This window comes from Rhodococcus sp. NPDC003322 (assembly GCF_053589555.1).
The window spans coordinates 745,572-801,491 of record NZ_JBSFSC010000003.1; the positions used below are offsets into that span (position 1 = coordinate 745,572).

Below are 55,920 nucleotides of genomic sequence, written 5' to 3' on the forward strand. Positions count from 1 at the left end.
TACGACCCGCTGGACCCGGCCGATCCGAATTCGCTGTGCGTGCACGGCAATCCGAACGTGCTCACCCCCGACATCGGGACATCGAGATTGGCGCGTGGCAGCACCGGCCAGCACGTGCTGGTGGAGATCGAGAAGTTCGAGGGGGAGCTGCCGCCGATCCGGGCCTACGACCCGCCGGTGGTCCGGTCGCGCTGATGCGGCGAATGTGACCGCTCTACGGGATTCTCCGCCCGAATCGTGGTCACGCGAACGGCCCACCCCGCAGGATGGACATGCCGGACGACCTGTCCGCGACGACATCACGGGAGAGGGCACACACGCCAATGGGGGTTTACGCGGTCACCGGATCCGCATCGGGAATGGGCAACGCGGTCGTCGAGAGGCTGACCGCGGCCGGGCACACGGTTGTCGGCGTCGACATCGCCGGTGCGGACGTCGTCGCCGACCTGTCCACTCCGGAGGGTCGTCGCGCGGCGGCAGAGAAGGTGCTCGCGGCCGCCGGCGGGCGGCTGGACGGGGCGGTGCTGGCGGCAGGGTTGGGACCCACGCCCGACCCGGACCGGCCCCGAATGATCGCGCAGGTCAACTACCTCGGAGTGGTGGAGCTGCTGCAGGCGTGGCGTCCCGCCCTCGCCGCGGCCGGGAACGCCAAGGTCGTGGTCTTCTCCAGCAACTCGACGACCACCACGCCCGCGGTTCCGCGCCGGACCGTGCGCGCGCTGCTGGACGGCGACGCGGACCGGGCAGTCCGTTCGCTGCGGTTCCTCGGCAAGGCGGCCCCGCCGCTCGCGTACGCCGCCTCGAAGATCGCGGTCAGCCAGTGGGTGCGGCGCGCCGCGGTCACCCCCGAGTGGGCCGGCGCGGGAATCCGTCTGAACGCGCTGGCTCCCGGCGCGATCCTCACGCCGCTGCTGGAACGTCAGCTGGCCACCCCGGCCGAGGCGAAGCTGATCAACCGGTTCCCGGTGCCCGTAGGCGGCTTCGGTGATCCCGGCCATCTCGCCGACTGGGCGGTGTTCATGCTGTCGGAGGCGGCCGAGTTCCTCTGCGGCAGCGTGGTGTTCGTCGACGGCGGATCCGACGCCTACTTCCGCCCGACGGACTGGCCGCGGTCGGTGCCGATCCGCCGGATCGGCGGCTACCTGTGGCGGATGTGGGCGTTCTCCCGCCGGTAGCAGCGGCGACCGGCCGCCACCGCGATCCGGTCGCGGCCGCCCGAGAACCCGGCGCCCTGCCGCTGTACGGCGTACGGTGAACGTTCATGAGCCGAAACGGTGCATTTCGGGGACGACGAGACCGAGCACTTCGCGGGCGGCCCGCCCGGCTGCTTCGGGGGCGACCCGCCCGTGCGGCCTGCGCCGCGTTCGCTGTGACACTTCTCCTGGGCGCCTGCTCCGACGACTCGGGTGGCTCGGAGTCGGCGTCCGCATCGGGGACGACGCCCTCCGGTACCGGGGCGGCGACTCATACGATCGACCAGGCGACGCTGCAGGCGGCGCTCGAGACGGGCGCGACGGAGTTCCTGTTCCCGGGCGCGGTCGCGTTGCTGCGCACCCCGACCGGCACCGTCACCGCGACCTACGGGACCACCGAACGCGGTGGCGGCGCACCGGCGAGCCTCGACGACCACATCCGGGTCGGCTCCAACACCAAGACGTGGACAGCCACCGTGATCCTGCAGATGGTGCAGGAAGGAAAGATCGCCGTGTCCGATCCGGTGTCGAAGTACCGGCCGGACGTTCCCGGCGGCGACGGCATCACCATCGAGCAGCTCCTGGACATGCGGTCCGGCCTGTACAACTACAGCGAGACCCCGGAACTCAACGAGGCGCTCGACAACGACCCGCAGCGGGTGTGGACGCCCGATCAGCTGCTTGCGCTCGCCTTCGCGCACCCGCCGTACTTCCCGCCCGGCCAGGGCTACCACTACTCGAACACCAACTACGTGCTGCTCGGCCTGATCGCCGAGCAGCTCGACGGCAAGCCGCTGCCGCAGATCTACCGGGACCGGATCTTCGGTCCCGCGGAGCTGGCGAGCAGCTCGTTCCCCGACGCGGCCGACACGGCGATCCCCAACCCGTACTCGCACGGGTACTTCTTCGGCTCGAACATGCTGACCCTCACCGACCCGGCCCTGCCCGCCGACATGCAGGCCGCGGCGAAGGACGGCACCCTCGCGCCCAAGGACGTCACCAACGCGAACCCGTCGTGGACGTGGGCGGCCGGACAGGGCATCTCCACCGCGAACGACCTCGCGACCTGGGTGGAGGCGCTGGCGGGCGGCAAGGTGCTCGACGCGGACATGCAGGCGAAGCGGATCGCCAGCGTGAAGCCGACCGACCCGAGCAATCCCGAGGCCGCCGGCTACGGCTGGGGGATCGCGAAGATGGGGCCGATGTACGGGCACACCGGTGAGCTGCCCGGGTACAACTCGTTCATGGGATCCGACCCGGAAACGGGTGTCACCCTGGTCGTGTGGGCGAACCTGGCGCCAGGCGCCAACGGCCAGGATCCCGCCTCGACGATCGCGAAGGGCCTGATCGAGAAGATCTACGCGGGCTGAGTTCACAGACCCAGGGCGGCCTGGACCTCGCGCAGCGCGCGGGCGGAGGCCAGCAGACCGTCGGCCTCATCGGAGGACAGCGGGACCTCGAGCGCCCTGGTCGCGCAGCACCACCGCATCCGGTGACAGGTCGAGCAGGGCGGGGGTGAGTGCCTGCGCGAGTTCGACATTCGCGGCCGACCGTGGACTTGCGGGTGGTTTCCGTCATGGTCCGATCGTCCCCGCCGTCGGGGCTCCGCGCAGTCCCAGTGGCGGCCTACTCGGCGGGAACCAGGCGCAGCGAGATCGAGTTGATGCAGTACCGCTGGTCGGTGGGGGTCGGGTAGCCCTCGCCCTCGAAGACGTGGCCGAGGTGGCTGTGGCAGTTCGCGCACAGCACCTCCACCCGGCGCATGCCGAGCGAGTCGTCCGCGCGCAGGACCACCGCGTCGGTGTCGGCGGGGTCGAAGAAGGACGGCCAGCCGCAATGGGACTCGAACTTCTCCCCGGACGTGAACAGCAACGCATCGCACGCCCGGCAGTGGTACTCGCCGACGGTCTTCGTGTCCGTGTACTCACCGACGAAGGGACGCTCGGTGCCCGCCTGCCGGAGCACCACGTATTCCTCGGGAGTGAGCTTCTCGCGCCACTGCGCGTCGGTGAGCTCGAAGCCGGGTCCGCGGCCGGTGTCGTCGGAGGCCGCGCCGCGGCCGGTGTCGGAAGTCATGGCACCACGCTACTCACGGTGCGCCGGTTCAGCCGACCGGAACCTTCTCCGGTTCGGGTTCGTCGAACACCGGGTCGATGCCGCGGTCGAGTCGGCCCTCTCGCTTCGCGGTGAGGTAACGGGCCACGAGGACACCGCAGATCACCAGAAGCAGCAGGCTCCAGCCGAGGGTGGTCTTCATGTACTCCGCCGCCCGCCCGGTCGCCGGGAAGCGGCCGGACAGCCAACTGTCGAACGTCATGAACCCGTACACCGCCAGCCAGGCCGGCCAGTTCCGCATCACCGAGTTGCGCAGCACCACGCTCATCAGCAGCGGCAGGAGCATCATCGAGTAGTACATCTGGCCGAGCGAGCCGATCAGGAAGTACGCCGTCATCAGCACGCCGGTCGCGGTGGTGAGGAAGAACAGCCGGTCCTCCCGGTAGTAGCGGTAGAGCAGCCACAGCGACACCAGTACCACCACTGCGAAGATCGCCCGCAGCGCCAGGATCATCCAGGTCGGCAGGTCGTAGTAGGCGCCGTTGCCGACGATCGCCGAATTGAAGTAGTCCCGCGACTCCATCAGGTACGGCAGCGTGTGGTGCACGAACTCCATCGGGTCCGCGGACAGCGGCCACGCAATCGCCGTCAGCACGAGAGGGACGCCGACCGCCGTGACGAGGGCACGCCACTGCTTCGTCACCAGTGGCAGCAACAGCAGCGGTGCGAGAACGGGTTTGATCGCGAGTGTCAGCCCGATCGAGACACCGGCCCAGGCGTCCCGGCGACGCAGCAGCAACAGTAGGAACGCCACCTCGCCGAGGAGGATCAGCCCGTTGATGTTGGTGAAGACGAGCGTGTTGGTGACGGTCTCGCTGGCGAACATGCCGAGCAGCAGGATCGGCGCGGCGACGGAGTCGAGGGCGAGCCCGAACATCTTCAGCAGCAGGTAGCCGGCGATGATCACCGCGACCGCGTTGCCGAGGATGAACAGCCAACGCGACCGTTCCGGGTCGATGATCGCGATCGGCGAGAGCAGCAGGGTGCCGCTCGGCGCGTACAGGTAGTGCGGGTCGACCCAGTTGAAGTTCGCGGTGTACACCGGCTGCCGGTTCAGGAACGCCAGCGCCGCCTTGTACACCGGCGTGAAGTCATCCGTGCGGGCTCCGTTGACGGCCTTGACCAGCACTCGATGCAGCACGGTCATGATCGCCAGCGGCCACAGCGCGAACTTCACCACCTCGGCTGTCGTCCGGGCGGTGCGTGGTTCGAGCTGTCGAAGGAACACCGGTGGCACGGTACCCGACCGGAGGGGGTGAACCACCCAAGACACCCACCTCGAACTCAGCCCGGGCAGGCTCCGCCGTCGGGCGGCAGGATCCCGGCCTGCGCGTACCCGGCGACCGCGAGTTGCGCACACTCCGAGTGCGGCAGCGCCGGATGCCCGGATCCGAGCCACGCGACGGTCGCAGTGGGTGTGCCGACCGCCGCGAGCACGCCCGTCGCGGACGAGGAACCGTCACCGGCCACCGGGTCGGCGGCGCCGGCGACGGTGAGGGTGGCTGCCGTCGCGGCATTCGGGGCCGGCGCAGGCGGGGTCGTCGGCCACGATGCGCACAGCAGCAGGTCCAGCGCGCCCTCGGGACCGAACACCGGATACCGCTGACCCCAGTCGGTCATCAGCTCCCGCACCCGACCCGGCGTCGGCCACTGGCGGCCGTCCGAACACCGGGCGACGAACTGTCCGTCGGTGCGCGTCGCGGCGGCGGCCGCGTCGATCCGCCGCTGCAGGGCGCTCGTGTCGCCACGGCCGGCGGCGGCGAGCGTGTCCGCGAACTCGCGGACCTGGGTGCCGACGTCGCCGCGCGGGGAACCGAACCGGTCGGTGAGCGCCGTGAGCAGCGCGTTCGCCGAGACCTGCCCGAGATCGCCGCGTCGGGCCCGGTTCGCCAGATCGGTGACCGCGCCGACCGGATCCGGACCGAGCGCACATTCGAGTGCCACGCACTGCCGGGCGAAGCCTGTCAGGGCCGCCTCGCGGCCCCGCACCACGGACTCCGCGCCCGTCGCCGCGTCCGCGCCGACGACGGAGGGGGAGTCGAGGACCAGCCTGCCCACCGCGTCCGGGTACTCGGACGCGTACGCCAGCGCGACGTCCACCCCGCTGCCCGTCGCGAGCACGCCGATCCGGTCCACACCCCATGCGCGGCGCAGCTGGTCGAGATCATCGGCGGCGTGCGGGGAGTCGAAGGACAGCTCGTGGGGTTGCAGGAAGTCGGTGCACGCGGTGGTGGCGTCCCGGCCGAGCGCAAGGACGGTGTCCACGGCATCGCCGCCGGCGACGGGCGGCGGAGTGAACTGGCCGAGGTCGAGCATCGCGCGGCGTAGCTCCGCGGTCATCGGATCGGTGCACTCGATCGGCGTCGAGGTGCCGATGCCTCGCCGGTCCAGCGCGACCAGTGGTCGGGTCGAGAGCAGCGATCCGATCGGAGCCGCGGCCAGCGCGGCGAGGGTGCCGGTCGATGAGCGGTCGGCGCCGGACGTCAGGACGAGGGGAGCGGCGTCGGTCGGGGTCTGCGGCAGGCGGGCCCGCAGTGCGCCGAGGGAGAACGCGCCGTGCATCGCACTGTCGGCGTCGATGGGCGCGGCCAGTTCGGCGCACTCGAGAACCAGCCCGGCCGGTCCGGGGCCCAACCCGAGCACGTCGAGTGTCGACTGCGTGCAGTCCCGCCAGTCCAGGTCGTGGACCGGGACCGGCAGGTCCGGCACCGATCCGGGCAGGTCGCCGCTCGGCTCGGTGGTCGCGCGGTCGCGGTGTTCGACGACCGCGACGTCGGGCCGCACGCTGGGCCCCGCGCCGCACGCCGTGCACAGCGCGATGACCAGTGCCGCCAACCCCAGTGTGCGCATGCGTCACAGCCTGCCAGGTCGCTCGCGCACCCAGCGGGTCAGCATCGTGCCGTCGTCGTCGGCGAGCACGTGCGCACGGCGCATCGGGCGCGGCGTCGCCGCCGCGGACGCCGTGATCCGGCCCGCGGGGCCCGCAACCAGAACCGGTGACGTGGTCAGGCACAGTTCGTCGACGGCGTCGTCCGCGAGCAACTGCCCGAACAGTGTCGGACCGCCCTCGCACAGCACCCGGTGCAGCCCCCGTTCGGCGAGCGCGGCAAGGATTCCTGCGGTCGGGACGCTGCGCTCGCCGACTTCGAGCACGGTGGCCCCGGCCCGGGTGAGGGCGCCGGTGCGCTCGGCGGGTGCCTCGGTGCCGGTCAGGATCAGCGGCGCGACCTCCGTGTCCGTCAGCAGTCGTGAGCTCGGATCGAGGTGCGCACTCGCGGTGACCACCGCGATCGGCGGGACCGGTGCCTGCCCCCGCTCGACGCGCCTGCGGCGGGCGTCGGTGTCAGGGGCCGCGCCGCCGTAGTTCTCGGTCCGCACCGTGGACGCGCCCACGAGAATCACGTCCGCGAGTTCGCGGAGGATCGTGAACAATCGGCGATCTGCGGGCGTGCCGAGCCCACCCGAGGTACCGTCGGTGGCCACGGCGCCGTCGATGCTGGACACGAAGTTCACCCTGATCGACGGCGCGCCACGGTCCGCGGGGTAGGGGTACAGCCCGCGGATCTCTTCGTCGCGGAGTGGTGTGAGGTATCCCTCATTATCGATACGGCGCATACTGTCGATAACAGCACGTAGATACGCTGTTTACATGCAACAGCGCCTTGTCGATCGTAATCCGGTGGTCCTTGCCGACCAATTGATCGCGCAGATGGTCCCGCCGGCGATGTTCGACGAGGTGAGTTTCGGCTCGTACATCCCCGATCCGAACGAGCCGAGCCAGGCCGCCGCAGTCCGCAAGGCGGAGGAGTTCGCAGGCAAGGTCGCGAAGATTCGCTCCGGCGGCCGCCGCGGTCTCTTCGGCAAGAAGGCGCCGTCGACCGGCGCCGGCCTCTACCTCGACGGCGGGTTCGGTGTCGGCAAGACCCACCTGCTGGCGTCGATCTTCCACAGCTCGCCCAGCCCGAAGGCGTTCGGCACGTTCGTCGAGCTCACCCACGTCGTCGGTGCGCTCGGCTTCAACAACGCCGTCGAGCAGCTGTCGAGCCACAGTGTGCTGTGCATCGACGAGTTCGAGCTCGACGATCCGGGCGACACGATGCTCGTGTCCCGGCTGCTGACCGAGCTCTCCGCCCGCGGTGTGTCGATCGTCGCGACGTCGAACACCCTGCCCGGCCAGCTCGGTGAGGGCCGGTTCGCGGCCCAGGACTTCCTGCGCGAGATCAAGAAGCTCGGCTCGATCTTCGAGACCATCCGCGTCGACGGCCCCGACTACCGGCACCGCGACCTGCCGCCGGCTCCGGAGCCGATCTCGTCGGAGGAGCTGCGCGAGCGCGCCGAGTCCACCCCGGGGGCGACCCTCGACAACTTCGACGAGCTGTGCACGCACCTGAGCACCCTGCACCCGTCGCGGTACAACAAGCTGATCCAGGACGTCACCGCGGTGTTCCTCGACGGCGTGCACCCCGCACAGGACCAGTCGGTGGCACTGCGCCTGGTGGTCCTTGCCGACCGTCTCTACGACGCCAGCATCCCGGTGACCGTCTCCGGTGCGAAGCTCGACGAGATCTTCACCCCGGAGATGCTGGCCGGTGGCTACAAGAAGAAGTACCTGCGCGCCACCTCGCGTCTGCTCGCGTTGTCGCGTTTCGAGGTCCCGGCCTAGCCTTCGCACCTACCATCTGCGCCATGACGTTTCGCGTGGTGCAGTGGGCGACGGGTGGGGTCGGGAAAGCGGCGATCGAGGCGGTGCTTCGGCATCCGGAACTCGAACTGGTTGGCTGCTGGGTGCATTCGTCCGACAAGTCCGGGCGGGACGTCGGCGAGCTGATCGGCGGCGACCCCGTCGGTGTCCTGGCGACCGACGACGCCGACACGTTGCACGCGCTCGACGCCGACTGCGTGATCTACAGCCCGCTCGTCGCGGACAAGAAGGTCGTCGCGTCCCTGCTGGCGTCGGGCAAGAACGTCGTCACCCCACTCGGCTGGTTCCGTCCCGCCGAGCGCGACGCCGCACTCGAGCGGACCGCCCGCGACGCGGGGGTCACATTGCACGGCACCGGCATCGACCCCGGTGGCATCACCGACCTGTTCCCGCTCGCGCTGTCCGCGATGACGTCCGCCGTCACCTTCGTCCGCGCCGAGGAGTTCTCCGATCTGCGCGGGTACGCGGCACCGGATGTGCTGCGGTGGGTCATGCGATTCGGCGGCACGCCCGAGGAAGCCGCGGACGGTCCGATGCTCGGGTTGCTGACCGGTGGGTTCACCCAGTCGCTGCGGCTGATCCTCGACGGCATGGGATTCGACCCGGGCGCCGAGATCCGTACCGGCCACGAGATCGCGGTGGCGACGGCGCCCATCGACAGCCCGCTCGGGGTGATCGAACCGGGAGCCGTTGCCGGGCAACGCTTCCGGTGGGACGCCCTGATCGACGGCGAGCCGGTCGCGCGGGTCGCGGTGAACTGGCTGATGGGAGAGGAATACCTCGATCCGCCGTGGACGCTCGGCCCGGCCGGGGAACGCTACGAGGTGGCGATCGAGGGCACCCCGAGTTCGCTGATGACGTTCACCGGGTTCAACTCCGACGCGATCGCCCGAGCGGAACACCCCGGTCGCTCCGCTCCTGCCGACCCCAACCCCGGCATCGTCGCCACCGCCAATCACCTGGTGAACTCGGTGCCGTACGTGTGCCGCGCGGAACCGGGCATCAAGACCTACCTGGACCTGCCGCTGATGACCGGCCGTGCCCACCCGAAGCTGGGGCCGCGCTAGAAACCTCGCTGCAGGACGAAATCGTGGTGCAGTTGGTCACCGACCTTGAAGCGTTTGGTCCCCGCCCGGCCGAAGCCCTGCTTCGCGTAGAAGCGTTGGGCCCGAAGGTTCTCCTGGTTGACGCCCAACCAGACACCGGCGACCCCGGCGCTGCGGGCGTGCTCGAGGGCCGCGTCCATGAGGTGGTGCGACACCCCTTCGCCGTGGTGATCGGGGAGTACGTACAGCTTGCTGATCTCGACGGTGGGCAGCACCGTCACCGCGGCCCGGACGTCCGCATCGTCCGGGAGGCCGTCGACGAGCATCGCGTACCCGACGATGCTGCCGTCGATGACGGCCTTGAGCACCGTCCGGTCGGGCGCGGCGAGGTACTCGGTGAACCGCTGCTCGGACAGCACCGTCGCGAGGAAGTCGTCGACGTCGTCGGCGGTGACCGACGGCGGGCAGGCGAGCGGGAAGGTGACCGCGGCGACGGCGGCGAGTTCGGCGGCGTCGGAGGCGGCGGCGGCGGAGACGGTGACGGTCACAGCTGCGCCACCGTGTCCTTGGCCTGGCGCAGGCTCATCCCGGTGTGTTCGCAGAGCAGTCGCGCTGCCTTCGTCTCCTGGCCCGCGTCCTTCAGTGCCCGCAGTTCCGGCGCGAGGTCGGACCAGCCCCCGCTGGGTGGCACACTGTCGGGCCCTGCGGTCGGAACCCATTCGCCGCGCGTGACGGCGTCGATCGCCGCCTTCGCGTCGGCGAGCCCGAGTCCGGTGCGCTCACGCAGCAGCTTGATGGCATGAACCTGCTGGTGGTCGGCGACGAGGCGTTCGATCCGATCTCGGGTCCCGAGGTCGAGGCCCCGGATGAAGGGGTTGTGCGGGTTCGGGAGTGGGGTCTTGCGGCGAGTCAGCAACCACACGGTGACGACGGCGACGTCGACGAGTACGAGCATCACGATGAGCCAGCCCCAGTTCGGCATGGTGCCAGTCAACCACTACCCGGAGCGGTCAGGGGAAGTCGGTGTCCCGGGTTGCCTCGCTATCCGGCGCGGTCCGCGGAGAACGGAGCCCGTCGTACGCGGTCCGGGTGGAACGCAGGCGCGAGAACGATCAGGGCGACGGCGAACGCGAGTGGGATCGCGAAGCCGACCCTCAGGTTGGACACCGCCGCGACCGCCCCGACGATGCCGCCGCCGATCACCGTCCCCGCGTAGTTGAACAGATTCAGGCGTGCCACGACGGCATCTGTCTGGTCGGGCGGGGCGAGACGTCCGGCCGCGCTGAAGCACAGCGGTGCGACGACCGGTGCACCGAGACCGACGACGAGGAACCCGACGATGGCCATCGCGGGACCGGTCGCGAACACGACCACCAGCAGTCCGATCGCGCCGATGGAGGCGCCGACCCGGACCACCGCGATCTCGCCGTATCGGCGCACCCAGAAGTCGCCGGTCAGGCGGGACACCAGCCCGGCGCCCTGGTAGGCGGCCACCGCGAGGGCCGCGGTGCTCGCACTGGCCAGCAGCAGGTCCTTGAGGTACAGCGCGGACCAGTTGCCGACGGCGAAGTCGATTGCGAAGAACAGGGCCATCGCGACGCCGAGCGCGAGAAACGGACGCAGCGGCACGGACAGCGGGGCGGCGGGGGAGTCGAACTTCTCGTGACCGGTGACGAGCAGCCGGGGGCCGAGCAGCGCGGTCCCGACCGCGACGACCGCGGCGGCGACGAGCAGCGACACCCCCAGGCTCACGTCGAGTCCGGCGCAGGCCGAGACGAAAAGGGCGCCGACGATCGCACCGACACTCCACACCGCGTGGAACGACGACAGGATCGACCGGCCGTACCGGTGCTGGATCGCGACCGCCTGCATGTTGGCGGCGGCGTCGACCATGCCGAGACCGATCCCGTACACGGCGAAGCCGGCGAAGAATGCAACCGTGTTGTGGGAGAACGAGATACCCGCGCCTGCCACCGCGATCACGGACAGTCCCGCGCGCAACGTGGTCCTGCTCGACGTGCGGGTGGCCACGAACTCGGCGAGCACGCTGCCGACGCCGGCGACGAGCGAGACGGTGACGACGGCGACGACGATCGTCGTGTCCGTGAACCCGAACTTGTCCTTGAACTGGGGGAGCTGGGTCAGCAGGACCGCGAGGAAGAAACCCTGAAGCGCGAACGCCCCCGCGGTGGACACGCGGGCGCTGCGGTGCTCGGGCGTGGGGTGCGTCATCAGGTCGTAAGTGCTTTCGCCGGGCCCGCCGACATCAGTGATCGAGCGGGCAGTTGTTCACGAATTGAAACACCACACTGGACGTGCGTCCAGGAAACGGTCAGACTCCGTCCATGACTGTCGCCGAACCGATGCTTCCGAACGACTTCCTGTGGGGGGTCGCCGCGGCCGCCTACCAGATCGAGGGCGCCGTCGACGTCGACGGCCGGGGCCGGTCGATCTGGGACGAGTTCTGCGAGCGGCCGGGCGCGATCGTGCGCGGCGAGAGCGGCGCGGTCGCGATCGACCACTACCACCGGTATCGCGAGGACGTCGCGCTGATGCGTGAACTCGGCGCCGGCGCGTACCGGCTGTCGGTGTCGTGGCCGCGGGTCCAGCCGACCGGCAGCGGCGCCGTCAACGAGGCCGGTCTCGACTTCTACGACCGCCTGATCGACGAACTGTGTGCCGCCGGGATCGCTCCGGCGGTGACGCTGTTCCACTGGGACCTCCCACAGTCGTTGCAGGACACCGGCGGATGGCTCGCCCGCGACACCGCCGCCCGCCTCGCCGAGTACGCCGACATCGTAGGCCGCAGGCTCGGGGACCGGGTCGACATGTGGATGCCGCTCAACGAGCCCGTCGTGCACACCCTCTACGGCCACGCGCTCGGCGTGCACGCGCCCGGCCACCAACTCGGGTTCGGCGCCCTGCAGGCGGCCCACCACCAACTGCTCGGGCACGGGTTGGCGGTGCAGGCGCTGCGGGCGGCGGGGTGCGACAACATCGGCATCGCATCCAACCACGCCCCGGTCCACGCGGCCAGCGACGCCGACGCAGACGTCGAAGCCGCCGAGATCTACGACCACATCGTCAACTGGACGTTCGCGGACCCGGTCCTGCGCGGCGCCTACTCCGCGCCCGAACTCGCCGCGATCCTCCAGGGCCCGGTCGAAGACGACCTGAAAATCATTGCGCAGCCGCTGGATTGGTTCGGAATCAACTACTACGAGCCGACCGTCATCGCGGCACCGACGTCGGACGAGGGCAGCACCGGGGTGCTCGAGGTGGACCTGCCGCCCGGCATGCCGTTCCAGCCGGTCGCGCTCGACGGCTACCCGTGTACCGATTTCGGGTGGCCGATCGTTCCCGACGGCCTGCGCGAGATCGTGCAAACCTTCGCCGACCGGTACGGCGACGCCCTTCCTCCCATCTACATCACCGAATCCGGGGCATCCTTCCACGACGCCGACCCGGACGGTGCCGGACGCGTGCGGGATCAGCGCCGCATCGACTACCACCGCGACCACCTGCATGCGCTGCGGTCCGCGATCGACTCCGGAGTGGACGTGCGCGGCTACTTCGTCTGGTCGATCCTCGACAACTTCGAGTGGGCGGCCGGGTACCGGGAACGGTTCGGGCTGGTGCACGTGGACTACGACACCCTCGAGCGAACCCCGAAGGACTCCTACTTCTGGTACCGCGACCTGATCGCCGCGCACGCGGAGAGTCGAACGATCACGCAGTGACGGCGTCGAGGTCCTGCCGCCAGTCGTAGACGACCTCGGTGCGCAGCAGGATGTCCTGCACCGAGCGTCGTCGCGGGTCGAGGACCACCCACAGCAGCCCGACCGGGAAGAACACGCACGTCACGGCCCGCAGAACGGCGATCGGCCAGCCGACCCGGCGGTGCTCGCGGGTGGTCACCCGCAGTCCCATCGCCAGTGATCCGACGGTGCGGCCGGTCGTGGCCCAGCACCCGGTCAGGTACACCACCGAGGTCGCCAGCCAGGCGGTGAGTGAAAACAGCGGCGCGGGTTCGGGGAACGTGAACTGGTGCGGCGACAGCAGCAGGCGGACGAAGACCAGTGACAGGTACCCGAGCCCGAGCAGCGCCAGCACCACACCGAGGTCGATGGCCGCGGCGAGGACGCGGGTCACGATTCCGGCGGGACGGCGTTCGGGCAGATCGTGTGTCACAGTTCGGACCCCGCGTCGCCGGCCGGGTATCCGTGATTGTGCCGGTCGCGCCCGAACAGTCGACCGACGAAGCCTGCGACCGCATCGTCGGCCTGCATGCCCTGACTGCGCACCCCGCGCACCGCCTCCTCGGAGAGTGACCCCGTGGAGTCCCGAATGATCTGGGGCAGGTCGACACCGTCGATGACCTCGTTCGCCAGGCCGAGCAGATCCACCCGCGCGATGATCGCGTCGATGTCGATCCGCCGCGCTATCGCGTCGATGTCGATGCGGGCCGCGGCGGCGTCGAGGTCCACCCGGTCGACCTGCCTGCCGAGGTCCACGGTGTCGACGACGGCGTCGAGGTCCACCCGGCGGATCACGTCGTCGACGTCGACTCGGCGAACGATTGCGTCGACGTCGATGCGGGCCGCGACGGCGTCCACGTCGATGCCCTCCGCGATCGCGTCGAGGTCGACGTGGTCGCGGACGATGCTCGTGAGATCGATTTCGAGCAGCGCGGCCGCCACCACCTCGCGGACGACGGTCCGCAGCACCGTACGAGCCGCCGCGGTTGCGGTGCGGACCAGCGCCTCGCCGCGGTCGATCGTGGTCGTGGTGACGGAGTCGATCAGTCCACCCACCCCGGGGACCACACGGACGGTGTCCAGGGTGGTCCGGGCGGACCAGCGGACGAGGTCGACGGCGCGGGCCGCAGCGCCGACCGCGAAAAGCAATGCGTCGGCGTCTCGCCCGACACCGGCCTGGGGGGCCACCGGCGGGTGAGCGCCGGATGCGGTGACCATGGTGGTGTCCTCTCGACGCAGCGATTGTCTGTCTCCACCAAGTACATACCCGATTCGCAACCGGGTCGGGGTTGTGACGCACACAGATGTCCGCTGTTCGGCACACAGCAGCACAAACACGTCGGGCCCCCGGAGTTCCGGGGGCCCGACGTGTTGAAATATGGTGCGCGATACTGGGATTGAACCAGTGACCTCTTCCGTGTCAGGGAAGCGCTCTCCCGCTGAGCTAATCGCGCGGGCTCACATGTGTGAGAGGTGGAGACGGGAATCGAACCCGTGTGCACGGCTTTGCAGGCCGTTGCCTCACCACTCGGCCACTCCACCGCAAGGGTTGGATACACCCTCTCGAGCGGATGACGGGATTCGAACCCGCGACCCTCACCTTGGCAAGGTGATGCGCTACCAGCTGCGCTACATCCGCATTGCAATCTCGGGGGCGTTGCTTCCTCCGGGCTGCGAGAAGGAACAGTAGCCCATGGAGTACGCAGACCACAATTCGGCTGGTCACGATGTGTTTGGTGGGATTCGTGGGGCGGTCCGGAGAAGGGCGGCGACCTGCTTTGCCGGCGACCCTGGCCAGAACCTCCTCCCGCCAGGAAAAGCCGGTGAGCCGACGTCAGGCGACAAGGAGTGTGCCGTCGGACAGCGTGGTGTTCAGCAGGCCGCAGTAGCCGTGGCAGACGGACGAGACGATTCCGCCGTTCGGGCTGGCAATACGCTGCTCGTAGCCCTGTGCCGCGAAGATCTCGTGGGCATGGGTCGGTTCCGACAGCCACAGACCGGTCGGCTCGGAGGGGTCGGCACGGTGTGCGACGTTGGTGACGACGTGAAGTACTCGCTGGGTCACGGGTGATCCTCTTCGTCGGCCGCGTGGGCGACCGTCCTGCGCTGATGGATTCAAACGTATCGAATCGTCACCCGCCGCGACAGAACGAAGAAGGACCCCGGGTGTCCCGGGGTCCTTCTTCGTTGATCTGTGGTGCGCGATACTGGGATTGAACCAGTGACCTCTTCCGTGTCAGGGAAGCGCTCTCCCGCTGAGCTAATCGCGCGCGCTTGGTCGTGCTTGAGAGGTGGAGACGGGAATCGAACCCGTGTGCACGGCTTTGCAGGCCGTTGCCTCACCACTCGGCCACTCCACCGCAAGGTTGAGTCCAACCTCTCGAGCGGATGACGGGATTCGAACCCGCGACCCTCACCTTGGCAAGGTGATGCGCTACCAGCTGCGCTACATCCGCATTGCAACCTCGGGGGCGTTGCTGCCTCCGTGCTGCGAGATGAAACATTAGCCGACGCGGTGTGAGCCGACAAATCGCCTGGTCAGGGTGCGTGAATGCAAACAACACCGGTGCAATTCCCCTGGCGGCGCGAGGTCGCGGGCATCCTGGCTGCTGCAGAAGGCAGGAAGAAGGCGCGGAGGACTACAGGGGAGGACGCAGGGGGAGGACGCAGGGGGAGGACGCAGGGGGAGGACGCAGGGGGAGGACGCAGGGGGAGGACGCAGGGCAGTGCCTCGCCGGCGGGCGCCGGCGCCCACGGGCCGGGGGCAGGTTCGCGGCTGTACCGCGTACAGGCTTGTGACCAGCCGGTTTTCCAACCGTCGCGGAGCGTGCTAGTTTTTTCCTCGTTCGGCCGCGAGAGTTCATCCGCGCGGCACGGTCCCGTGGCTCAGTGGGAGAGCGTCCGCTTCACACGCGGAAGGTCGCTGGTTCGATCCCAGCCGGGACCACCACAGAAAAGGCGGTTGCGAGGGTTCTCGCGGCCGCCTTTTTGCTGTCTAATGGTTCGCCATGACGTTGGTTCACGGGTTTCCCGCCGTCGTCGACGACAACGCACACACTCTTGTTCTCGGCTCGATGCCGAGCGCCCCGTCCCTGGTGGCGGGCAAGTACTACGCCAATCCGCGCAACAGTTTCTGGCCGATCATGGGCGAATTGTTCGGTGCCGGACCCGAATACCCCTATCCGCTGCGCCTGCGGACATTGCAGGACCACGGCGTCGCGCTGTGGGATGTGCTGATGGCGTGCCGCCGTCCGGGCAGTGCAGACGCTGCCATCGAATCCGGGTCGGAGGTGCCGAACGACTTCGATGCCCTCTATTCCCGGCACCCCGCGATCGACCGGGTCTTCTTCAACGGGGCGAAGGCGGAGTCGGCGTACCGGACGACGGTGGTGGCGGCTGGGGCGCACCCGAGGGGCGTGGCCCTGGCGAGGCTGCCCTCGACGAGTCCGGCGCACGCCGCGGTTGCGGTGGAGTCGAAACTCGAGGCGTGGCGGGTCCTCGTGCAACGCTGACCGGTCGCTCCCGCGTCGGTACCGTGGATACGGTGACGGAACAGGTGCGCGACGAGAACCGGTGGATGCGGGCGCGACGACGGATCGCGTCGAATCCGGTCATGAATCTGAGCTATCGCATCGCGGTCGGGGTGATCGGCACCCTGGTCCTGGTCGTCGGCATCATCGCCATTCCCTATCCCGGACCCGGCTGGCTGATCGTGTTCGCCGGGCTCGGGATCCTCGGCTCCGAGTTCGGCTGGGCGTACCGGCTGCTGCATTTCGCGAAGGGCAAGTACGACGAGTTCATGGAGTGGTTCGCCCGACAGTCCATGGTCGTCAAGGTGCTGTCGGCGCTGGCGACCGCGGTGATCGTCGTCGCGACTCTCTGGGTGCTCGGGGCGGTCGACCTGGTCGGCGGATGGTTCGGGCTCGAGTACGCGTGGCTGGAATCCCCGCTGTAGCAGGAACGACGGGGGAGCTGCGATGAACGATCTCGAGTCCGGCCTGCCCGGCCGTGTCCTCGCGGACCCGACGTGGCTCGCCGCGCGGGTCGACGACACCGGCCGCAGGTGGGCCTGTCGTGACCGCAGGGTCGGCGCGACCCTGTGGTGGTACTCGGTGAGCTCGGAGCTGGTGGCGACCCTGACCGCCGAGCTGCTGCGGACCGGCGGGGCTCCGGATCCCGCACTCGAACTCTGCACCGTCGTCCCGCGCGCGGACGGCCACCTCGACATCGTCCGGAACGACCGGGTGCTGCGTGATCCGACCGAGCTGTCCGGCGAGCTGCGACGCACCCTCGCGGCGATCATCGAGCCACTGGCCCGCGTGAGCGGTGCCGGCGTGCCTGCGCTCTGGGCGATCGCCGCAGATTCGCTCGGGAACCGGGCACTCGACGCCGGGACCGCGCTCGGCTCCCCGGCCTCGGGTAGCGCCCTCGCGGTCCGGCTGGCCGAACTGGTCGGCCCGCCCCTCCCGGTGCCCCGGTTCGTCGACGTCGGGCCACGCCGCTTCCTGCGCCGGACCTCGTGCTGCCTGATCTACCGTGCCCCCGCAGCGGTCGCCGCGGGCGACCCCGACGCGGTCGAACGCGCGAAGTGCGTCAGCTGTCCGCATCAACGACCGGAGGTGCGGCGGGCTCGCCTGGCGGCGCTGTAGCGGAGGGTGGGCAGGCCGATCGGTCGGGCGTGCGGGCCGATCCGTGCGGGGTGCCGATAGCATGAGTGCGCATTGCCGCCGCCGACACCAAGGTCGGCCCACCAACCGAGGAGCACATCGCCGTGACCACGCCTGCATCAGTAGCCCCAGCCGCCCGCGTCCGGGTGCCTGCCGGGACTACGGCCGGCACCGCGGTCCGCGAGGCGGGACTGCCCGGCAAGGGATCCGACGCGATCGTCGTCGTCCGGGACGCCGAAGGCAACCTCAAGGACCTGTCCTGGATCCCCGATACCGACGTCGAGGTGGAGGCCGTCGCGGCCGACACCGAGGACGGCCGCAGCGTGATCCGGCACTCGTGCGCACACGTGCTGGCGCAGGCCGTGCAGCAGGAGTTCCCGGACGCCAAGCTGGGCATCGGCCCGCCGATCAAGGACGGCTTCTACTACGACTTCCAGGTCGCCGAGCCCTTCACCCCGGAGGACCTGACCCGCCTCGAGAAGCGGATGAAGAAGATCGTCAAGGACGCGCAGCGCTTCTCGCGCCGCGTCGTCGAGGACATCGAGGACGCTCGAACCGAGCTGGCGAACGAGCCGTTCAAGATCGAGCTGATCAGTGACAAGTCCGGCATCGACGATCCCGAGGTGATGGAGGTCGGCGGCAACGAGCTGACGATCTACGACAACCTCAACCCCCGCACCGGCGATGTGATCTGGAAGGACCTGTGCCGCGGCCCGCACATTCCGACCACCAAGTACATCCCGGCGTTCAAGATCACCCGTAGCTCCGCCGCCTACTGGCGTGGCAACCAGGAGAACGCCCAGCTGCAGCGCATCTACGGCACCGCGTGGGAGTCGACCGAGGCGCTCGACAATCACCTGGAGCTGCTCGCAGAGGCCGAGCGTCGTGACCACCGCAAGGTGGGCGCGGAGCTGGACCTGTTCTCCTTCCCCGACGAGCTCGGCTCCGGCCTGCCGGTGTTCCACCCCAAGGGCGGCATCATCCGGCAGGAGATGGAGAACTACTCGCGGCAGCGGCACGTCCAGGAGGGCTACGAGTTCGTCTACTCGCCGCACATCACCAAGCAGCACCTGTACGAGGTGTCCGGTCACCTCGACTGGTACCGCGACGGCATGTTCCCGGCGATGCACATCGACGAGGAACTGAACGAGGACGGCACCGTGCGCAAGCCGGGCCAGAACTACTACCTCAAGCCGATGAACTGCCCGATGCACAACCTGATCTTCCGCTCTCGCGGCCGGTCGTACCGTGAGCTGCCGCTGCGGCTGTTCGAGTTCGGCTCGGTGTACCGGTACGAGAAGTCCGGCGTCGTGCACGGACTGACCCGCGTTCGCGGCATGACTCAGGACGACGCGCACATCTACTGCACCAAGGAGCAGATGCGCGACGAGCTGACCACCACGCTGCAGTTCGTGCTCGGCCTGCTCAAGGACTACGGACTCGACGACTTCTACCTCGAGCTGTCGACCAAGAATCCCGACAAGTTCGTCGGCGACGACGCGCTGTGGGAGGAGGCCACCGATACGCTGCGCGAGGTCGGTGAGGCGTCCGGACTGAACCTGGTCCCGGACCCGGGCGGCGCCGCGTTCTACGGCCCGAAGATCTCCGTGCAGGTCCAGGACGCGCTCGGCCGCAGCTGGCAGATGTCCACCATCCAGCTCGACTTCAACCTGCCCGAGCGTTTCGACCTCGAGTTCACCGGCACCGACGGCACCAAGCAGCGCCCGGTGATGATCCACCGTGCCCTGTTCGGATCCATCGAGCGGTTCTTCGGCGTGCTCACCGAGCACTACGCCGGCGCGTTCCCCGCGTGGCTGTCGCCGGTGCAGGTGGTCGGTATCCCCGTCGCCGAGGCGTTCGAGGACCATCTCCACCACGTGATCGCCGGGCTCCGCAAGGCCGGTGTCCGCGCCGAGGTCGACGCCAGTGACGACCGGATGCAGAAGAAGATCCGCAACCACACCACCCAGAAGGTGCCGTTCATGCTGCTCGCAGGCGAACGGGACGTCGAGGCCGGGGCGGTCAGCTTCCGGTTCCGGGACGGTACCCAGGTCAACGGGGTGCCCGTCGCCAAGGCCGTCGAGGTGATCGTCGACTGGATCGCGCGCCGCGACAACGCCTCGCCGACGGCGGAACTGCTCGGGGATCTCACATGACCGAGACCCCCCGGCAGCCGGAGGCTCCGGATTCCACTCGCCGGTCCGAGCCGCCGATGGTGGACACCGGTCCCGGCGACCCGGACCGACTGCAGCGGCTGTGGTCGCCGCACCGGATGTCGTACATCGCGGAGGCACCGAAGGCTGCGGCAACCGACGAGGGGCCGTTCACCGCGATCCCGAAGATGAGCGACGAGGAGGGCCTGATCGTCGCGCGCGGCGAGCACGTCTACGCGGTGCTCAACCTGTACCCGTACAACCCGGGTCACATGATGGTGGTGCCGTACCGGCGGGTGGCGGCGCTCGAGGACCTCACTCCCGGTGAGTCGGCGGAGCTGATGGCGTTCACGCAGCAGGCGATCCGCGTCATCAAGCGGGTGTCGCGGCCGGACGCGTTCAACGTGGGCCTGAATCTCGGTGCGGCAGCGGGTGGTTCGCTCGCCGAGCACCTGCACCAGCACATCGTGCCGCGGTGGGGTGGGGACGCGAACTTCATCACGGTCCTCGGTGGCACGAAGGTGATGCCGCAGCTGCTGCGGGAGACCCGGGCGCTGTTGTCGGCGGCGTGGCAGGAGCTGTCCACCGGCAGCGGAGGCGAGTAGATGCTGAGCATTCTCGGTCGGGCGTCGGTGTCGAAGGTGACGGCACCGCTGGGCCGGGCGCTGGTGGGCACCGGACTGACGCCGGATGCGGTGACCGTGTTCGGCACGGTCGCCAGCGTGGCCGGTGCGGTGACGCTGTTCCCTTCCGGGCACCTGTTCTGGGGGGCGATGTTCCTCTGGTTCTTCGTGATGTTCGACATGCTCGACGGCGCGATGGCGCGGGCCCGCGGCGGGGGGACCCGCTACGGCGCGGTGTTGGACGCGACCTGTGACCGGATCGCCGACGGTGCGATCTTCGCCGGTCTCGCCTGGTGGGCCGTCTACCACGAGAACAGTCGCTCGTTGCTGGTCGCGACCTTGATCTGCCTGGTGACCTCGCAGGTCATCTCGTACGCCAAGGCGCGCGCCGAGGCGAGCGGGTTGTCCGCCGACGGTGGTCTGATCGAGCGTCCGGACCGGTTGGTCATCGTCCTCGTCGGCGCCGGGTTGACCGGCATCGCAGGGCATTTCGGGATCGGCTGGCTCGAGTGGGCGGTGTACGTCGCGATGTGGATCCTCGCCGTCGCCAGTGTGATCACCGTGTTCCAGCGCGTGCTGGCGGTGCGCAACTCGCCCGGTGCCCGGGAGCTGCTGCCGACGGGCAAGCCCGACGGTCAGGCGTCGGCGCAGTGAGTCTCGCGGAGCGGGCGAGCGACCTGGGCTACGCCGCCGGATGGCGCCTGGTCCGCGCACTGCCCGACCGGCTCGCCACCAGGATCTTCGATCTCGGCGCCGACTTCGCCTGCCGCCGTATGGAACGCGCGGCTCGCCGCGGCGCCGGACCGGACCAGTTGCGGCGCAACCTGGCCCGTGTCCTCGGCGTCCCGCCCGAGCAGGTACCCGACGAGCTGATCCGGGAGTCGGTGCGGTCCTATGCCCGGTACTGGCGGGAGGCGTTCCGGTTGCCGTCGATGGATCTGGAGGAGCTGGGGCGCCGGTTGGACTCGAAGATTCAGGGCAAGGAGCATCTCGAGGCCGGGCTCGCGGTGGGCAAGGGCGTCGTGCTCGCGTTGCCGCACACCGGGAACTGGGACATGGCCGGAGTCTGGCTGGTGCAGACGCACGGCACCCTGGCGACCGTCGCGGAACGGCTCAAACCGGAGTCGCTGTATCAGCGTTTCGTCGACTACCGGGAGAGTCTCGGCTTCGAGATCTTCCCCCTCAGCGGCGGGGAGACACCGCCGTTCGGGCAGCTCGCGGACCGGTTGCGGGACAATCAGGTGGTGTGCTTGCTCGGTGAACGCGACCTGGCCAAGCGGGGGGTTCCGGTCACCTTCTTCGGCGAACCGACCCGGATGCCGGCCGGCCCGGCGAAGCTGGCGATCGACACCGGCGCTGCGCTGCTGCCGGTGCACTGCTGGTTCGAAGGGGACGACTGGGGCTTCTCGGTCGGCGCCCCTGTCGACACCGGAGGCGGGATCGGGCCCGCGACCCAGGCGCTCGCGGACCGGTTCGCGGAGAACATCGCCGCGCACCCGGCGGACTGGCACATGCTGCAGCCGCTGTGGCTGGCGGACCTGTCCGACGCGCGCCTGGCTCGAATGGAGTCGTGACGTGAAGATCGGGATGGTCTGCCCGTATTCGTTCGACGTGCCCGGGGGAGTTCAGGCACACGTCGTGGAGCTCGCGCAGGTGCTGATCGAGCGCGGGCACAAGGTCAGTGTGTTGGCGCCGGCGTCGGAGGGCACCGAGCTGCCCGACTTCGTCGTCTCGGCCGGACGTGCCGTCGCGATTCCGTACAACGGATCCGTCGCCCGGCTGACGTTCGGACCGGTGTCCTATGCGCGGGTGCGGCGCTGGATCGCCGACAACGAGTTCGACGTGCTGCACATCCACGAACCGAACGCGCCGAGCCTGTCGATGCTGGCGATGAAGATCGCGGAGGGCCCGATCGTGGCCACCTTCCACACCTCGACCACGAAGTCGTTGGTGCTGAGCACTTTTCAGGGCGTCCTTCAGCCGTACCTGGAGAAGATCACCGGTCGGATCGCGGTGTCCGAGCTGGCCCGGCGCTGGCAGGTCGAGTCCCTCGGATCGGACGCGGTCGAGATCCCGAACGGCGTGGACGTCCCCGCATTCGCGAACGCGCAGCCGTTGGAGGGCTATCCGCGTCCGGGTGGCACGGTGCTGTTCCTCGGCCGCTACGACGAGCCGCGCAAGGGGATGGCCGTCCTGCTCGGCGCGCTGCCGACGCTGGTGGAACGGCATCCCGACCTGCAGGTGCTCGTCGTCGGCCGCGGCGACGAGGATCGCCTCCGCAAGGAGGCAGGCCGGTACGCGAAGCACCTGCGGCTGCTCGGGCAGGTCAGTGACGAGGAGAAGGCGTCGGCGCTGCGCAGCGTCGACGTGTACTGCGCCCCCAACCTGGGGGGCGAGTCGTTCGGCATCGTCCTGGTCGAGGCGATGGCGGCGGGCGCCCCTGTCGTCGCCAGCGAGCTCGACGCGTTCCGCCGGGTGCTGCGGGACGGCACCGCCGGAATGCTGACTCCGATCGGGGACTCGGCAGCGCTGGCCGCGGCCCTCGATGCCGTGCTCTCCGACCCGGACCGGCGCCGCGCCCTGATCGACGTCGCGTCGGAGGTGGTCGCCGAATACGACTGGCCGGTGGTGGCCGAGCAGATCCTGCGGGTGTACGAGACCGTGACCGTCGGTGCACACGGTGTCCGGGTGGAGGCGTGATGACGCTGTCGGCCACGACCATCCTCGTCATCGCGCTCGTCGTCGCGGTCCTCGTTGCGATCGCGGTCTGGGCGTACGGCACCGCGAACCGGCTCGACCGGCTGCACGTTCGCTCCGACCTGTCCTGGCAGTCGCTCGACGCGGCTCTGGCGCGCCGTGCCGTCGTCGCTCGCGCGGTCGCGGCCGCGGTCGTCCCGACCGGGTACGCGTTCGGGGCGGCGCCGCCACCTGAGCTGGACGGGCAGCGGCTCACGGCGTTGGCGGATCGCGCGGAACACGCAGACCGTGCGCAGCGGGAGCAGGCGGAGAACGAGTTGTCGGCGGCGCTGGCGGCGGTACCCGCGCAGGCTCTCGCGCCGCAGTTGGTGGCCGAACTCGCCGATGCCGAGGCCCGGGTGCTGATCGCCCGGCGGTTCCACAACGATGCCGTCCGGGACACCCTGGCACTGCGCACCCGGCGACCGGTGCGCTGGCTGCATCTCGGCGGAACCGCCCCGCTGCCCACCTATTTCGAGATCGCCGAGCGCACCACCGCGTCCGCAGGGGCCGGGCAGGGCGTCGACGAGATGCGCACCTCCGCGCGCGTGGTGCTCGTCGACGACGACGATCGCGTGCTGATGCTGCGTGGGCACGACCCGCAGGTGCCGGACGTGTACTTCTGGTTCACCATCGGCGGCGGCGTCGAGGCGGGGGAGAGTCTGCGCGAGACCGCGGTCCGGGAGATCCGCGAGGAAACCGGCCTCGAGATCGATGCCGCCAAACTGCGCGGACCGATCTGGCGCCGGGTGGCGGTGTTCCCCTACAACGGGGACGTGATCCGCTCGGAGGAGTTGTTCTTCGCCTTGCGGAGCGCCGCGTTCACTCCGCAGCGAGGTGGCTTCACCGATCTCGAGCGGCGGGCGATCTCCGGGCACCGGTGGTGCACCCCGGCCGACATGCGGTCGATCGCGGCCGGCGGCGAGGTGGTGTATCCGGAGGACCTCCCGGACCTGGTTGGTGAGGTTTGCGAAGTTCTCTCCCGGGCCGAGGAACCCGAGGTCCGGTCCATCCGCTGAGGCACTAGGATCGACGGTACGCACCGGCGGGGGGCCGAGCTTGCCGAGCTTCGAGCCCACGTCCGTGGCGGTTCCGAGTAACAGGCCACTACCGATGGAGTTTGCCGTGAGCACCCCCGATACCGCCCCGACGACTGGAACGGCCCGCGTCAAGCGGGGCATGGCCGAGATGCTCAAGGGCGGCGTGATCATGGACGTCGTCACCCCCGAGCAGGCGAAGATCGCCGAGGACGCCGGTGCCGTCGCCGTCATGGCCCTCGAGCGTGTCCCGGCCGACATCCGCGCCCAGGGCGGCGTCTCGCGCATGTCCGATCCGGACATGATCGACGGCATCATCTCCGCGGTGTCGATCCCGGTGATGGCCAAGGCCCGTATCGGTCACTTCGTCGAGGCGCAGATCCTGCAGTCCCTCGGTGTCGACTACATCGACGAGTCCGAGGTGCTCACCCCGGCCGACTACGCCAACCACATCGACAAGTGGAAGTTCACCGTGCCGTTCGTGTGCGGTGCCACCAACCTCGGTGAGGCGCTGCGCCGGATCACCGAGGGCGCGGCGATGATCCGCTCCAAGGGTGAGGCCGGCACCGGTGACGTCTCCAACGCCACCACCCACATGCGCACCCTCGGTGCGGAGATCCGCCGTCTCGGGTCGATGAGCGAGGACGAGCTGTACGTCGCGGCGAAGGAGCTGCAGGCGCCGTACGAGCTGGTGGTCGAGGTCGCCAAGGAGGGCAAGCTGCCCGTCACCCTGTTCACCGCGGGTGGCATCGCGACCCCGGCGGACGCGGCGATGATGATGCAGCTCGGCGCCGAGGGCGTGTTCGTCGGCTCCGGGATCTTCAAGTCCGGCAACCCGGCCGAGCGGGCCGCGGCGATCGTGAAGGCCACCACCTTCTACGACGACCCGGACGTGCTCGCGAAGGTCTCGCGTGGCCTGGGCGAGGCGATGGTCGGCATCAACGTCGACGAGATCCCGCAGCCGCACCGGCTCGCCGAGCGCGGTTGGTGACCCACCACCGCTGACCATGCACGGCCCCGCATCCACGATGCGGGGCCGTCGCGTTGTTACGTTGAGCACCGCCGGAAGGGGTAACCACATGTCGTCGATCGAAGAGATTCTCGAACTCGAACAGCTCGAGAAGGACATCTTCCGCGGGATCGTCGCCGAGACCATGCTGACCCGAACGTTCGGCGGTCAGGTGGCCGGGCAGGCACTGGTGTCGGCGGTGCGCACCGTCGACCCGGAGTTCCGGGTGCATTCGCTGCACGGGTACTTCCTGCGGCCGGGCAACCCGACCATCCCGGCGGTCTTCCTCGTGGACCGGATCCGTGACGGCCGGTCGTTCTGCACCCGCCGGGTCACCGGTGTCCAGGACGGGCAGGCGATCTTCACGATGTCCGCGTCGTTCCACGTCGGCGACGTCGGCATCGAGCACGGGGACCGGATGCCGCCGGTGCCCGATCCCGAGGACCTGCCCGACACCGCGCTGTCGGCCGGCGAGCTGTCGTGGGAGTTCCGGGAGTGGGCCGACTGGGATCTGCGGTTCGTTCCGCAGGAGGACATCGACCGTCGCCCGGGTGTGCCCGCGCAGCAGCAGGTGTGGTTCCGGTACCGCGGCACCCTGCCCGAGGATCCGGTCTTCCACATCTGCACGCTCGCGTACATGTCCGACATGACGCTGCTCGGGTCGGCGCAGGTGCCGCACGCCGACGCCCGACTCCAGCAGGCCTCGCTCGACCACGCCCTGTGGTTCCTGCGTCCGTTCCGCGCCGACGAGTGGCTGCTCTACGACCAGTCCTCGCCGTCCGCGGGTTTCGGGCGGGCGCTGACCCAGGGCCGCATCTTCGACCGCTCGGGCACCATCGTCGCTGCCGTCGTGCAGGAGGGACTGACCCGCCTGCTGCGGGACTGACCCCGGTCACGCCGGCGCGAACTGCACGACGTGGTAGCCGATCCCGTGACCGAGCGGCGCCTCGGTGAGCTGCGAGAGCACTGTGGTGCCCTCGACCGGATGCCACCGACGCCATGGCGTCCAGGGACGGTCCGGCCATGCCGGTGGCCACCGACAGCTTGTGTCGGTCGGGTGGGGTTTCGGCGCCGCGGCGGGCCGGGGTGGCCGTGTGTTGACGCATCGTCACCCCCCGTATCCTCGATCTGTGCAGCCCACCGCCCCGGATCCCCTGACCGTGACCGGTGACGTCCTGTACCGGGAGCGGATCGCGTGGCCCCGCGGTGCGGTCGTGACCGTCACCCTCGAGGACGTCTCCCGGATGGACGTGCCTGCCACCGTGCTGGCAACCCAGCGGATCACCGACGCGACCGGTGTCCCGGTGCCCTTCACCCTGACCACGGACCGTGCCGCGATCGACGGACGGGCCCGGTTGGCGGTGCGGGCGCGCATCGACGTGGACGGCGAACTGCACTGGACCACCGACACCGCGCACCCGGTCCCCACGGCCGGTCCGGTCCCCGAGCAGCATCTGCTTCTGGTGGGTGTACGCCGCGCCTGAACACGTCCGGCGCGCAGGCGGCCGGCCCGACGACTCGAAAACCCTTTCCGGCAAATGAGATTGGAACAGTCATCAACACCGTGTACGCACCCGTGACCACGCCCGCCGAGGAACTCGCCGACCGACCGACGGTCGGCGTGCTTGCCCTGCAGGGTGACGTGCGTGAGCATCTCGCGGCGCTGCGTGCGTCGGGGGCCGACGCGATCACCGTCCGCCGCCGCGAGGAACTGGACGCGGTGGACGCGCTGGTCATCCCCGGCGGCGAGTCCACGACGATGAGCCGGCTGCTGGTGGTCTTCGACCTGCTCGAACCGCTCCGGGAACGACTGCGGGCGGGCATGCCCGCGTACGGGTCGTGCGCGGGCATGATCCTGCTGGCGTCCGAGGTGCTCGACACCCGGCCCGACGCCCACTGCCTGTCCGGCCTCGACATCACCGTGCGGCGCAACGCCTTCGGCCGCCAGGTCGACTCGTTCGAGGAGGACCTCGACGTGACGGGTGTCGCGGGGGAGCGGATGCGCGCAGTGTTCATCCGGGCGCCGTGGGTCGAACGGGTCGGCGAGGGTGTCGAGGTGCTTGCCACGGTGCCGGAGGGGCCCGCCGCGGGGCGGGTCGTCGCGGTGCGGCAGGGGGCGGTCCTGGCGACGTCCTTCCACCCCGAGGTCACCGGCGATCGGCGCATCCACGAGCTGTTCGTGGGCATGGTTCGCCGGGTCAGGGCCGAGCGCGGGTAAACTGGCGCTACTGTGTGCTTCCCGCCGTGGCCGCCTCGCTGCTGCGGGCGCACCCAAACACACCGGGAAGAGGGAATTCACGTATGAGCGGCCATTCCAAATGGGCCACCACCAAGCACAAGAAGGCCGTGATCGACGCCAAGCGCGGTAAAGCCTTCGCGAAGCTGATCAAGAACATCGAGGTCGCCGCGCGCACCGGCGGTGGTGACCCGGCCGGAAACCCGACGCTGTACGACGCCATCCAGAAGGCGAAGAAGACCTCGGTCCCCAACGACAACATCGAGCGCGCCCGCAAGCGCGGTGCCGGTGAAGAGGCCGGCGGCGCCGACTGGCAGACCATCATGTACGAGGGTTACGGCCCGAACGGTGTCGCGGTGCTGATCGAGTGCCTCACCGACAACCGCAACCGCGCCGCCGGCGAGGTGCGCACCGCGATGACCCGCAACGGCGGCAACATGGCCGATCCGGGATCGGTGTCGTACCTGTTCACCCGCAAGGGTGTCGTCGTGCTGGACAAGGCCGGCCGCAGCGAGGACGAGATCCTCGAGGTCGTGCTGGAGGCCGGCGCGGAGGAGATCAACGACCTCGGCGAGCAGTTCGAGATCGTCGCCGAGGCCGGCGACCTGATCGCGGTGCGCACGGCCCTGGTCGACGCGGGGATCGACTACGACTCCGCCGACCCGGACTTCCGTGCCTCGGTCGAGGTGCCGGTCGACGTCGACGGCGCTCGCAAGGTGTTCAAGCTCGTCGACGCGCTCGAGGAGTCCGACGACGTGCAGAACGTCTACACCAACGTCGACGTCTCGGACGAGGTGCTCGCCGAACTCGACGCCTGAGCGGCACGCCCCCGTGCGGTTCCGTGACGGTCGGGACGTCCGCTGGAGTGTGCGGCGGCGATGGCTGCCCTGGCGCCGGCGAACGTCGGTCCCCGATTGGGGACCCGGCTTCGACAGCATCTCGCTCGGGGACGACCCGATCAGCGCCGTCATCGGCATCGTCCTGCTGGTCCTGATGCTGCCGGTGCTGGTCCTCGCGCTCGTGGTCGGCCTCGAGTTCCTGCTGTTGTTGCTGCTGCTGCCCGTGTGGGTGGTGGTACGCGTGCTGTTCGGCGTGCCGTGGATCGTCGTGGTTCGACGCGACGGAAAGGTCGTCCACGAGGAGGCGGTCCGCGGCTGGCGGGAGTCGAGGGCCCGGATCGAGGCCATCGCCGCCCAGCTCCGCGACGGTCGTGACCTGGCCGCGATCCGATCGAACAGATGACCGGCGCCGGCCGGGGCCGTGTTGGTCCCGGCCGGTGTCGGTGCACGCGCCTATACTCTCGAACAGCTGTTCGCAAGATGTCGAGAGGTGGGCGCGTGCGTGTGTTCGGAGTGGACCCCGGACTGACCCGGTGCGGGTTCGGGGTGGTCGACGCGGGCCGCGGGCGCGAGGTCGTGCCGGTCGCGGTGGACGTCGTCCGCACTCCCGTCGACATGGACCTCGCGAACCGGTTGCTGCTGGTCGCCGACGCCGCCGAGCGGTGGCTGGACGAGTACCGTCCGACGGTCGTCGCGGTCGAACGGGTCTTCTCGCAGCACAACGTGCGCACCGCGATGGGCACCGCGCAGGCCGGTGGCGTGGTCGCGCTGGCGGCCGCGCGGCGCGGCATCGACGTCTGCTTCCACACTCCGAGCCAGGTCAAGTCCGCCGTCACCGGCAACGGCGCCGCGGACAAGAAGCAGGTCACCGCGATGGTCACCAAGATCCTCGGGCTGGCGACCGCGCCGAAACCCGCCGATGCCGCCGACGCCCTCGCGCTGGCGATCTGTCACTGTTGGCGGGCGCCGATGCTGTCGAGGATGGCGCAGGCGGAGGCCGCGGCGGCCGAGCAGCGCAAGCGCTACGAGGCCCGGCTGGCGCAGGAGAGAAAGTCCCGGATGGAGAAGGCAGGTTCGAGATGATCGCGTCGGTGCGCGGTGAGGTGCTCGAGATCGCGCTCGATCACGTGGTGATCGAGGCGGCGGGTGTCGGTTACCGCCTGAACGCGACCCCGGCGACGCTCGCGACGCTGCAGCGCGGTGCCGAGGCACGGCTGGTGGCGGCGATGATCGTCCGCGAGGACTCGATGACGCTGTACGGCTTCCACGACACCGAGTCCCGCGACCTGTTCGGGTTGCTGCAGACGGTGTCGGGTGTCGGGCCGCGGTTGGCAATGGCGATCCTCGCGGTCCTCGAACCGGAGGCGCTGCGCAAGGCGCTCGCCGAGGGCAACGTCTCCGCGCTGACCCGGGTTCCGGGGATCGGCAAGCGCGGCGCGGAGCGGATGGTCGTCGAACTGCGTGACAAGGTCGAGGCGGTTCCCGCGGGCCCGGGGTCGCCCGCGGCCGCCGCAGCGGCGGGGCCGATCCGGGACCAGATCGTCGAGGCGCTGGTCGGGCTCGGCTTCCCCCCCAAGCAGGCCGAACCGGCCACCGATTCGGTGCTCGCCGCCGACCCCGAAGCGGACACCTCGCGTGCCCTGCGGTCCGCACTGGCCCTGCTGGGTAAGACCCGGTGACCGAGCGCCGGACGTTCGAGGACGGGGACACCGTCGACCCCGCCGAGTCGCCGGTCTCGGCGGAGCTGGTCAGTGGTGACGGGGACATCGAGGCGAGTCTGCGGCCCACCTCTCTCGAGGACTTCATCGGCCAGCCGAGGGTCCGCGAACAGCTTCAACTGGTGCTGGCCGGCGCGAAGTTGCGCGGCGGCACGCCCGACCACATCCTGCTGTCCGGTCCGCCCGGACTCGGCAAGACGTCGATGGCGATGATCATTGCCGCGGAGCTGGGCACCTCGCTGCGACTGACCTCGGGACCCGCGCTCGAGCGGGCCGGTGACCTGGCTGCGATGCTGAGCAACCTCGTCGAGGGCGACGTGCTGTTCATCGACGAGATCCACCGCATCGCGCGCCCCGCCGAGGAGATGCTGTACCTGGCGATGGAGGACTTCCGCGTCGACGTCGTCGTCGGCAAGGGACCGGGAGCGACGTCGATTCCGCTCGAGGTCGCGCCGTTCACGCTCGTCGGCGCGACGACGCGTTCCGGCGCGCTGACCGGGCCGCTGCGGGACCGGTTCGGTTTCACCGCCCACATGGACTTCTACGATCCGCCCGAACTGCAGCGAATCCTGTTGCGGTCAGCGGGAATTCTCGGTGTCCGGCTCGGCGAGGAGGCGAGCGCGGAGATCGCGGGCCGGTCGCGCGGCACCCCGCGAATCGCGAACCGACTGTTGCGTCGCGTGCGGGACTTCGCGGAGGTCCGTGCCGACGGCGTGATCACCCGCGACATCGCACGGGCCGCGCTCGCGGTCTACGACGTCGACCAGCTCGGCCTCGACCGTCTCGACCGGGCGGTGCTCAGCGCGCTGGTCCGCAGCTTCGGTGGCGGTCCGGTCGGGGTGTCGACGCTGGCCGTCGCGGTCGGGGAGGAGCCCAGCACCGTGGAAGAGGTGTGCGAGCCGTTCCTGGTGCGGGCGGGCATGGTCGCGCGCACCCCGCGGGGCCGCGTCGCGACCGCCGCCGCCTGGCAGCAGCTCGGAATGACGCCGCCGCCGGACGCCGCGACTGGCGGAATAGATGTACGTGTCAACGAACCGCAGCAGGGTGTGTGGGAGTGATGGCACACTGGTGTACTGCGCCGGTCCGCACGGGACCGGTCGTGTCGACAACCCTCAAGGACTGACTTCAACGATGGAATTGCTGTTTCCGCTCCTGATCCTCGTTCTGCTGGTGCCGATGTTCCTGGGCATCCGGCGTCAGAAGAAGGAGATGGCGAAGACCGCTGATCTGCAGGATTCGCTGAAGGTCGGCGACCGCATCATGACGACGGCGGGCCTGCACGGCACCGTGGCCGCGCTCGGCGACACGACCGTCGAGCTGGAGATCGCACCGGGCGTCGTGACGACCTGGTCGCGCCTCGTGGTTCGCGAGCTCGTCACCGAGGACACCGACACCGACACCGATTCCGATGTCGTGGATTCCGATGTCGTGGACTCGCCCGTGCAGGACGAGACCCCCGAGCAGACCCAGCGTCGCCTCGACCAGGACTGACCTGATCGCCTCCGCTGCCGAGTGAGCACACTCGGCAGCGGTCGCGTGCGGGGCGGGTTGCGCGGACACGGCCACTGCGACCAGTCCGCACTGAGCACTAGGAGAACTACGGATCGTGGCATCACCCAGCGGAGCCGTACGGCCTGCGCGTTCGCTCGTGATCTTCGGGCTGATCGTCGCCGCCCTGTACGCGCTCGTCTTCTTCACCGGGGACAAGTCCCCGACCCCGAAGCTCGGCATCGACCTGCAGGGCGGAACCCGCGTCACGCTGACCGCGCGAACCCCGGACGGAAGCACACCGAGCCAGGACAGCCTGCGGCGGGCCCAGGAGATCATCGAGACCCGGGTGAACGGACTCGGTGTGTCCGGCTCCGAGGTGGTCATCGACGGTGACAACCTGGTGATCACCGTGCCGGGTGACGACAGCGCCCAGGCCCGCACGCTCGGCCAGACCGCGCGCCTGTACATCCGCCCGGTGCTCGGCTCCCAGGTGTCTGCGAACGCGCAGGCACAGTCGGGTCAGGCCCCGGCGCCCGCTGAGCCTGCCCCCGCACCCGCCCCGGAGACTCCCGCCCCGGCCGCCGAGGCCCCGGCACCGCAGAACCGGCCCTTCCCGGCGCAGGAGCCCACCGTCCCGCCGACCGAGGCACCGCAGACCGAGACTCCGGCGCCGGCCGCGGGTGCCGACGAGGGTGACGAGGCGGCCGCGCAGATCGCGGCCGCGAAGGCGACCCGGCAGAGCACCGACCCGGCCGTGCAGCAGCAGGCGATGGCCACGCTCGACTGCAACGCCGCCGACCCGCTGCAGGGCAACGACGATCCCGCCCTGCCTCTGGTTGCGTGCTCCACCGACGGCACCACCGTCTACCTGCTCGGCCCGAGCATCATCGACGGCCAGGAGATCTCGGACGCGACCTCCCAGTTCAACACCCAGCAGGCCCGCCACGAGGTCAGCCTGACCTTCAAGTCCGGTGGCAGCAACACCTGGGCGCAGTTCACGGCCGCCAACATCGGCAAGCAGGCCGCGTTCACGCTCGACTCGAAGGTGGTCAGCGCGCCGGTCGTCCAGGGGGCGACCCCCGCGGGCAGCGCCACGTCGATCACCGGCGACTTCACCGCCACCACGGCCAAGGAACTGGCGAACACCCTCAAGTACGGCTCGCTGCCCCTGTCGTTCCAGGCGTCGGAGGCCGAGACCGTGTCGGCGACCCTCGGACTGGCGTCGCTGCAGGCGGGTCTGATCGCGGGCGCGATCGGCCTGGTCCTGGTGCTGCTGTACTGCCTGGTCTACTACCGGATGCTCGGCATCCTGACCGCGCTGTCGCTGATCCTGTCGGGTGTGCTGGTCTACGCGATCATGGTCCTGCTCGGCCGCTACATCGGCTTCACGCTCGACCTCGCGGGCATCGCGGGTCTGATCATCGGTATCGGCATGACCGCCGACTCGTTCGTCGTGTACTTCGAGCGCATCAAGGACGAGATGCGTGAGGGCCGCAGCTTCCGTTCCGCGGTGCCTCGCGGCTGGGCCCGCGCCCGCCGGACCATCCTGTCCGGCAACGCCGTGAGCTTCATCGCCGCGGCCGTGCTGTACGTGCTCGCCGTCGGCCAGGTCCGGGGCTTCGCGTTCACCCTCGGCCTGACCACCATCCTGGACGTCCTCGTGGTGTTCCTGGTGACCCATCCGCTGGTGCACCTGGCGTCGAAGTCGGCGTTCTGGTCGAAGCCCAGCGTCAACGGGCTCGGCGCCGTGAGCCAGGTGGCACGGGAACGTAAGACGGCGGCCGCCGCCACGCAGGCGAAGGAGTCCTGAACATGAGCAACAGCACGGACATCCCCGACAGCGTCGTCGACGAGGCGGCCCTGCCCAAGCACGGTCTGCTGTCGCGGCTGTACACCGGGACCGGCGCGTTCGAGGTCGTCGGAAAGCGCAAGCTCTACTACGGGATCGTCGCCGCCGTCGTGGCGATCTCCATCCTGAGCATGATCTTCCGCGGCTTCTCGCTGGGCATCGATTTCGAAGGCGGCTCGCGGATCCAGTTCCCGGCCGCCACCGGGGCGACGACCGAACAGGTCGAGAAGGTCTACGCGGACACGCTCGGGCACGATCCGGTGTCCGTGCAGACCGTCGGTTCCGGCGACAGCGCGACGATCCAGATCCGCTCGGACGCGCTCGACGCGCGGCAGACCGTCGAACTGCAGAACGCGTTGTTCGACGAGTTCCAGCCGGAGGACAAGAACGGCGTACCGAGCAAGAATGCGATCAGTGTCGCCGACGTGAGCGAGACCTGGGGCAGCCAGATCACCAAGAAGGCGTTGATCGCGCTGGTGGTGTTCCTGGTGATCGTCAGCGTCTACATCGCGATCCGCTTCGAACGGGACATGGCGATCGCCGCGATCGTGGCCCTGTTCTTCGACATGGTGGTCACCGCCGGCCTGTACTCACTGGTCGGACTCGAGGTCACGCCGGCGACGGTGATCGGTCTGCTGACGATCCTCGGTTTCTCGCTGTACGACACCGTCGTGGTGTTCGACAAGGTCGAGGAGAACACCCGCGGTGTCCTGCACACCACCCGGCGCACCTATGCCGAACAGGCGAACCTGGCGGTCAACCAGACCCTGATGCGATCGATCAACACCACCGTCATCAGTGTGCTGCCGGTGATCGGCCTGCTCGTCGTCGCCGTCGGCCTGCTCGGCGTCGGCACCCTCAAGGACCTCGCGGTCGTGCAGTTGGTCGGCATCGTCGTCGGCGCCTTCTCGTCCATCTTCTTCGCCACCCCGCTGCTGGTGTCGATCAAGGAGAGGTGGGGGCCGGTCTCCGCGCACACCAAGAAGGTGCTCGCGCGGCGGGCCGAACGGTCCGGCGGGTCGAATTCGGTTTCGGCCGCCGCACTGGCAGGCTCGGCCGGGGCGCGGCCGACGGCCGCCCCACGGCGGCCCGGTGAGACGCCCAAGCCGGGCGCCAGGCCGACCGGAAAGCGCGACAAGAAGAGGCATTAGGAACATGCGGAGCAGTGCGAGTGGTGGCGACGGGCGTCGACGGAACGGAAGGAAGCGGGCCCCGGCAGTCGTCGCCGCACTCGCGCTGATCGCGACCGGCGCGGCCTGCGGCTCCCAGGAGGACCAGGTCCCGTCGATCGGTTACGGCATCGACAACGTGGTCAGCACGTACAACGCCAACACGGTGGACGGCGCAGCGAGCGGAGCGCGGCAGGCGTTCGTCCGGGTGCTGGCCGGGCTGAGCTACATCGGCCCGGAGGGCACCGCCCTGTCCGACGGTGACGTCGGGAGCGCGATGACGGCGCCGGGCGAGACACTGACCGTGAACTACCGGATCAACCCCGCCGCCGTCTACTCCGACGGGGTTCCTGTCACCTGCGACGACATGGTGCTCACCTGGGCGGCGGGCAATGGCCGGTTCCCGGAGTTCCACGCCGCCAGCCGGGCGGGTTACGCCGACATCGACCGGGTGGACTGCCAGCCGGGCGCCAAGGACGCGACGGTCGTGTTCAAGCCGGGGCGCGCGTACGCGGACTGGCGCGGGTTGTTCGGTGCGACCGAGCTGATGCCCTCGCACGTCGCGGGCCGGATCGGAGGAGTTCCCGACGTCGTGGCCGCCGTGCAGTCCGGGGACACCGAGGCGATCGGCCGGCTCGCCGGGTTCTGGAACACGGGATGGAATCTCGTTCCGGGGCAGGCGGATCCGGCGTTGTTCCCGTCCTCCGGGCCGTACCGGCTGGACTCGGTGGGCGAGGACGGCGGGGTGACGCTCGTCGCGAACGAGCGCTGGTGGGGCAACAAACCGGGCACCGATCGAATCGTGGTGTGGCCGAAGAACTCCGACCTGCCCGCCCGCCTGGAGGCCGGCGATCTCGACGTGATCGACGTCGGGACCGGTGCCATCGAGGGCGTTGCCCCCGGAGACGGGTTCACCACCCTCACGCAGCCGTCCCGTAGCAGTGAACAGTTCGTGCTCGCCACCGGCGGCGTGTTCGGGTCCGCCGACGCGCGACGCGCGTTTGCCTCGTGCGTACCGCGGCAGGACCTGTTCGACGAGTACGGACACCCCGGTTTCGACCACTCGTCGGGACTCGGGTCGGGCGTGCTCAATTCACGATTGGCGCAGCAGGACATGCTGATCTACCCGACGGCAGCCGGGGTGGTGGGGGAGCGGTACCTGCAGCCGGATGTCGACGCCGCGAAGTCGGCTCTCGCGGCCTCGGGTCAGGGCCCGATCACCGTGCGGGTCGGCTACCTCGCCCCGGACGCTCGGCGTGCGCAGATCGTCGCCGACGTCGCCGCGGCCTGCGCGCCGGCCGGGATCACCGTGCAGGACGCGAGTTCGCCCGACTTCGGTCAGGGTGCGCTCGGAGCGGGCCAGGTGGACGCGGCGCTCGGTGGCACCTCCTCCGCGCAGGGAGCTGCAGGGCTGGATTCGCTGGTCCCGCCCGCATACGCGCTGGCCACCGGGAACGGCACCAACATCGGCAACTACCGCAACGGTCGCGTCACCGAGATCGCCGACCAGCTGGCGGTCGACACCTCCGACGGCAGCCGCCTGAACCTGACCACCGAGGCCGAGAACATCTTGTGGTCGGACATGCCGTCGATCCCGCTGTTCGCGGCGCCCCGGACCACGTCGATCGCGAACGGCATGCACGCGGCGGTCCCGAATACGACCGTCGCCGGGGCGGGGTGGAACATGGACCGGTGGATACTTCTCCGGTGAACACCGACAGCACCTTCTCCTCGGGCTCGGCCGAGAGCGCACTCGCCTCCGCCTCCGCCGACGTCGCACGTCTGATCCGCTGGGCGGACGACTTCCCGGAGCCGGGTGTGCGGTTCGCGGACCTGACTCCGGTGTTCGCCGATGCTGCCGCCTACCGTGACGTCGTCGATGCGATGGCCGCACTCGGTGACGATGTCGATCTCGTCGCGGGCATCGACGCCCGCGGATTCCTGCTGGGAGCCGGTGTGGCCCGGGCACTGGACGCCGGGGTGCTCGCGGTCCGGAAGGCCGGCAAGTTGCCGCCGCCGGTGCTGGCCCGGTCCTACCGGCTCGAGTACGGGTCCGCGACGCTGGAGATTCCGGCCGACAGCATCGATCTGCACGGGCGCCGGGTGCTGGTGATCGACGACGTCCTGGCCACCGGCGGCACCCTGGGCGCGGCCGCGGAACTGCTCGAGGCTGCGGGCGCCGAGGTCGTCGCGATCGCGGTGGTGCTCGAGATCGAGTCGCTCCGCGGGCGTGACCGACTCCCGGACCGCCCGCTGACCTCGTTGCTGAAGGTCTGAGGACTACAGTTGGCTCGGGTGAGAAGTTCGATCGGTGGGAGGTGACGGATATGACGCAGAACCTCGACAGGTCCGGGTCCGGGAGAGTGACGCCCAATGACGCGGCCGCGCAGCCGGTTCCGACCTCGGCGTCGCGTCGGGTGCGGGCTCGGCTGGCCCGACGGATCACCGCTCAGCGAAACGCGGCGATCCGGCCGGTTCTCGAACCGCTCGTCGCGATCCACCGCGAGCTGTACCCGAAGGCGAACCTGGCGACGTTGCAGCGTGCCTACGACGTCGCCGAGGAGCGTCACGCCCACCAGAGCCGCAAGTCCGGCGACCCGTACATCACGCACCCCCTGGCCGTCGCGACGATCCTCGCGGAACTGGGTATGGACACCACCACCCTGGTCGCGGCACTCCTGCACGACACCGTCGAGGACACCGGCTATTCGCTGGAGCAGCTGACCGACGACTTCGGCGACGAGGTCGCCCACCTGGTCGACGGCGTCACCAAGCTGGACAAGGTGGTGCTCGGCAACGCCGCGGAGGCCGAGACGATCCGCAAGATGATCATCGCCATGGCGCGCGACCCGCGCGTGCTGGTGATCAAGGTCGCGGACCGCCTGCACAACATGCGCACGATGCGATTCCTGCCGCCGGAGAAGCAGGCGCGCAAGGCCCGCGAGACCCTGGAAGTCATTGCGCCGCTTGCGCATCGGCTAGGTATGGCGACCGTGAAGTGGGAGCTCGAGGACCTCTCGTTCGCGATCCTGCACCCGAAGAAGTACGAGGAGATCGTGCGCCTGGTCGCGGACCGCGCGCCGTCCCGCGACACCTACCTGGCGAAGGTTCGGGCCGAGATCAACGCGACCCTGGTGGCGTCACGGATCAACGCGACCGTCGAGGGCCGCCCCAAGCACTACTGGTCGATCTACCAGAAGATGATCGTCAAGGGCCGCGACTTCGACGACATCCACGACCTCGTCGGTGTCCGGATCCTGTGCGACGAGATCCGCGACTGTTACGCCGCCGTCGGTGTCGTGCACTCGCTGTGGCAGCCGATGGCGGGCCGGTTCAAGGACTACATCGCGCAGCCCCGGTACGGGGTGTACCAGTCGCTGCACACGACCGTGATCGGCCCCGAGGGCAAGCCTCTGGAGGTGCAGATCCGCACCCGGGAGATGCACCGGACCGCCGAGTTCGGCATCGCCGCGCACTGGCGCTACAAGGAGACCAAGGGCAGGCATTCCGGTGACGCCGCCGAGGTCGACGACATGGCGTGGATGCGACAGCTGCTCGACTGGCAGCGGGAGGCCGCCGATCCGGGCGAGTTCCTGGAGTCGTTGCGCTACGACCTCGCGGTCAAGGAGATCTTCGTCTTCACCCCGAAGGGCGACGTGATCACGCTGCCCGCCGGGTCGACACCGGTCGACTTCGCGTACGCGGTGCACACCGAGGTCGGGCACCGCTGCATCGGCGCCCGCGTCAACGGCCGTCTCGTCGCGCTCGAACGCACCCTCGAGAACGGCGAGGTCGTCGAGGTGTTCACCTCCAAGGCCGTGAACGCCGGACCGAGCCGGGACTGGCAGTCGTTCGTGGTGTCACCGCGCGCCAAGGCGAAGATTCGTCAGTGGTTCGCGAAGGAGCGCCGCGAGGAGGCGCTCGAAGCAGGCAAGGAAGCGATCGCGAAGGAGGTCCGGCGCGGCGGTCTGCCGCTGCAGCGGCTGCTCAGCGCCGAGTCGATGACCGCGATTGCGCACGAGTTGCGGTACGCCGACGTCTCCGCGCTGTACACCGCGGTCGGTGAGCACAACGTCTCGGCCCAGCACGTCGTGCAGCGCCTGGTGGCGCAGCTCGGTGGGGTCGGCGCGGTGGAGGAGGAGCTCGCCGAACGGTCGACGCCGTCCACGATGCCGATGCGCCCGCGCCGCGGCACGGACTCCGGGGTGCTTGTGCCCGGCGCCGAGGGCACGGTCGCGAAGCTCGCCAAGTGCTGCACCCCGGTGCCCGGCGACGAGATCATGGGCTTCGTCACGCGCGGCGGCGCGGTGAGCGTGCACCGCACCGACTGCACCAATGCGACGTCGCTGCGTGGGCAGTCGGAGCGGATCATCGAGGTGCAGTGGGCGCCGTCGGCGTCGTCGGTGTTCCTGGTGGCGATCCAGATCGAGGCCCTCGATCGGCACCGGCTGCTGTCGGACGTGACGAAGGCGCTCGCGGACGAGAAGGTGAACATCCTCTCGGCGTCGGTCACCACGTCCGGCGATCGCGTCGCGATCAGCCGGTTCACCTTCGAGATGGGCGACCCGAAGCACCTCGGGCACGTCCTCAACGTGGTCCGCAACGTCGAGGGCGTGTACGACGTCTACCGGATGACCAGCGCCGCATAGCGGCTCATCTTCCGAACGGCGGGTCGGGCAGGTCGGCGCCGAACACGTCGGGCAGGTCCGTGGACACCCGATCGGGGAACGTCGCCGGCCGCTTCTCCAGGAAGGCGGCGATGCCTTCGCGAGTGTCGGCGGCGACACCGCGGAGGTTGATGCCGCGGGATTCGACGCGGTGCGCGAGCATCGGATGGTCGGCGGCGAGCATGCGCCACACCATCTGCCGGGACAGTGCCACGGACACCGGTGCGGAGTGTTCGGTGATCCGGCGGGCCAGCGCGTACGCCTCGTCCACGACGCTCTCCTTCGGGTGCAGCGAATGGAACAGTCCGGCGGTGTGCGCCTCCGCGGCGTCGACGATCCGTCCCGAGTAGATCCAGTCCAGGGCGGTCTGCAGGGGCACCAACTTCGGCAGGAACCACGTCGAACACGACTCGGGGACCAGGCCGCGCCGGTTGAAGACGAATCCGATGCGGGCGTCGTCGGCAGCGATGCGGAAATCCGCTGCCAGGGTCATCGTGATGCCGACCCCGACCGCCGGGCCGTTGATCGCGGCGATGATCGGTTTGCGGGACTCGAACATCCGCAGCACCACCCGGCCACCGCCGTCGCGCCGCATCGCGCCGTCCCGGTGCTCCTCGCTCCACGCGACGAAGGTGTCCGGGCCGCCGGACAGGTCGGCGCCGGCACAGAACGCCCGCCCGGCGCCGGTCAGGACCACCGCCCGCACGTCGTCGTCGGCGTCGCAGCGGTCATAGGCGTCGATCAGTTCGTTCTCCATCGTCGTGGTGAAGGCGTTGAGCTGCCCCGGACGGTTGAGTGTGATGGTGGCGAGGCCGTCGGCGACGTCGAGTCGAATGTGCTCCATCGGCACAGTCTCGCATGCAAACTGAACGAGCGATAGTTACCCTTGGGAGTCGATTCGTGCGGTTGCCAGGGGAAGTGGTGACGAGGGCAATCTCCGAACGGTCGTTCGGTACGCTGGCGATCATGTGTGCTGCCAAGGGAACCGTCGGCCGGCAGGTGATCCTGGACTCCGCCGTCCGGAACATGACCGAGCGGGGCTATCACGGGACGTCGATGCGGGATATCGCCCGTGACGCCGACATCACGGTGGCGTCGATCTATCACCATTTCGCGAGCAAGCAGGAGATCCTGCAGGACATCATGGTCCGCGCGCTCCACGACGCCATCGCGATGACGCGTGGAGCGCTGGTGCGGTCGGCAGGCACTCCGGCGGATCAGCTGCGGTCGGTGGTGCGCGCGTGGGTCATGTTCCACACCACGCGGCAGTCGGATGCGCGCGTGGGCGCCAGTGAGATCCGCAGTCTGGACCACGATGGCAGGCGTCTGGTGGTCGCGTTGCGCGATGAGCAGGAGAGCATCTTCCGCGACGTCATCGATCGCGGTGTCGAGGAGTCCGTGTTCGCAACGCCGCTGCCGCGTGACGCGGCGCGGGCGATCATCAACATGGGGCAGTCGGTGTGCGCGTGGTGGCGCCCGGATGGTCCCCTGACACCGGAGGAGCTCGCACAGCGGTACGCGGATCTCGCCTTGGCGATGGTGCAGGCACGGGAATGACCCGGGCCCGGGAGACCGGGTCGGTGGCGAACGATCGATTGGCGGCGCATCCTGCGCCGCCATTTTCATTTCTCCACCCGCACGTCAGGGCGTTGGAGCAGAAGCCTGTTGACACTTAACGTGCGCTAAGTCACTATTGCTCAAGCCGAACGATCGTTTGGCTGAGAGTGTGACGAAGGGTATCTCCCGTGACCACATCCCTGCGCGAAACGCAGTCCGTCCTCGACCTCCCGTCGCTCGCCGATCACCTCCGGGGTGCGCTCGGGGGTGGCCTCGAGGGTGAGCTGACGGCGACGCTGATCGGCGGTGGGCGGTCGAATCCCACGTATCGCCTGACCGACGGCGCGCGGTCGTGGGTGCTGCGCCGCCCCCCCTATGGGCATGTCCTGCCGACCGCACACGACATGAAGCGTGAGTTCACGGTGATCGAGGCGCTCGGTGGCACCGCGGTTCCCGTGCCGCGGGCCGTTCACCTCTGCCTGGACGAGTCCGTGCTCGGTGCCCCGTTCTACCTGATGGACCTCGTCGACGGTGTGGCCGTCGGCACCCCGGAACAGGCCGCCGACCTCACCGCCGGCGAGCGTCGCCGGCTCGGGTTCGCGTTCGCCGACACCCTCGCCGCGCTGCACGGCGTCGATCCCGCGGCGGTCGGACTGGCCGAGTTCGGTCGCCCGGACGGCTACCTCGAACGGCAACTGGGTCGATGGGAACGTCAATGGGAGGCGTCGCGGACCACCCATCGCCCGGAGGTCGACGTACTCCTGCGGAGGCTCCGGAATGCACTGCCGCAGAGTGACTTCCCCGGAATCGTGCACGGTGACGTGAAGCTCGACAACGTGCTCGTCACCCGCGAGGATCGTGGTCGCATCGCGACAGTCCTGGACTGGGAGATGGCCACCCTCGGTGACACGCTCGCCGACGTCGGCATCATGCTCGGCTTCTGGGACGTACCCGGCGAGGTGCCCAACCCCATCACCCGGGGACTTGCAGCGCTGGACGGGTTTCCGACGCGCGACGAGATGCTCGAACGGTACGCCGCCACGCGGGGAATCGACCTTCCGGACATCGACTGGTACGTCGTGTTCGCCGATTTCAAGATCGCGGTGATCGTGGAGGGCATAGCCGCCCGACACGCCAAGGGGGAGACCGTCGGGGACGGCTTCGACGGCGTCGCCGACATGACCGCGACGCTGCTGCAGCGCGCCCTCGACCAGGCCGCGCGTTCGTCGGTCCCTGCGCTCAGACACTGACCATCTCCCGAACAGGAGTTCAAGACAATGGATTTCGAGTACAGCCCGAAGGTGCGGGATCTCCGGTCCCGGCTGGCGGTGTTCATGCAGGAGCGGGTGTTACCCGCCGAAGCGATCGCGGCCGAGCAGTTGGCGAGCAAGCCCGACTGGTGGGGTGCGCCACCGATCATGGCGGACCTCAAGGCGGCCGCGAAGCGGCAGGGACTGTGGAACCTCTTCCTGCCGGACAGTGGTGGGGCGGGGCTGTCGAACCTCGAGTACGCGCCCCTCGCCGAGTTGACCGGGTGGAGCCCGACCATCGCGCCGGAGGCACTCAACTGCAACCCGCCGGACACCGGGAACATGGAACTGCTCGCCCGATACGGAACTCCGGAACAGAAGCAGCAGTGGCTGATTCCGCTACTGGACGGCGAGATCCGGTCCTGCTTCTCGATGACCGAGCCCGACGTCGCGAGTTCCGATGCGAACAACATCCGCCTCGAGATCGCAGACGAGGGTGAGGAGTGGGTTCTGACGGGTCGCAAGTGGTGGTCCACCGCCGCACTGCGCGACGACAACCGGGTCGCGATGGTCATGGGTGTCACCGACCCCGACGGCCCCGTCGGGTCACGCCACTCGATCGTCCTGGTGCCCATGGACACCGCCGGTGTCGAGGTGGTCCGCTCCACCTCGGTCCTCGGATTCGACGACCGGCACGAGGGCGGACACGGCGAGATCGTGTTCCACGCGGTGCGAGTACCCAAGGCCAACCTGCTCGGCCCGCGGGGCAGGGGGTTCGCAGTCGCGCAGGCCCGCCTCGGTCCGGGTCGCATCCACCACTGCATGCGGTTGATCGGCATGGCCGAACGGGCGATCGCGCTGATGGCCGAGCGCGCCCGCACCCGGGTCGCATTCGGCAGGCCGCTGGCCGACGAGGGGGTTGTGCAGGCCACGGTCGCGGACGCGCGCATCGCCGTCGACGCGGCGCGACTGACCGTTCTGCGCGCGGCATGGCGGATGGACACGGACGGCGCGAAGGCCGCCCGCCACGACATCGCCGCCGCGAAGGTCCTCGCGCCCCTGACGGTGAAGAAGATCGTCGACGACGCCATTCAGATCTTCGGCGGCGCCGGCCTGTCCCAGGACACGCCCCTGGCGATGCTGTACTCGCAGGCCCGGTTCCTGCAGATCGCCGACGGCCCGGACCAGGTGCACAGGCGATCCCTCGCCCGCGCCGAGTTCGCAGCGACTCCCGTCCTCACCGAGGTTCGAGGATGACCGCCACCCCGACCGACCTCCCCCCGAACGAATCGAGACACGACATGAGCTCCGACACCGTGGGCGTGACACCACAGCCCGGCACCACGACCGAGACGCCACCGAAAGCCGGCCGCGCCGCCGTTGCCGCGGCGATCTCCACCTCGCTGGAGTGGTACGACTTCTTCATCTACTCCACCGCTGCCGCGCTGGTGTTCAACTCGACCTTCTTCGCCACCGGCAACGAGGTCGTCGCGGCGGTCAACTCCTTCGCCACGGTCGCGGTCGGCTTCATTGCCCGGCCGATCGGTGGAGTTCTCGCCGGCCACTTCGGGGACAAGGTCGGGCGCAAGCCGGTCCTGGTCGCCGCCGTCGTCATGATGGCCGTGGCGACGTCACTGATCGGATTCGTGCCGAACACCGAGATCGTCTGGCTCGCACCGATGATTCTCGTGACACTGCGGATCTGCCAGGGACTCGCGGTCGGCGCGCAGTGGGGTGGCGCGGTGCTGTTGGCGACCGAGAACGCACCCGCGAACCGGAGAGGATTCTTCGGCAGCTTCGCCCAGCTGGGTGTGCCGATCGGCGTCGTACTCGGCAACGTGGTGTTCCTGGTGATCACCTCGACCGTCGCCCAGGACTCGTTCCTGAGCTGGGGGTGGCGCATTCCGTTCTGGATCAGCCTGGTGATGCTGCCCGTTGCGTTCGCGATCCACCGCTACCTCGAGGAGACTCCCGAGTTCAAGAAGGTGGCGAAGAAGCTGGACGAGGCGCCCAGGGTGGAACGCTCGCCGATCCTCGAGGTGCTGCGCAAGAACCCGGGCACGGTGCTCCTCGCCGCCGGTTCGAACGCCATCGGAATCATCTTCTTCTACACGATGATCACCGGCTCGGTTCAGTTCGTCACCACTTACCTGGACGTCGAACGTTCGACCGTGCTCACCTACATTCTCATCGCCTGCGCGCTGCAGATTCCGCTGGTGCCGCTGTTCGGCCACCTGTCCGACCGGTTCGGTCGCAAGCTGATCTTCGGTCTCGGTACCGCCGCCATGACGCTGTGGGGCCTGCCGATGTGGCTGCTGATCGCCGCATCCGGTCCCGGCAAGGTGTGGCCGTTCGCGATCGCGGTGATCGTCGGCGTCGTGGCCATGTCGTTCCAGACCGGAACACAGGGAACCCTGTTCTCCGAGCTGTTCCCGCCGGAGGTCCGGTTCTCCGGAGCATCGCTGGGCTACCAGATCTCCGCCATCGTCGGCGGGTTCGCACCGATGGTCATGGTGCTGCTCGTGGGCGGCGACCCGGCCAACGCGTGGAAGGTCGGCGCGATGATCGCGGTCGGCGGAGCGATCGGACTCCTCTGTCTGCTGGCCATCGTCCGCAGGTACTCCCAGCCGAACGAGCCCGCGCTCGCATCCTGAAATCGCGACGAAGGAGGACGAAACCGATGGTGGACTTCCCGGACACCCACGCCGTGACAGACCCCGACCGGCCCGCGTACATCATGGCGGACACCGGCGTCGTCGTGACCTATCGCGAGCTGGTCGACGACTCCCGCGCGATCGCGGCGCTGTTGTGGTCGCGCGGGATGCGGCACGGCGACTGTGTCGCAATCCTGATGGAGAACAATGCGTGGTTCCTCAAACTCGCATGGGCGGCGCAGCGCATCGGGTTGCGCTACGTGACGCTGTCGACGCGGCTGCTCGCCGACGAAATCGCCTACATTCTGAGGGATTCCGGTACGAAGGTGCTGTTCACGAGCGCCCGGTACCTCGAGTCCGCGGCCGGGGCCACAGCGGAACTGCCGGCGACCGGTCACCTGTTCACGATCGACGATCCGGGACTCGGGTTCGAAAACCTCTCGGCCGCAGTCGCATCGGTCCACGGGTCGGTGGCGGTGGAGGAGTGTGAGGGAGTCGACCTGCTGTACTCGTCCGGGACCACCGGTCGGCCCAAGGGCGTCATCGCGGAATTGCCCCTGCATCCTCTCGGGACCCCGCCCGGCGTCGCCCAACTGCTGCACAGTCGGTGGGGAATCGACCGCGACGCCGTGTACCTGTCGCCGGCACCGCTCTATCACGCGGCGCCGTTGCGGTTCAACATGACCGTGCACCGGCACGGCGGAACGTCGATCGTGATGGAACGCTTCGACGCGGAGCGGGCGCTCGAGCTCATCGAGCGGTACCGGGTCACACACACCCAGATGGTGCCCACCATGTTCATCCGGATGCTCAAGCTGCCGGACGTGCAGCGGACCGGACACGACGTGTCGTCGCTCCGGGTTGTGATCCACGCCGCCGCGCCGTGCCCACCGGACACCAAGCGCGCAATGATCGACTGGCTCGGACCGATTGTCCACGAATACTATTCGTCGACCGAGAACTGCCTGTTCACCGCGCTGGACTCCCGCGAGTGGCTGGCGCATCCGGGATCGGTCGGCCGTCCGCTGCTCGGAGCCGCGCACATCGTCGACGAGACCGGGCAGGAGTTGCCCGCGGGTGAACCGGGCACCATCTGGTCCGAGGGCGGCCTGCAGTTCGAGTACCTCAATGATCCGGAGAAGACCGCTGCCTCGCGCAACGACCGGGGCTGGACCACGGTTGGCGACCTCGGCTACCTCGACGAGGACGGCTTCCTGTACCTGTCGGACCGGCGCGCGGACCTCATCCTCTCCGGCGGAGTGAACATCTATCCCCGCGAGGCCGAGGACGTGCTGGTCGTGCACCCGAAGGTCGCGGACGCCGCGGTGTTCGGGATACCGCACGACGAACTCGGTGAGATCGTGCACGCCGTCGTGCAGCCCGTACCGGGTGTGACGGCGGGCCCGGACCTGGAGGAGGAGTTGCTCGCCTTCTGTCGGGAGCGGCTCGCGACCTACAAGTGTCCGCGCCGCATCGACTTCGAGGCCGAGTTGCCGCGCCATGCGACCGGCAAGCTGTACAAGCGACTCCTGCGCGACCGGTACACCCGGACCGTGTCGCGGTGAGCACCGTCGAGGTCGTCCGGCCGGTCGACGGCATCACGCAGGTGACGTTGAACCGGCCGGACGCGCTCAATTCACTCACCGCGGAGATGGTCGGGGAACTGAGGGAGGTGCTCACCGACATCGGGGCGGACCGCTCGTGCCGGGTCGTCGTGCTCACCGGGGCCGGCCGCGCGTTCAGCGCGGGCCTGGACCTGAACGGCTACGGCGACGAGGACGAGGTCGCGGCGGAGGGTGTGCTCGGGCGGACGCTCTCCCGTCAGCGGGAGATCGCCGGGCTCGCCCAGCAGCTCCACGAGCTGCGGCAGCCGGTGATCGCGGCCGTCAACGGTCCGGCCGCAGGGGGCGGGCTGGCACTGGTGTGCGCGAGCGACATCCGGATCGCCGCGACGCCCGCGGTGTTCGCGGTGTCGTTCATCCGAGCCGGCTTCTCCGCCTGCGACATCGGGGTGTCGTGGCTCCTGCCCCGGATCATCGGGGCGGGGAGGGCACACGAGCTGATGCTCACCGGTCGCCGGTTCGACGCCGGTGAGGCGCTGCGGCTGGGTCTGGTCACCGACGTGGTCCCGCCCGATGAGCTGCTCGACGTCGCGCTGGCGAAGGCGGGGGAGATACTGCTCAACCCGCCGCTGTCGGTGGAGCTGACCAAGCAGGGTATGTGGATCGCCCTGGAAACCGCGTCGTTCGACGCGTCGGTGGAGTTCGAGAACCGGCAGCAGGTGTTCACCGCGCTGACCGAGGACCGCGCCGAGGCGACCGCGGCCTTCCTCGGGAAGAGGCGCCCGACCTACCGCAGGCGCTGACGCGCTCGTGCGTGGTTTGGTGGTGCCTGGACCCGCAAACCACGCACGAGCCGCGGAGCGGCCTAGCCGACCGTGACGGTCTGGATCTGCACCGGGGTGTTCGGCTTGCCGCCACCGGCGGACATCGAGCCGTCGTCACCGGCCGCGGCGACCTTCTCGATCGTGGCCAGGCCCTCGTCGGAGATCGTGCCGAAGACCGTGTACTGCGGGGGCAGCACCGAATCCTCGTACACCAGGAAGAACTGGCTGCCGTTGCTGCCCGGGGCACCCGAATTCGCCATGGCCACCGTGCCACGCGGGTACTTCACCGGCTGCTGCGCGGCCGGGTCGTTGGCGGCGTATGCGGTGGTCGGGTACTCGTTGTCGAAACCGTAGCCGGGGCCGCCGGTGCCCTGCCCGGTCGGGTCGCCGCACTGCAGCACCTGCAGGCCCGCGCTGGTCACCAGCCGGTGGCACGGGGTGTCGTCGAAGTAGCCCTGCGTGGCGAGGGAGACGAACGAGTTCACCGTGCACGGCGCTTCGGCGCGGTCCAGCGTCAGGCCGATCGGCCCCTGTGAGGTGGCCATGGTGACCTGCGCGGTGCCGACGGTGGAGACGTCGGTCGTGGTCGGCGCCTGCACCGGCTTGGCGGCCTGGCGGGAGGACGAGGGGTACTCGCAGGACACCGTCGACGCGGCCGGAGCGGGGACGGCGGGGAGCGCCGCGAATCGGGACAGGTCCGGCGCCTGCTGGGTGGTCTGGGCCGCGGCTGTGGTGGTCGACGAGGACTCGCCGCCGTTGTCGGACGAGCACGCGGTCGCGGTCAGGGCCAGGCCGACGCCTGCCGCGGCGACGATCGTACGAATCATCGGGGTACGCATCATGCCGCCACGGTAGCGGTCTGGATCTGCACCGGGGTGTTCGGCGTGCCGCCACCTGCGGACATCGAGCCGTCGTCACCGGCTGCGGCGATCTTCTCGATCGTGGCCAGGCCCTCGTCGGAGATCGTGCCGAACACGGTGTACATCGGCGGCAGCGGCGAGTCGTCGTACACCAGGAAGAACTGGCTGCCGTTGCTACCGGGCTGGCCGGTGTTCGCCATCGCGATCGTGCCGCGCGGGTAGGTCACCGGCTGCTCGATGTTGGGGTCGTCGGGGCTGTACTGATCGGTGGGGAACTCGTTGACGAAGCCGTAGCCGGGACCGCCGGTGCCCTGACCGGTCGGGTCGCCGCACTGCAGGATCTTCAGGCCGGTGGTGCTCAGACGGTGGCAGGGGGTGTCGTTGAAGTAGCCCTGCTGCGCGAGGGCGACCATGCTGTTGACCGTGCAGGGCGCCTTCGCGCGGTCGAGGCTCAGGCCGATCGGACCCTGGTTGGTGGCCATGTCGACGGTGACGATGCCCTCGGTGGAGACCGCCGTCGCGTTCGGCATGGTCGCCGGCTTGGCCGGGGTCTGGCCGTCGGGCATGTAGGTGCAGTCGACGGTGGCGGGCAGTGCCTCCGCGCGCGCGGCCGGCATCGCCCCGGGCGTCGAGTCGGGCATCGAGTCCTGCGACTCCGAGGCCGTGGTCGACGCGTCGGAGGAGTCGTCGGAGCGGGTCAGGCCGAAGACGATCGCGCCGGCGGCGACGACGAGGACAGCGCCGAGGACCGACGCACCGATCGTCATCCGCTTCCGTTTGCGGTCCCGTTCGGCACGGCGTTCGAGCTGTCGCTCCAGCTTCCGTTTCGCGGTCTGGCGACGCTGCTCATTGCTTGGCACTGCTGCTTACCTCCGGATCTGTGCCCTGACACGGCGACGCCGGGGTTCGACGTCGGAATTCTCGGTGAACGAGTGTGCCACCCGAACCTGTGAAACAACTTCACAGTCGGGGACATAGGCTGTGCGGTGGCCCCTTCCCCTCACCCCCGTAGGAGCGATTGCCGTGCTCGTCACCGGATTCCCGGCCGGCGCCTTCCAGACGAACTGCTACATCCTCGCGCAGGACGGCGCGAGCGAGTGCCTCGTCGTGGACCCCGGCCAGAACGCGGCGGAGCCGCTCGTCGAGTTCCTCGGCAAGCAGTCACTGACCCCGGCCGCCGTGCTGCTGACGCACGGTCACCTCGATCACACCTGGTCGGTGTCGCCGGTCTGCGAGAAGTTCGGCATCCCCGCCTACATCCACCCGGAGGACCGCTACATGCTGTCCGATCCGCTGCGCGGCACCGGTGCGGCGCTGTCCGCGATGATCGGCGACACCGAGTTCCGGGAGCCGTCCGAGGTGATCGAGCTGGCCGACGGCGACGTGCTGGACCTCGCGGGCATCACGATCAGCGTCGACCACACGCCCGGCCACACGCAGGGCTCGGTGGTGCTGCGGACCACCGCGGACACCGATCAGGGGCCGGTGCCGATCGCACTGACCGGCGACACGCTGTTCGCCGGCTCGATCGGGCGCAGCGACCTGCCGGGTGGCAACCACGAGCAACTCCTGGCGTCGATCGCGGCCAAGCTGCTCGTGCTCGACGACGCGACGGCGGTGCTCCCCGGACACGGCGGCGCGACGTCGATCGGGCAGGAGCGGGCGTCGAACCCGTTCCTGGTTGGACTGTCCGGGTAGCGGTAAGGAAAAGTAGAGATCGTGAGCAAGTCCAGCAACACCGCCTTCTCCGCGCCCAAGGGCGTACCCGACTACGTGCCGCCCGTGTCGGCGGAGTTCGTCGCCGTGCGCGACGAACTGACCCGCGCCGCCCGGCTGGCCGGATACGGCCACATCGAGTTGCCGATCTTCGAGGACACGGGCCTGTTCGCGCGGGGCGTCGGCGAGTCCACCGACGTGGTCAGCAAGGAGATGTACACCTTCGCCGACCGCGGTGACCGCTCGGTGACCCTGCGACCGGAGGGCACCGCCGGTGTGATGCGCGCGGTGATCGAGCACGGTCTCGACCGCGGGCAGCTGCCGGTGAAGCTGAGCTACGCGGGTCCGTTCTTCCGGTACGAGCGCCCGCAGGCCGGCCGGTACCGCCAGCTGCAGCAGGTGGGTGTCGAGGCGATCGGCGTCGACGACCCCGCTCTCGACGCCGAGGTGATCGCGATCGCGGACGCCGGGTTCCGTGGGCTCGGCCTCGACGGCTTCCGGCTGGAGATCACCTCGCTCGGTGACGACACCTGCCGGCCGCAGTACCGGGAGTTGTTGCAGGAGTTCCTGTTCGGTCTCGACCTCGACGAGGACACTCGTCGCCGGGCGGAGATCAACCCGCTGCGCGTGCTCGACGACAAGCGCCCGCACATCAAGGAGATGACCGCCGGCGCGCCGCTGATGCTCGATCACCTGTCGCAGGAGGCGAAGGCGCACTTCGACGAGGTGCTGGCCCACCTGGACGCGCTCGGGGTGCCGTACACGATCAACCCGCGGATGGTGCGCGGCCTGGACTACTACACGAAGACGACGTTCGAGTTCGTGCACGACGGTCTCGGCGCCCAGTCCGGGATCGGCGGCGGCGGACGCTACGACGGCCTGATGGCGCAGCTCGGCGGTCAGCCGCTGTCCGGCATCGGGTTCGGGCTCGGCGTGGACCGGACCATCCTGGCGCTGGAGGCGGAGGGCAAGGCCGCGTCGACGCCGGCTCGCTGCGAGGTGTTCGGGGTGCCGCTCGGCGACGAGGCCAAGGGCAAGCTGGTGGTCATCGCCGCGCAGTTGCGTGCCGCGGGGATCCGGGTCGACATCGCGTACGGTGGCCGCGGCGTCAAGGGCGCGATGAAGGCCGCGGACCGGTCCGGTGCGCAGATCGCGCTCGTGCTGGGCGAGCGGGACATCACCGACGGTGTCATCGGGGTCAAGGACCTCGCGACCGGCGATCAGCGGCAGGTGCCGCTGGACTCGGTTGTCGCGGAGGTCGGTGCGGTCCTTGCCGACCGGTGACGCCGGGTCCGTCGAACTGGACCTGGTCCCCACGCACCTGATCGTTCCCCGCCTGCGGCGCCTGGCGCTGCTCGCGGTCGCGCTGGGTGTGGTCGTCGGTGTGATCGTCGGGTTGTTCGCGACACCGACCACCGGTCTCGTGGTGGGCGTCCTCATCGGGCTGCCGACCGCGCTGTCGGCGTTGCTGGTGACGCGTCGTCGAATGTGGATGAGCGGCACCGTGATCCATGCACATTCCGGGGTGCGGACGGTGTCCGTGGATGTGGCGCAGGCGGTCAGCGCGGAACTGCTGGTGCGCAGCGGACGGGTGTCGCAGGTGGCGTTGAAGGTCGGGGACGGCAACCGCCAGATCACCGTGCCGCTGGCGCTGTACACCACCGACGGCGGCCGGGAACTCGAGGTGCTGCCGTTGCGTGCCCTCGCCGACGGACTGGTCTCCGGCGAGCTGGCTCCCGCGGTCGCGATGTCCGCGGCACTGATCGCCCAGTTGCGGGCCGAGGCCCGCGGTGCCGGCCTGGAGGAACGCCCGCTCTACCGCGCCGTCCAGCTCGCCCGCGAGGCGAACCGGGTGCCGCAGACCGTCCTCACCGACGACGAGGTCGTGCGACTCACCGACTGACCGTCGCCTGTGAGGCGGTCGGGCCGCGACCCGGTCAGCGGATCAGCTTGCCGCGCCGGTACTCGTGGCCGCCCCACACGCCACTCTGTGCGGACTCGCCGGCGAACACGGCGCACTCGGCCATGATCGGGCAACGTGCGCAGACGGCGGCGGCGTACTCGAAGGTCTCGGACGGGTCCGGGAACCAGCGGTCGGGATGGGCATCGCCACGGCAGGCGGCGGTTTCCCAGTCGGCGGGGTTGTCGGTGAGCGGAAGCAGATCGGCCAGGGTCAGTGTCATCGTTCGTACGTCCTTCGCTGTGCCCACGCGCACAGCGGCGGGGCGGGGGGCGACAAGCCTGTTGGCTTTGGCGGGGTGGTGGCTCTCGGGACGTGATGGGCCCGTGGGTGGCGAATCGCCGAACGGCGACCGCGGTCCCGGGGCTTGCGCGCCCCGAGAGGGGAGCGTCAGCCGACGCGGATCCCGGTGTCGGGATTCTCGCCTGCCCTGTACCGGGCGGCCGGCGGCGACATCTGCTGCGGGTACGAGCTGGTGTGCATCGGGCGCTCCTTCCGGTCGTGGGCTGGCGGTGTTCGGCGACCCAGTCTGCCACGGCTCGCTGAGGTGAGAGCGGAATTGTTGCCGACATCGCATCGAGTCGGTGGTCACAGATCGTGGCGCCCGCAGCCACAATGCTGGGGTGAACCGAAACCGAAGGATCGCAGCAACGGCCGCCGCGTTGGCGGCATTGTGGGCGACCGGCTGTTCCGCGGAGGGTGAATCGCCGCAGGGGGCGACTTCCCCGAAGGTGGAGGCGTCGACCGCCCCCGCCCCGGCTCCGCAGGGTGCCGAGCGCGGCGAACCGGTCGGCGATCAGCCGCTCGTCGACACTGCGGTGACCACCGAGGGAGTGACCGCGCGCCGGATCACGTACCGGTCCACCTCGGGTCTCGACGGCGGGGGTACCGACGTGACGGGGGTCGTGTTCACCCCACCGGGCGCTCCGCCGGAGGGCGGCTGGCCGATCGTGTCCGTCGGACACCCCACCACCGGTGTCGACGACGCGTGCGCCCCGTCCGGACACCCGGACCTGCTGGGTGGCGTGGCGATCGTGGATGCGCTGCTCGCCCGCGGATTCGTCGTGGTCGCCTCCGACTACCAAGGCCTGGGCACCGACGGCCCGCACCCGTACCTGGAGCCGAAGTCGGCCGCATACAACCTGATCGATGCGGTCCGCGCGGCGCGGGCGACCGTTCCCGGCACGTCGAACAGGTGGGCGGCGTTCGGCATCTCGCAGGGCGGCCAGGCGTCGTGGTCGGCGGCGGAGCATGCGGCGGACTACGGTGACGGGCTCGAATTCGTGGGGGCGGCAAGCCTGTCCCCGGCGGCGGACCTGTCGCACATCGCCGACGACCTGAGCGGCATCGAGTTGACCCTGTCGCAACAGATCTTCCTGCCGTTGCTGCTCGCCGGCATCGAGGTGCAGCACCCGGACCTCGATCCGGGGCGCTACGTCCACGGCACGCTGGCCGAGAACGAGGACATCTTCACGGCCTGCGCCGGGACGAGGACCGGCGAGAAATGGGATGCCGCGCTGCGGATCACCCGAGCCGACAGCATGCCGTCCACCGCCGCGGACACCGACCGGATGCGGGAGTGGCTGCGACAGATCGCGCTGCCGCAGAACCCCACCGCCGCTCCGATCCTGGTGGTGGTCGGCGACACCGACGACCTGATTCCGGCCGACTGGACGCGGGCGGCGGTGGCGAAGGCATGCAGCATGGGCGACCTGATCGAGTTGCAGGATCGTCCGGGGGAGGGGCATGCGGACGCGCGGGCGAACCCCGGTGCGGTGGCATGGATCGCGGACCGGTTCGCGGGGGTGCCCGCACCGAATACCTGCGCGGCCGACGTGCCCCCCTCCCAGCCCTGATCGGGTTCAGCGCAGCGTCGCGGTGGTGACGGCGAAACCGGCGATGTATTCCTTGATGGGGCGGTAGAACTCGTAGGTGACGTCGTATTCGCCGCACGCGCGCAGCGCCGAGTAGGCGGCGACCCAGGTGCGTACCTCGTGGGAGGAGTGCCCGGCGACGGCGTCCATGCCGTCGGCGGTGTAGCGGTCGAAGTCCTCGACCCGCCCGGAGCGGCAGATTGCGAGGAACTCCCGGTCCCAGTCGGGGTTGAGGTCCATGATGTCGGCCTCGCCCGCCGCGAACCTGCGGGCGGTCTCGATCGTGTTCGCCTGGCGGGCGGCGCGGGCCTCGGGGGTGGGATTGCGTCCGGCGGTGAGGAATTCGCGCTGCACGTCGGTGGCCGTGGCGAACTGCGGAACCGGGGGATCGTGGGACAGGCCCCCGGACCCGAGGAACAGCACCCGCCTGTCGACGGATCGGAAGTACTCACCGACGGCGTGGCCGAACGCGCGGACCCGGGCGACCGGAACGAACGGCCGTGCCACGGAATTGACGAAGATCGGCAGCACCGGCTTCGCGGCGACGTCCCCGTCGTAGAGGATCTCCATCGGCTGCACGGCGCCGTGGTCGACCTCCATCCGGCGCGAGATGGTGAGGTCGATGCCGCGGTCGATGACGAACTGCGCGAGGTCTTCCGCGATGTCGGCGGGGACGTCCAGGTCACCGGCGTAGGAGTCGTAGTCGCCGGTGCCGTGGGCGCGGTAGCCGAGGCAGAACGGGGGCATCAGGTCGTAGAAGAAGCCGTTGAAGTGGTCCGGGCCGAAGTTGACGACCAGCTCCGGATCGAAGTCCCGGACGAACGCGCGGGCCCGCTCGAACGACGCCTGCACCGCGGACACGACGTCGGCGGGTGGGTCGGCGTGGTCGAGCAGCGGGCTGTGGGACATGCACAGCAGTGCCTGGGGCATCGCGGTGCCTACTTTCCGGTGACGCCGTGGCGTCCCAGGTAGTCGCCGATGACGGCGTTGAACTCGTCGGCGCGTTCGACCTGTGACCAGTGGCCGCACTGGCTGAAGATGTGGGCGTCGGCGTTGGGGATGACGTTCAGCAGGTCCCAGGTGCGGGAGACGGGGATGACGACGTCCTGGACGCCGTGGATGAGCAGCACCGGAATGTCCAGTTTCGCGAGGACTTCGAAGTCCAGCGGCAGGGCGTGGCGGTCGCGGTCGCGGGCGGCGACGACCTGCGCGAGCCGGTCCGAGGCGGTGTCGTTCAGGGCCGACTGGTAGCGCAACGACACGAGCTCGTCGGTGACGAGGGACTTGTCGACGACGAACAGTTCGAGGGTCTTGCGGATGCCCTCTTCGGTCAGCGTCGGGTTCGCGTGGCCGGCCAGCGCCCCGGTCAGCTTCGCTCCACCGGTGCCCATCGACACGACGCCGAGCAGTCGTTCGGGGAAGTCGATCGCGAACTGGAAGGCCAGCCAGCCACCGAGGGAGTTTCCGACGATCCAGGTCTTGTCGATGCCGAGGGCGTCGAGGACGCGGACGGCGTGCCGGACCCATTCCCGGATGCCGTATTCGGTGCCGTCGGCGACGACGGTCTGGCCGTAGCCGATCGAGTCGATCGCGATGCAGCGGCCCTTCTCACTCAGCTGGGGCAGGTTCAGCCACCAGTTCGCGGCGGCGGTGACGCCGGTGCCGGAGCCGTGGAGGAACAGGATCGGGGTGCCCTCGCCGACCTCGTGGTAGTGGGTCAGTTCGCCGTCGGCGGTCTGCAGCCACTTGTCCTCGAGGGCGAAGAACGCGTCGGTGGTGTAGTCGGGAATCGAGACGGTACTCGTCATGGTGTTCTCCTGCGGGTCGATCTAGACGGTGGCGGTTTCGCGAGCATCCTGCGCCGCAACCGGTTCCGAGGGACGGCCGCGGAAGTGCATGGCGTCGAGGATGGCGTCGAGTGTGGCGGGGGCGTGCTGGGCCAGGCAGGCGCCGGCGACGAAGCGGTCGGGGCGGAGGAACACGATCGGTGTCGGACGGTCGTCGAACCACTTCTTCAGCCGACCGGTGTGGTCGCCGAGCACCAGCACGCGCGGGTCCATCCGGTTCTGCGCCCAGACGCGCTGGGTCTCGGGGACCACGGCGACCAGGCGGGCGCCGAGCGCCTCGAGCTTGTCCAGCGAGGCCCGCGGGAGCATGTCGGTCGGGTCGTTGCCCCAGACGATCACCGACCACCAGTTCCCGATCACGTCGTCGAGCAGAACGTTCTCCTGCCCGTTCGCGTGGACCCGCGGCTGCGGGAACTGGACGCCTACGGGCGAGACCTTGGTGTTCGCGGTACGCACCGGAATCAGCTTGCTGGTGAGTTTGCCGGCGGCCCGTCCGCCTGCCTGCGTGGTCGGATCGGCGAGGACGCCGCGGGTGTAGCGCGGCATCGGCTTGAATCGCATGTCGGCGAAGTAGCTCTTGACCTGCGGGAAGAGATTCAACGCGGTGGACGCCGCGTCACGTGCGGCCGCCGCGAACGGGTTGGTGATCTTGATGAACTTGCCGAACGTGAGCGACAGGTCGACCATTGCCTTGGCGTGGTCCTTTCGCTCGTCCGTGAAGGTGTCGAGCAGGGCGTCGTCGGCCTGGCCGGAGAGCACCGTGGCGAGCTTCCAGCCGAGGTTGGTCGCGTCGCGCATGCCGGAGTTC

At 69.5% G+C, this 55,920-nt stretch carries 56 protein-coding genes, 7 tRNA genes and 1 pseudogene (2 of these 64 running past the window's edge); 41 read left to right on the plus strand and 23 right to left on the minus strand.

The window, feature by feature from the left end; all coding sequences use genetic code 11:
* The 3 genes from ACWDUM_RS15695 to ACWDUM_RS15705 form a co-directional block, all read left to right on the plus strand.
* On the plus strand, positions 1-195 hold the 3' end of the coding sequence (locus tag ACWDUM_RS15695; RefSeq protein ID WP_450134760.1) for a molybdopterin-dependent oxidoreductase. 2,082 nt of this gene lie to the left of the window's left edge; the window shows 195 of its 2,277 coding nt (coding positions 2,083-2,277); the start codon falls outside the window, past its left edge; the stop codon is at positions 193-195.
* Between the two features lie 128 nt (positions 196-323).
* Complete coding sequence (locus ACWDUM_RS15700) at positions 324-1,175, plus strand: SDR family oxidoreductase (RefSeq protein ID WP_450134657.1); 852 nt, start codon at positions 324-326, stop codon at positions 1,173-1,175.
* A gap of 194 nt (positions 1,176-1,369) precedes the next feature.
* A complete protein-coding gene (locus ACWDUM_RS15705; RefSeq protein WP_450134658.1) occupies positions 1,370-2,563 on the plus strand; it encodes a serine hydrolase domain-containing protein in 1,194 nt (397 codons plus the stop codon).
* 256 nt (positions 2,564-2,819) lie between these two features.
* Here ACWDUM_RS15705 and msrB read toward each other — a convergent pair whose 3' ends face one another.
* Genes msrB through ACWDUM_RS15725 form a run of 4 tightly spaced genes read right to left on the minus strand, consistent with a single transcriptional unit; the run spans position 2,820 to position 6,923 of the window.
* Complete coding sequence (gene msrB, locus ACWDUM_RS15710; protein ID WP_450115953.1) at positions 2,820-3,269, minus strand: peptide-methionine (R)-S-oxide reductase MsrB; 450 nt, start codon at positions 3,267-3,269, stop codon at positions 2,820-2,822.
* A 28-nt stretch (positions 3,270-3,297) separates the two neighbouring features.
* A complete protein-coding gene (locus ACWDUM_RS15715; RefSeq protein ID WP_450134659.1) occupies positions 3,298-4,536 on the minus strand; it encodes a glycosyltransferase family 87 protein in 1,239 nt (412 codons plus the stop codon).
* A gap of 56 nt (positions 4,537-4,592) precedes the next feature.
* On the minus strand, positions 4,593-6,158 hold the full coding sequence (locus ACWDUM_RS15720; protein ID WP_450134660.1) for an alpha/beta fold hydrolase: 1,566 nt from the start codon (positions 6,156-6,158) through the stop codon (positions 4,593-4,595).
* 3 nt (positions 6,159-6,161) lie between these two features.
* The gene (locus ACWDUM_RS15725; RefSeq protein WP_450134661.1) at positions 6,162-6,923 is read right to left on the minus strand and encodes a pyrimidine reductase family protein; all 762 of its coding nucleotides are present in this window, start codon (positions 6,921-6,923) and stop codon (positions 6,162-6,164) included.
* A gap of 34 nt (positions 6,924-6,957) precedes the next feature.
* On the opposite strand from ACWDUM_RS15725, the gene zapE reads away from it, so the two are divergent.
* Both zapE and ACWDUM_RS15735 read left to right on the plus strand, forming a co-directional pair.
* Positions 6,958-7,971 (plus strand): cell division protein ZapE, encoded by a 1,014-nt coding sequence (zapE, locus tag ACWDUM_RS15730; protein ID WP_450134662.1) that lies wholly within the window; start codon positions 6,958-6,960, stop codon positions 7,969-7,971.
* Between the two features lie 23 nt (positions 7,972-7,994).
* Entirely contained in the window at positions 7,995-9,077 is a 1,083-nt protein-coding gene (locus tag ACWDUM_RS15735; RefSeq protein ID WP_450134663.1) for an NAD(P)H-dependent amine dehydrogenase family protein, read from the plus strand.
* Here the strand turns inward: ACWDUM_RS15735 and ACWDUM_RS15740 are convergent.
* Genes ACWDUM_RS15740 through ACWDUM_RS15750 form a run of 3 tightly spaced genes read right to left on the minus strand, consistent with a single transcriptional unit; the run spans position 9,074 to position 11,288 of the window.
* A complete protein-coding gene (locus ACWDUM_RS15740; RefSeq protein WP_450134664.1) occupies positions 9,074-9,604 on the minus strand; it encodes an N-acetyltransferase family protein in 531 nt (176 codons plus the stop codon). The two genes, ACWDUM_RS15735 and ACWDUM_RS15740, sit on opposite strands and share 4 nt — an antisense overlap.
* Positions 9,601-10,038, minus strand: a complete 438-nt coding sequence (locus ACWDUM_RS15745; RefSeq protein WP_450115960.1) for a hypothetical protein — start codon at positions 10,036-10,038, stop codon at positions 9,601-9,603. The genes ACWDUM_RS15740 and ACWDUM_RS15745 overlap by 4 nt, the downstream gene beginning before the upstream one ends.
* A gap of 59 nt (positions 10,039-10,097) precedes the next feature.
* On the minus strand, positions 10,098-11,288 hold the full coding sequence (locus ACWDUM_RS15750; RefSeq protein ID WP_450115961.1) for an MFS transporter: 1,191 nt from the start codon (positions 11,286-11,288) through the stop codon (positions 10,098-10,100).
* 113 nt (positions 11,289-11,401) lie between these two features.
* Between ACWDUM_RS15750 and ACWDUM_RS15755 the strand changes: the two genes are divergently transcribed.
* On the plus strand, positions 11,402-12,796 hold the full coding sequence (locus ACWDUM_RS15755; RefSeq protein WP_450134665.1) for a GH1 family beta-glucosidase: 1,395 nt from the start codon (positions 11,402-11,404) through the stop codon (positions 12,794-12,796).
* On the opposite strand, the gene ACWDUM_RS15760 is transcribed toward ACWDUM_RS15755, so the two are convergent.
* From ACWDUM_RS15760 to ACWDUM_RS15800, 9 genes and pseudogenes are all read right to left on the minus strand, one after another.
* Positions 12,786-13,247 (minus strand): RDD family protein, encoded by a 462-nt coding sequence (locus tag ACWDUM_RS15760; protein WP_450115963.1) that lies wholly within the window; start codon positions 13,245-13,247, stop codon positions 12,786-12,788. The genes ACWDUM_RS15755 and ACWDUM_RS15760 overlap by 11 nt on opposite strands.
* Positions 13,244-14,032: a hypothetical protein gene (locus ACWDUM_RS15765; protein ID WP_450134666.1), complete on the minus strand. Its 789-nt coding sequence runs from the start codon at positions 14,030-14,032 to the stop codon at positions 13,244-13,246. The genes ACWDUM_RS15760 and ACWDUM_RS15765 overlap by 4 nt, the downstream gene beginning before the upstream one ends.
* A gap of 161 nt (positions 14,033-14,193) precedes the next feature.
* Positions 14,194-14,268, minus strand: a tRNA-Val gene (locus ACWDUM_RS15770).
* 17 nt (positions 14,269-14,285) lie between these two features.
* Positions 14,286-14,356: transfer RNA gene (locus ACWDUM_RS15775), tRNA-Cys, on the minus strand.
* 24 nt (positions 14,357-14,380) lie between these two features.
* Positions 14,381-14,453: transfer RNA gene (locus ACWDUM_RS15780), tRNA-Gly, on the minus strand.
* A 198-nt stretch (positions 14,454-14,651) separates the two neighbouring features.
* A pseudogene (locus tag ACWDUM_RS15785) lies at positions 14,652-14,879 on the minus strand (hypothetical protein); the annotation flags it as partial.
* A 130-nt stretch (positions 14,880-15,009) separates the two neighbouring features.
* Positions 15,010-15,084 (minus strand) — tRNA-Val (locus ACWDUM_RS15790).
* Between the two features lie 19 nt (positions 15,085-15,103).
* Positions 15,104-15,174, minus strand: a tRNA-Cys gene (locus ACWDUM_RS15795).
* 23 nt (positions 15,175-15,197) lie between these two features.
* Positions 15,198-15,270, minus strand: a tRNA-Gly gene (locus tag ACWDUM_RS15800).
* Between the two features lie 419 nt (positions 15,271-15,689).
* Here ACWDUM_RS15800 and ACWDUM_RS15805 point away from each other — a divergent pair.
* The 25 genes from ACWDUM_RS15805 (at position 15,690) to ACWDUM_RS15925 (ending at position 38,990) form a co-directional block, all read left to right on the plus strand.
* A tRNA-Val gene (locus tag ACWDUM_RS15805) sits at positions 15,690-15,764 on the plus strand.
* A gap of 58 nt (positions 15,765-15,822) precedes the next feature.
* Complete coding sequence (locus ACWDUM_RS15810) at positions 15,823-16,326, plus strand: DNA-deoxyinosine glycosylase (RefSeq protein WP_450134667.1); 504 nt, start codon at positions 15,823-15,825, stop codon at positions 16,324-16,326.
* A 65-nt stretch (positions 16,327-16,391) separates the two neighbouring features.
* Positions 16,392-16,769: a TIGR02611 family protein gene (locus tag ACWDUM_RS15815; RefSeq protein ID WP_450117209.1), complete on the plus strand. Its 378-nt coding sequence runs from the start codon at positions 16,392-16,394 to the stop codon at positions 16,767-16,769.
* Between the two features lie 22 nt (positions 16,770-16,791).
* The gene (locus tag ACWDUM_RS15820; RefSeq protein ID WP_450134668.1) at positions 16,792-17,463 is read left to right on the plus strand and encodes a (2Fe-2S)-binding protein; all 672 of its coding nucleotides are present in this window, start codon (positions 16,792-16,794) and stop codon (positions 17,461-17,463) included.
* A 122-nt stretch (positions 17,464-17,585) separates the two neighbouring features.
* Complete coding sequence (gene thrS, locus ACWDUM_RS15825; RefSeq protein WP_450117206.1) at positions 17,586-19,637, plus strand: threonine--tRNA ligase; 2,052 nt, start codon at positions 17,586-17,588, stop codon at positions 19,635-19,637.
* Positions 19,634-20,239: an HIT family protein gene (locus ACWDUM_RS15830; protein WP_450117205.1), complete on the plus strand. Its 606-nt coding sequence runs from the start codon at positions 19,634-19,636 to the stop codon at positions 20,237-20,239. The genes thrS and ACWDUM_RS15830 overlap by 4 nt, the downstream gene beginning before the upstream one ends.
* Complete coding sequence (gene pgsA / locus ACWDUM_RS15835) at positions 20,240-20,911, plus strand: phosphatidylinositol phosphate synthase (protein ID WP_450134669.1); 672 nt, start codon at positions 20,240-20,242, stop codon at positions 20,909-20,911.
* On the plus strand, positions 20,908-21,831 hold the full coding sequence (locus ACWDUM_RS15840) for a phosphatidylinositol mannoside acyltransferase (RefSeq protein ID WP_450134670.1): 924 nt from the start codon (positions 20,908-20,910) through the stop codon (positions 21,829-21,831). The genes pgsA and ACWDUM_RS15840 overlap by 4 nt, the downstream gene beginning before the upstream one ends.
* Position 21,832: 1 nt before the next feature.
* Positions 21,833-22,957, plus strand: a complete 1,125-nt coding sequence (locus ACWDUM_RS15845) for a glycosyltransferase family 4 protein (RefSeq protein ID WP_450117202.1) — start codon at positions 21,833-21,835, stop codon at positions 22,955-22,957.
* Positions 22,957-24,012 carry an NUDIX hydrolase gene (locus tag ACWDUM_RS15850; RefSeq protein WP_450134671.1) on the plus strand — a complete coding sequence of 352 codons (1,056 nt, stop codon included), beginning with the start codon at positions 22,957-22,959 and terminating at the stop codon, positions 24,010-24,012. Before ACWDUM_RS15845 ends, ACWDUM_RS15850 begins: the two co-directional genes overlap by 1 nt.
* 94 nt (positions 24,013-24,106) lie before the next feature.
* A complete protein-coding gene (gene pdxS, locus ACWDUM_RS15855; RefSeq protein WP_450134672.1) occupies positions 24,107-25,021 on the plus strand; it encodes a pyridoxal 5'-phosphate synthase lyase subunit PdxS in 915 nt (304 codons plus the stop codon).
* Between the two features lie 88 nt (positions 25,022-25,109).
* Positions 25,110-25,925 carry an acyl-CoA thioesterase gene (locus ACWDUM_RS15860; protein ID WP_450134673.1) on the plus strand — a complete coding sequence of 272 codons (816 nt, stop codon included), beginning with the start codon at positions 25,110-25,112 and terminating at the stop codon, positions 25,923-25,925.
* Between the two features lie 244 nt (positions 25,926-26,169).
* Positions 26,170-26,523: a YbaY family lipoprotein gene (locus ACWDUM_RS15865; protein WP_450134674.1), complete on the plus strand. Its 354-nt coding sequence runs from the start codon at positions 26,170-26,172 to the stop codon at positions 26,521-26,523.
* An 80-nt stretch (positions 26,524-26,603) separates the two neighbouring features.
* A complete protein-coding gene (gene pdxT / locus ACWDUM_RS15870) occupies positions 26,604-27,257 on the plus strand; it encodes a pyridoxal 5'-phosphate synthase glutaminase subunit PdxT (RefSeq protein WP_450134675.1) in 654 nt (217 codons plus the stop codon).
* A gap of 83 nt (positions 27,258-27,340) precedes the next feature.
* Positions 27,341-28,093, plus strand: a complete 753-nt coding sequence (locus ACWDUM_RS15875) for a YebC/PmpR family DNA-binding transcriptional regulator (protein ID WP_450115061.1) — start codon at positions 27,341-27,343, stop codon at positions 28,091-28,093.
* 13 nt (positions 28,094-28,106) lie between these two features.
* Positions 28,107-28,517, plus strand: a complete 411-nt coding sequence (locus ACWDUM_RS15880) for a hypothetical protein (protein ID WP_450134676.1) — start codon at positions 28,107-28,109, stop codon at positions 28,515-28,517.
* Positions 28,518-28,612: 95 nt separating this feature from the next.
* Positions 28,613-29,197, plus strand: coding sequence for a crossover junction endodeoxyribonuclease RuvC (gene ruvC / locus ACWDUM_RS15885; RefSeq protein WP_450115059.1), 585 nt, complete (start codon positions 28,613-28,615; stop codon positions 29,195-29,197).
* Positions 29,194-29,793: a Holliday junction branch migration protein RuvA gene (ruvA, locus tag ACWDUM_RS15890; protein ID WP_450134677.1), complete on the plus strand. Its 600-nt coding sequence runs from the start codon at positions 29,194-29,196 to the stop codon at positions 29,791-29,793. The genes ruvC and ruvA overlap by 4 nt, the downstream gene beginning before the upstream one ends.
* Positions 29,790-30,890: a Holliday junction branch migration DNA helicase RuvB gene (ruvB, locus tag ACWDUM_RS15895; protein WP_450134678.1), complete on the plus strand. Its 1,101-nt coding sequence runs from the start codon at positions 29,790-29,792 to the stop codon at positions 30,888-30,890. Before ruvA ends, ruvB begins: the two co-directional genes overlap by 4 nt.
* Before the next feature lie 73 nt (positions 30,891-30,963).
* The gene (gene yajC / locus ACWDUM_RS15900; RefSeq protein ID WP_450134679.1) at positions 30,964-31,323 is read left to right on the plus strand and encodes a preprotein translocase subunit YajC; all 360 of its coding nucleotides are present in this window, start codon (positions 30,964-30,966) and stop codon (positions 31,321-31,323) included.
* 115 nt (positions 31,324-31,438) lie between these two features.
* Positions 31,439-33,133, plus strand: a complete 1,695-nt coding sequence (gene secD / locus ACWDUM_RS15905; RefSeq protein WP_450134680.1) for a protein translocase subunit SecD — start codon at positions 31,439-31,441, stop codon at positions 33,131-33,133.
* Between the two features lie 2 nt (positions 33,134-33,135).
* Complete coding sequence (gene secF, locus ACWDUM_RS15910; protein WP_450134681.1) at positions 33,136-34,323, plus strand: protein translocase subunit SecF; 1,188 nt, start codon at positions 33,136-33,138, stop codon at positions 34,321-34,323.
* Positions 34,324-34,327: 4 nt separating this feature from the next.
* Positions 34,328-36,052 (plus strand): ABC transporter substrate-binding protein, encoded by a 1,725-nt coding sequence (locus ACWDUM_RS15915; protein WP_450134682.1) that lies wholly within the window; start codon positions 34,328-34,330, stop codon positions 36,050-36,052.
* On the plus strand, positions 36,049-36,618 hold the full coding sequence (locus ACWDUM_RS15920) for an adenine phosphoribosyltransferase (protein WP_450134683.1): 570 nt from the start codon (positions 36,049-36,051) through the stop codon (positions 36,616-36,618). The genes ACWDUM_RS15915 and ACWDUM_RS15920 overlap by 4 nt, the downstream gene beginning before the upstream one ends.
* A 50-nt stretch (positions 36,619-36,668) precedes the next feature.
* A complete protein-coding gene (locus tag ACWDUM_RS15925) occupies positions 36,669-38,990 on the plus strand; it encodes a RelA/SpoT family protein (protein ID WP_450115051.1) in 2,322 nt (773 codons plus the stop codon).
* A gap of 4 nt (positions 38,991-38,994) precedes the next feature.
* Here the strand turns inward: ACWDUM_RS15925 and ACWDUM_RS15930 are convergent, their stop codons facing one another.
* Positions 38,995-39,852 (minus strand): crotonase/enoyl-CoA hydratase family protein, encoded by an 858-nt coding sequence (locus tag ACWDUM_RS15930; RefSeq protein WP_450134684.1) that lies wholly within the window; start codon positions 39,850-39,852, stop codon positions 38,995-38,997.
* A gap of 122 nt (positions 39,853-39,974) precedes the next feature.
* Between ACWDUM_RS15930 and ACWDUM_RS15935 the strand changes: the two genes are divergently transcribed.
* The 6 genes from ACWDUM_RS15935 (at position 39,975) to ACWDUM_RS15960 (ending at position 46,834) form a co-directional block, all read left to right on the plus strand.
* Positions 39,975-40,565: a TetR/AcrR family transcriptional regulator gene (locus ACWDUM_RS15935; RefSeq protein ID WP_450115049.1), complete on the plus strand. Its 591-nt coding sequence runs from the start codon at positions 39,975-39,977 to the stop codon at positions 40,563-40,565.
* Positions 40,566-40,753: 188 nt separating this feature from the next.
* On the plus strand, positions 40,754-41,815 hold the full coding sequence (locus ACWDUM_RS15940) for a phosphotransferase family protein (protein WP_450134685.1): 1,062 nt from the start codon (positions 40,754-40,756) through the stop codon (positions 41,813-41,815).
* Positions 41,816-41,842: 27 nt separating this feature from the next.
* On the plus strand, positions 41,843-43,072 hold the full coding sequence (locus ACWDUM_RS15945) for an acyl-CoA dehydrogenase family protein (RefSeq protein ID WP_450134686.1): 1,230 nt from the start codon (positions 41,843-41,845) through the stop codon (positions 43,070-43,072).
* Positions 43,073-43,116: 44 nt separating this feature from the next.
* Complete coding sequence (locus ACWDUM_RS15950; RefSeq protein ID WP_450134687.1) at positions 43,117-44,469, plus strand: MFS transporter; 1,353 nt, start codon at positions 43,117-43,119, stop codon at positions 44,467-44,469.
* A gap of 26 nt (positions 44,470-44,495) precedes the next feature.
* On the plus strand, positions 44,496-46,034 hold the full coding sequence (locus tag ACWDUM_RS15955; RefSeq protein ID WP_450134688.1) for an AMP-binding protein: 1,539 nt from the start codon (positions 44,496-44,498) through the stop codon (positions 46,032-46,034).
* Complete coding sequence (locus tag ACWDUM_RS15960) at positions 46,031-46,834, plus strand: enoyl-CoA hydratase/isomerase family protein (protein WP_450115044.1); 804 nt, start codon at positions 46,031-46,033, stop codon at positions 46,832-46,834. Before ACWDUM_RS15955 ends, ACWDUM_RS15960 begins: the two co-directional genes overlap by 4 nt.
* Before the next feature lie 62 nt (positions 46,835-46,896).
* On the opposite strand, the gene ACWDUM_RS15965 is transcribed toward ACWDUM_RS15960, so the two are convergent.
* On the minus strand, positions 46,897-47,682 hold the full coding sequence (locus ACWDUM_RS15965) for a peptidylprolyl isomerase (protein ID WP_450134761.1): 786 nt from the start codon (positions 47,680-47,682) through the stop codon (positions 46,897-46,899).
* Positions 47,683-47,693: 11 nt separating this feature from the next.
* A complete protein-coding gene (locus tag ACWDUM_RS15970; protein ID WP_450134689.1) occupies positions 47,694-48,575 on the minus strand; it encodes a peptidylprolyl isomerase in 882 nt (293 codons plus the stop codon).
* A gap of 163 nt (positions 48,576-48,738) precedes the next feature.
* Between ACWDUM_RS15970 and ACWDUM_RS15975 the strand changes: the two genes are divergently transcribed.
* The 3 genes from ACWDUM_RS15975 to ACWDUM_RS15985 are packed head-to-tail and all read left to right on the plus strand — an operon-like array spanning position 48,739 to position 51,334.
* The gene (locus ACWDUM_RS15975) at positions 48,739-49,413 is read left to right on the plus strand and encodes an MBL fold metallo-hydrolase (RefSeq protein WP_450134690.1); all 675 of its coding nucleotides are present in this window, start codon (positions 48,739-48,741) and stop codon (positions 49,411-49,413) included.
* Positions 49,414-49,434: 21 nt separating this feature from the next.
* Positions 49,435-50,715 carry a histidine--tRNA ligase gene (gene hisS, locus ACWDUM_RS15980; RefSeq protein ID WP_450134691.1) on the plus strand — a complete coding sequence of 427 codons (1,281 nt, stop codon included), beginning with the start codon at positions 49,435-49,437 and terminating at the stop codon, positions 50,713-50,715.
* Positions 50,702-51,334 (plus strand): hypothetical protein, encoded by a 633-nt coding sequence (locus ACWDUM_RS15985; RefSeq protein WP_450115070.1) that lies wholly within the window; start codon positions 50,702-50,704, stop codon positions 51,332-51,334. Before hisS ends, ACWDUM_RS15985 begins: the two co-directional genes overlap by 14 nt.
* Positions 51,335-51,368: 34 nt before the next feature.
* Here the strand turns inward: ACWDUM_RS15985 and ACWDUM_RS15990 are convergent, their stop codons facing one another.
* Positions 51,369-51,614 carry a WhiB family transcriptional regulator gene (locus tag ACWDUM_RS15990; RefSeq protein WP_450134692.1) on the minus strand — a complete coding sequence of 82 codons (246 nt, stop codon included), beginning with the start codon at positions 51,612-51,614 and terminating at the stop codon, positions 51,369-51,371.
* 400 nt (positions 51,615-52,014) lie between these two features.
* Between ACWDUM_RS15990 and ACWDUM_RS15995 the strand changes: the two genes are divergently transcribed.
* Positions 52,015-53,247: a lipase family protein gene (locus ACWDUM_RS15995; protein WP_450134693.1), complete on the plus strand. Its 1,233-nt coding sequence runs from the start codon at positions 52,015-52,017 to the stop codon at positions 53,245-53,247.
* 6 nt (positions 53,248-53,253) lie between these two features.
* Here ACWDUM_RS15995 and ACWDUM_RS16000 read toward each other — a convergent pair whose 3' ends face one another.
* The 3 genes in view from ACWDUM_RS16000 to mhpA are tightly spaced (at most 21 nt apart) and all read right to left on the minus strand, a layout consistent with a single transcriptional unit that may run on beyond the window.
* Positions 53,254-54,195: a 3-carboxyethylcatechol 2,3-dioxygenase gene (locus ACWDUM_RS16000; RefSeq protein WP_450134694.1), complete on the minus strand. Its 942-nt coding sequence runs from the start codon at positions 54,193-54,195 to the stop codon at positions 53,254-53,256.
* 8 nt (positions 54,196-54,203) lie between these two features.
* On the minus strand, positions 54,204-55,073 hold the full coding sequence (locus ACWDUM_RS16005; RefSeq protein ID WP_450134695.1) for an alpha/beta fold hydrolase: 870 nt from the start codon (positions 55,071-55,073) through the stop codon (positions 54,204-54,206).
* 21 nt (positions 55,074-55,094) lie between these two features.
* A protein-coding gene (gene mhpA / locus ACWDUM_RS16010) for a bifunctional 3-(3-hydroxy-phenyl)propionate/3-hydroxycinnamic acid hydroxylase MhpA (protein WP_450134696.1) crosses the window boundary here: on the minus strand, positions 55,095-55,920 show its final stretch. The gene runs 908 nt beyond the window's last position; only the last 826 of its 1,734 coding nucleotides appear in the window; the start codon falls outside the window, past its right edge; the stop codon is at positions 55,095-55,097.

What these genes read in the sequence shown, in the direction of transcription:
- ACWDUM_RS15700 (WP_450134657.1), top strand. Translation starts at nt 324, where the DNA reads ATGGGGGTTTACGCGGTCACCGGATCCGCATCGGGAATGGGCAACGCG.
- msrB (WP_450115953.1), bottom strand. Translation starts at nt 3,269, where the DNA reads ATGACTTCCGACACCGGCCGCGGCGCGGCCTCCGACGACACCGGCCGC.
- ACWDUM_RS15720 (WP_450134660.1), bottom strand. Translation starts at nt 6,158, where the DNA reads ATGCGCACACTGGGGTTGGCGGCACTGGTCATCGCGCTGTGCACGGCG.
- ACWDUM_RS15725 (WP_450134661.1), bottom strand. Translation starts at nt 6,923, where the DNA reads ATGCGCCGTATCGATAATGAGGGATACCTCACACCACTCCGCGACGAA.
- zapE (WP_450134662.1), top strand. Translation starts at nt 6,958, where the DNA reads ATGCAACAGCGCCTTGTCGATCGTAATCCGGTGGTCCTTGCCGACCAA.
- ACWDUM_RS15735 (WP_450134663.1), top strand. Translation starts at nt 7,995, where the DNA reads ATGACGTTTCGCGTGGTGCAGTGGGCGACGGGTGGGGTCGGGAAAGCG.
- ACWDUM_RS15745 (WP_450115960.1), bottom strand. Translation starts at nt 10,038, where the DNA reads ATGCCGAACTGGGGCTGGCTCATCGTGATGCTCGTACTCGTCGACGTC.
- ACWDUM_RS15750 (WP_450115961.1), bottom strand. Translation starts at nt 11,288, where the DNA reads ATGACGCACCCCACGCCCGAGCACCGCAGCGCCCGCGTGTCCACCGCG.
- ACWDUM_RS15755 (WP_450134665.1), top strand. Translation starts at nt 11,402, where the DNA reads ATGACTGTCGCCGAACCGATGCTTCCGAACGACTTCCTGTGGGGGGTC.
- ACWDUM_RS15765 (WP_450134666.1), bottom strand. Translation starts at nt 14,032, where the DNA reads ATGGTCACCGCATCCGGCGCTCACCCGCCGGTGGCCCCCCAGGCCGGT.
- ACWDUM_RS15810 (WP_450134667.1), top strand. Translation starts at nt 15,823, where the DNA reads ATGACGTTGGTTCACGGGTTTCCCGCCGTCGTCGACGACAACGCACAC.
- ACWDUM_RS15815 (WP_450117209.1), top strand. Translation starts at nt 16,392, where the DNA reads ATGCGGGCGCGACGACGGATCGCGTCGAATCCGGTCATGAATCTGAGC.
- ACWDUM_RS15820 (WP_450134668.1), top strand. Translation starts at nt 16,792, where the DNA reads ATGAACGATCTCGAGTCCGGCCTGCCCGGCCGTGTCCTCGCGGACCCG.
- ACWDUM_RS15830 (WP_450117205.1), top strand. Translation starts at nt 19,634, where the DNA reads ATGACCGAGACCCCCCGGCAGCCGGAGGCTCCGGATTCCACTCGCCGG.
- pgsA (WP_450134669.1), top strand. Translation starts at nt 20,240, where the DNA reads ATGCTGAGCATTCTCGGTCGGGCGTCGGTGTCGAAGGTGACGGCACCG.
- ACWDUM_RS15850 (WP_450134671.1), top strand. Translation starts at nt 22,957, where the DNA reads ATGACGCTGTCGGCCACGACCATCCTCGTCATCGCGCTCGTCGTCGCG.
- pdxS (WP_450134672.1), top strand. Translation starts at nt 24,107, where the DNA reads ATGGAGTTTGCCGTGAGCACCCCCGATACCGCCCCGACGACTGGAACG.
- ACWDUM_RS15860 (WP_450134673.1), top strand. Translation starts at nt 25,110, where the DNA reads ATGTCGTCGATCGAAGAGATTCTCGAACTCGAACAGCTCGAGAAGGAC.
- ACWDUM_RS15875 (WP_450115061.1), top strand. Translation starts at nt 27,341, where the DNA reads ATGAGCGGCCATTCCAAATGGGCCACCACCAAGCACAAGAAGGCCGTG.
- ruvA (WP_450134677.1), top strand. Translation starts at nt 29,194, where the DNA reads ATGATCGCGTCGGTGCGCGGTGAGGTGCTCGAGATCGCGCTCGATCAC.
- yajC (WP_450134679.1), top strand. Translation starts at nt 30,964, where the DNA reads ATGGAATTGCTGTTTCCGCTCCTGATCCTCGTTCTGCTGGTGCCGATG.
- secF (WP_450134681.1), top strand. Translation starts at nt 33,136, where the DNA reads ATGAGCAACAGCACGGACATCCCCGACAGCGTCGTCGACGAGGCGGCC.
- ACWDUM_RS15915 (WP_450134682.1), top strand. Translation starts at nt 34,328, where the DNA reads ATGCGGAGCAGTGCGAGTGGTGGCGACGGGCGTCGACGGAACGGAAGG.
- ACWDUM_RS15925 (WP_450115051.1), top strand. Translation starts at nt 36,669, where the DNA reads ATGACGCAGAACCTCGACAGGTCCGGGTCCGGGAGAGTGACGCCCAAT.
- ACWDUM_RS15930 (WP_450134684.1), bottom strand. Translation starts at nt 39,852, where the DNA reads ATGGAGCACATTCGACTCGACGTCGCCGACGGCCTCGCCACCATCACA.
- ACWDUM_RS15935 (WP_450115049.1), top strand. Translation starts at nt 39,975, where the DNA reads ATGTGTGCTGCCAAGGGAACCGTCGGCCGGCAGGTGATCCTGGACTCC.
- ACWDUM_RS15945 (WP_450134686.1), top strand. Translation starts at nt 41,843, where the DNA reads ATGGATTTCGAGTACAGCCCGAAGGTGCGGGATCTCCGGTCCCGGCTG.
- ACWDUM_RS15950 (WP_450134687.1), top strand. Translation starts at nt 43,117, where the DNA reads ATGAGCTCCGACACCGTGGGCGTGACACCACAGCCCGGCACCACGACC.
- ACWDUM_RS15955 (WP_450134688.1), top strand. Translation starts at nt 44,496, where the DNA reads ATGGTGGACTTCCCGGACACCCACGCCGTGACAGACCCCGACCGGCCC.
- ACWDUM_RS15965 (WP_450134761.1), bottom strand. Translation starts at nt 47,682, where the DNA reads ATGATTCGTACGATCGTCGCCGCGGCAGGCGTCGGCCTGGCCCTGACC.
- ACWDUM_RS15990 (WP_450134692.1), bottom strand. Translation starts at nt 51,614, where the DNA reads ATGACACTGACCCTGGCCGATCTGCTTCCGCTCACCGACAACCCCGCC.
- ACWDUM_RS16000 (WP_450134694.1), bottom strand. Translation starts at nt 54,195, where the DNA reads ATGCCCCAGGCACTGCTGTGCATGTCCCACAGCCCGCTGCTCGACCAC.
- ACWDUM_RS16005 (WP_450134695.1), bottom strand. Translation starts at nt 55,073, where the DNA reads ATGACGAGTACCGTCTCGATTCCCGACTACACCACCGACGCGTTCTTC.